The sequence below is a fragment of the Agaribacillus sp. DX54 genome, from assembly GCF_056858335.1.
In genome coordinates, this window is record NZ_JBXEQE010000006.1 from 115,343 (window position 1) to 173,013 (window position 57,671).

A 57,671-nucleotide genomic window follows, 5' to 3' on the forward strand; every position below is an offset into this window, starting at 1 on the left:
TGTATCATTGTCAATGGGCCCGTCCTGGTGATTATTTTTTTCCAGCAAATACTTAAAACCATGTCTTGACAATCCCTCAGGATAATTAAGGCTCAGGTATTCCTCGATTTCCTGAAAGTTGCTTAACTCTGAAAGGTCCTTAACAGCCGTATCGAACCTTTTTAATGATAAAATTGCCCCTTCATCAAAAGTTACATTTCTGGATACAGTATAAAGTGTGGCCATGGATCTCTCAGTCGGATTTTTAAACACCGTCAATTTGCTAAATATTCAAATGATCTACATGCTGTATGCAGTCAAAGCATAACTTATGTAAGGATTTCTGAAAATTAGTTTAAGCGGGTTCATCCCGCCTTTTCAGGTAACTCAAAGACTTTATTAACGGAATAAACGCCAAAAACCAACAAGCCATCGATAAATGAAAAAAAAATTGCCGGAGGCTTCTAACTTTAGTATAACCGCCTCACACCATGCAGCCTGAAAAAAGCTTTACCTAAAGTAAATACTTTAATACGTAATTCATGGAGCAAATAAGGTTAATGATTATCAGCGATAATCAGATTTTTGGAAGTGGGCTGAGTAAACTTTTGCAACATAGTGATCAATACATTAAAGTTGAAGCCATGTTGCCGATGAAACCCGGTTCGTTGACATTGATTAAGCAACATCAGCCAAACTTCATTCTTTTTAATGTGTTTTCGCCCGAAATTGAAGCTCCTGGCCTACTTTCAATGATATTAAAGAATCATCCGGAGATCAATATCCTTGTAATTACTTCATACCGGGATCCTTTTTACGTAAGAAATTTGAAAAACTTGAATATAGGGGGCTGTATCTGTGACGATATTTCAACCAGACGATTAATCAATGTTATACACGCTGTCAACATGGGCAGGTTTTTCTTCGATAACAAGCTTATGGAAATCAATCATTACAGGGATAAAGGCAGCGGCGGGAATACCTACGATCAGCCAATCACCAAAAGGGCCCGGCTATCAAAACGTGAGTTGGAAATATTGAAGTTGACACTGGACGGATACAAAAGCAGACAGGTGGCACAAAAATTATCTATCAGTATAAGAACCGTTCAAAACCACCGGGCGCATATCATGAAAAAGTTGCAGGTGAAAAATATGGCTGAAATGATTAAGGTCGTGTATCAAAGCAATGTTTTGATAAGGGGTTAACGGAAGGCTGACCTTCCGCTCTATCTTTTCCCTTATCATGCAACAAAAATTTTGTTCCCTTTAAAACCTGACAGTAACCGAACCATATACAGCCCGTCCTGATCTGCCCGGAAAACTATTGATCAATCTATTGGTAATGTCCGGATAATAAACATCGGCGTCCAACAAATTGGTGCCATAAACACCCAATATGAGCTTTTGCTTCAGCGCAAGGTCAAACAATTGGTTCAAATCCATATTCAGCTTTCCCGAAAGCAGGCTAAACCCTTCCGGGATCTCATTACGCTGCGGCAAGCCACTGATTTCAGTAAGATCCCCGAATGCCGATACGGTAGTATTAAATAGTCCTATAGAAACTCCCCGGGGGTGTTGATAATTCACACCCAGCTTGACGATATGGTTGGGCAATAAGGAGAAATCTTCGATGTTGGTCCCGAAAAAGTCAATTTCATTTTGTTGCCACGCGTATGACCCTGTCAAAAACCAGCGCTTATTAAGGATATACTTTCCTTCAAATTCTATACCGGAAGATTTGATTTCATTGGCATTCATATAGACAATTTCACCGGCTTCAGTAACATTCCTGGTGATATTATCCTCCTTTCTGTTAGTAAAATAAGTGGCAGAAAGCTCCAACCCTTTATCCCTGAAAAATACCTGCGCGTCAATGCTCGTCAACGTCTCAGGTTTTAAATCAGGATTTCCTCGAAAACCGGACACGATAACTGATGTTTCGACGGCAAAAGGAGCCCTGAAAGCTTCGCCATAAAGCGCTTTGACGCCAAGTTTATCGGTTACCTGATAGATAATCCCTAATCTGGGCGCAAAGTTTGCATCAACTCCTTCGACTTTGTTGATCTGCGCACCGGCAATCAGGTTCAAGGATTTGACTGGTTTATAACTCATCTGGGCATAGCCACTGTACCATATCTTGGTGTAATCCGGAATAAATACCAAATCGTTTTGTATAAACCTTCCGTTTTGGTTATAATAGGTGCCTCCTACGACAATATTGATATGATCTGCAGGATCAAAATAGTTACTTAACTCTACCAGCCAATCGTTGGCCTTATAGTCTATGTCTATTTTTTCCCCTCCTGTAAATCCATTGTAGGTTACATTAATGCCTGATGAGAATTTCTTGGAAAAATCATGTTGATAACCAACATCTACCAGTGCCCTGAAAAAATTCAAAATACTGCCTTCTGTTTGAGGCACAGGAGAGCTCCATAAGGGCCTGCTACTAAAAAAATTTTGCTCGCTGCTGGCAAGCACGGTATTCAGACTTAACCCCTTGTAATCGATCATCAGGTTACCTCCCAGGTTTTGCTCACCAAACTTTATTTCATTGGTGACACCTGCGATATCTGTGGCTTCAAAGTCCCAGCCCTCTTCATCAAAATATTTGATGCCTGCCATTATGTTCAAATCCTCTTTCTTGAAACTGTAATGCCCAGAGACCCCCTTTCCAGCAAAGGAACCCGCCATTCCTTCAAACTCACCACCACTTTCGGATGCTTTTTTGGTAATTATATTCACTACACCTGAATAGGCATTCGAACCATACAATACTGAACCAGGGCCCCTTACTACCTCAATCCGGTCAATCATACTAAGTGGTAAACTTAAATAAAGCGGACTATTGACCCCACCAAAAAGGCCTTCCCTGAAAGGACGGCTGTTGATTAAAAGCAAAATGTGACTGTCAAAATCATTACTGACATCACCCCGCATCGATACAATGTTTTGTATATTCAAGGTAGAACTTAAATTCAGTGAGCCAACCACCCTATCCAAAAGTTCGGTGAAATTTATGGCGCCAAATTGTTCGATTTCTTTAGAGGTAATGGTGGTAATTATACCCGGTGCATCCGAAATCTTTTCTTCAGACTTGGAAGCGGTTACCACATTTACATTCATTAGTTCTTCCAGACTTAGTTCTGAAAGATCATTCACATCTTCTTCTGTTTGCCCGTAGGTAGATATATTACCGAGCAGCAGCAAAATAATAATTAGTACAATTTGTTTCTTCATAGTTTTGTTTTATTCATTATATCTTTGTTCGATAGGTATTTTGTGGAGCTGCCACACAAGCTCTGGCTTTTATGTCAATGGCGCTCATACACTTTACTTACTATAATGGCTTATTTCTCTTTTCAGCCTGGCTATATACCAGGTCTCCGTTTTTATAGGTCTGATGTCTTTTTCATTACCGGTAATGCGGGTAGCTTATGTTACACCTCCTCATCCGTTACCCATACCTGTGAGGCTTGGTTATGTCCCTGATAAGATCAATGATGACCAAACAATAAGTTGTAAATGCCTTCTAATCCGGAAAGTCCGGTCAAAGTTAACTTTAAACCTTTCGTCGCGTAATACTTAAAACTTCCGGTATTTCCGGGTGTAATATATTTGAGTAAATTTCAATTAATTAGCAGTAAAAATTTCCGGGAAGCATAGGCTATATGGATTGAAAAACCTTATCAGATGAATTTTTACGCATAGCTTTACCAACCATTTTATCCTATCGATGACCATGACTATTGAGTAAAAATACTTAGCAAGAAATTGTACTCAGCATTTCTGAAAAAATCAAAGTAATCGATGTTTTCGGGAAATATTACAGATAATGACTGTTTTTAGCACCATAAGATACAGCCTAAACTTGTTATTATCTAATCAAATTCCTAAAAAACTTAATAAAAATGGATTATTCTGAGATTGGTTCCCTAACCTATATTAGTCTTGACCAGTAGTTTTGCCTGGACTATTCCCTGCACGCTATACTGGCAAATTTGGAAGGATATCGTAAGCACTTTACGTGATTTTAACTATACAACTACAGATCACTGAAAGGCCAAATCATGTATGATTTGTGACAGAATTTTACCTTTTCAGCGTTGAATAGGTACAAAAAGACACCTGAATAAACCATTTTTTTCGATTACGTGATCTATGCTGAAATGAAACAATTCCGGTTAACTTAAACCCTCACCCGATGAGTTGTTCAATAATCCCGACCAATGACTATGGCAACTTTTTGCATGGCCTGTATGACACAGATAAACTTACATAAATATATTCTAACCGTCATAATATAAATTTTTGAATTTATTTTTAACTTCTTTTGCATAACAACAATAGCAATAAGAGATGAAAAAGATTAGATTATTATTAGGATTGTTAATTTTGTACAGCTTTTATTCCTTCGGACAGGAAGATGGTGAGTTTGATTCTACCATTAAAACAAGTAAAGAAAACCGTAAAGGTTCAACTGGTTCATATGGATCGGAGTTGGCTAAATTATCAAGTTTTGTAAATTTAAATGGTTATATCACCACTGACTTTCTGGCACAGGAAGGGGAAGACAGCAAATTTGATCAACATTATTTTAATATATCTACCACAGTACACCTCACAGAAAAACTCTCTGCCGAGGGTATGCTTGAATATGAACATGCGGGAGAGGATATAGATGTTCGATATGTGTTTGCCGACTACAAATTCAGTGATGCATTTATATTGAGAACTGGGAAATTCCTTGTGCCAGCCGGGGAATTTAATGAATATTTGTTTCCTGAATACATTAGTAAAACCGTCAACCGGGCATGGGTGAACAGGGAGATTTCCCCGTCAGCCTGGGGCGAAGTAGGGGTGCAATTGCGAGGCCGCTTAAAAAATTTAAGCACTAGCCTTATACCATTCTATTCCGTATATGTGGTTAATGGCCTGCACGGTGAAGAAGGTGCAGGTATCAGAAGCCTGCGAGGAAACAACAGGGAAAAGGGTACCAATGGAAATAAAGCACTGGGTGGTAATTTAGGCTTAGAACTAGGTGATTTGACAATCTCTACCAACTGGTACAATGGGAAATATGATGATACTAACGATCTTGGAATCACTATTTTAGGGTCATCGCTAAGTTACAACGGTGATAAACTGTCGATTTGGGGTGAATATCAAATGGCCAACCAGCAAATTTTTAACAATTTGGACCGGACCGAAACCGATCCTTTAAAAAAAAGAGCATTTTATATACTGGCTGGCTACAAAGTTTACAAAGGACTGGAACCAGTTATCAGATATGATCAAATTGTCCTGGATGGTGCTCCTGAGGGTGACAGACAACGAATAACTGCGGGATTAAATTACCATATTTCTAAAACGGCTGTGGCTAAGATTAACTACGAAATTATAAGCGATGACGGGGCAGACGAGGACGATAATGTCTTTGGTTTGCAACTGTCACTTGGCTTTTAATTGGAATATCAAAAATAAAGTTTGAGTTAAAATGAAAAACTATGAAATGGAAATCATTAGCGGTGGGTATGGTAGCTGTGATCGGAATTTTGGGGTTAGGAAATAACAAGGCCTATGGACAGGATTTAGGGAGGTATCAGGCGCTCTATATTTATAATTTCACTAAATACATTCAATGGCCAAATGCCGGTCAGCAAGTGGTAATCGGTGTGCTGGGCTCCGGAACAATCAACCGGGAGTTAGAGAAAATGGTCGATAGCAAGAGGGGAGACAAACTAAAGTTTGTTAAACTTTCTTCCTTTGACAAGTTGGGTGATTGCAATATCATCTTTGTTGCCAAAGATCAGGAAAGAAACCTGAAATTGGTGCTGGAAAAAACCGAAGGTAAAAGTATACTCATTATTTCCGAAGACGAGAAGTCGGTGGAAAAAGGCGCCGGGATCAGTTTTTTTCTGGAGGATGACAAATTGAGGTTTAGCATAAACAAAAGTGCGGTTGAGTCAAGAAAAATGAAGATCAGCGGAAGTTTACTGACATTGGCAAGAGTAATTTGATTCCTCAACAATGATAGCAAGCTCCCGGCTTTTTTAAAAGTCGGTGAGCGGGCTTTGTACATGATGCAGTGGTCTCGCCTCATTCAATTCCCAGATGCTTCTGGATTCTTTCCAGGGAAAGCCCTTTGGTTTCAGGCATCAATTTCCATACAAAGATGAGTTGCAGGAACATCATGACCCCGAAAAATCCGAAAATCGGCCCCTGATCATTGATGAACAGATTGGCAAAATAGGGAAAAACATTGGCAATAATTGCCGCAAACATCCAGTGTGTAAAACTTCCGAATGACTGCCCGTAGGCCCGTACCGTGTTGGGGAATATTTCAGATATAAACACCCAGATAACCGCTCCTTGCGACATGGCAAAAAAGGCAATGTAAATGAAGAAAAACAGGTATATCTCATCAAAATCCCTGGAAATGTAAACTGAAATCAACAGCAATGATAACATCAACCCAATCGATCCTATGTACATTAAAGTTTTTCTTCCGGCTTTGTCAATCACTGACATTCCCAATACTGTAAATACCAGGTTAATCAATCCAATGCCAGCCGTTGAAAGCAAAGAGGAGTCAGTAGCCAATCCTGCGGCGTTGAATATTCTGGGGGCAAAATAAATGATCGCATTAATACCTGACATTTGATTAAAAAAGGCAAACAAAAATACCAGTATGACGGGTCTGCTGAATTTGTCGGAAAATAGTTTTTCCTTAACACTGATTACTGACGCTTTTATAGCCAGGATAGACTCATCGACACTTTCCGGATCCATGCTGGCAAGGATATCCTTCGCACCCGCTTCATTGTTTTGACGGAGCAATAACCACCTGGGACTTTCAGGGATAAAATTCACCAAAACACCATATATAAACGCCGGAAAGGCCTCGACAGCAAGCATCCACCGCCAATCATTTTCTGAAGTACCTTCCAAAAAATAATTGGATACAAAGGCGATCATTATGCCAAATACAATATTAAACTGAAACAAAGCTACCAGTCTGCCACGGAATTTTGCCGGGGAGATTTCGGAGATGTACATAGGTGCCGTAACCGAGGCCACCCCTACGCCAAGCCCGCCTAAAAAGCGGAAAGACATGAACGAATACACTTCAGGAGCCAATGCAGAGCCTAAGGCGGAGATCAAGTATAAAAATCCCACCAGGATAAGGGTCTTTTTCCTTCCGATTATTTCAGACGGGTAACCCGCTACAAGTGAACCTATTACAGTACCATAGAGGGCAATTGCCACCGCTAATCCATGGGTCAGATCACTTAATCCCCATAATTTTTGAATGTCTTGCTCAGCCCCTGAAATTACAGCCGTGTCGAAGCCAAATAGAAAACCACCCAGGGCGGCTACTATGGCATTGAAGAATACAAATTTTTTCAAAGTCTCTGTTTATTAAGGTTGGTGTCGGATGAATCTTGCCTTTTAATCCTCTTAAAAAATCATGAAACACTTAATTAAATAAAGTTTTGACTAAATCAAAAGTTATTCATTCATATTTTAAAGCATCCACAGGGTTATGGAGTGACGCCTTAATGGTGTGATAACAGACGGTGATTGTTGCGATTAATACAACGAGGATAAGAGGAAAAGCAAAAAACCACCAGGTAATGTCCACCGCAAAAGCATAATAGTTTAGCCAGTGCCTGATTCCAAAATAGGCGACAGGTACAGCCAATACAGCCGCAAAAACTATCAGAGATAAAAAATCTCCGGATATCAACTTTACTATGCCAGTAGCAGAAGCGCCCAGTACCTTGCGAATCCCGATTTCCCTTTTTCTTTGGGTGGTGGCATAGGCCGATAACCCGAATAAACCGAGACAGGCTATGAACGTCGCTAAGGCGGAAAAAAGTCCCAAAGTTTGGGCCAGCTTCAAATCGGGTCGGTACTGATCGTTAAAAGTATCTTTTAACAGAAAAAAGTCAAAGGGGGTATCAGGAAAAAATCGTATCCAACTTTCCCGGATCAGGGATAAAGCTGAGGCTATTATGGCTTCTGCTTCTGAAGGGGTGGTATTATGAATGTTCAAATCGATGGTGTAAAAAATACTGTCCCTGTTATTGACTGTAAATATGGCAGGCCGGATAGGGTGGCGCAGTGACTGTTGATGAAAATCTTTTACAACGCCAATTATCCTGCATTGGTTTTCACCCCAGAAAACTATTTCGTCGATGGCTTCTTCTGAAGACTGAAAACCCAGCGTCTTCACCGCTTCTTCGTTAATGATGACATTTTCAATTTTGGATCCGAACCGGACTCCCGGCTGATCTTCCGGCAAAAATCCCCGGCCAGTCACCACTTTCAGATCGTACATATCGAAAAAGTCACTATCAATGACATAGACAGCCAGGTTTTTATAGGCTTCTTTGCTTTCATTTTGTTTTCTCACTTCTGCAAACCAGTCATGTTCCAGACCCGGCACCATACCTGATATGCTCACCTGGCGAATGTTCGCAAAATTTCTTAATTCTTTCTTAAAACTTGCCAGTTTTGTAATGTAGGTTGAATCTACATTTGACGGTGTTTTTACCACTATCTTCTGCCCCAGGTCAATACCTAAATCCTGACCCTGCATATATTTAAACTGGCTGTAAACCGTAAATATTCCGATCATTAAACAAACTGCAATGGTAAATTGAAAAACCACCAGGGCTTTGCGCAACCACGAGCCTTTGGTTGTACCGGAAAACCTCCCTTTCAGCACAGCGGTTAACCTAAAAGATGACAGAAAATATGCCTGGTACAGGCTGAATACAATGCCCAGACCGAAAAATATGGCTATCACCTGCCAGGCGCCATCTTTCGCAAGCATGAGCTCGTTGCCAAAAAGGTAGTCCTGTACCGGAGCTATGAAAAAAATCAAATGCCTTGTAAGCAGTGCCATCACGGTACTTACTGTCAGGATTAAAAACGTTTCAATCAAACATTGGCTGATCAGTTGGTAACGATTGGCCCCGGAAATTTTCCTCAAGCCAAACTCTTTTATCCTTTCCAGATACCGAGCAGTAGTCAAATTGAGGTAATTAATCCACGCCAGGATCATGATAAAAAAAGCCAGCACTACCAGAAAAAAGATCGTATCGGAACTACCGGCGGCTTCAGCCTCGTCCTGCATGCCGGCATTTAAATGGATATCTTCTAACGCCTGGATTTTAAAGCAAACAAAATCATCAGAGACGCCAGCCCTTCCCTGATCAAAAAGAGCCAGTTTTTTTTCCAGGTCTTCCGTATGGGCGGCTTCGCTCAACCTGATGTAAGTATAAAACGCTTCCATATCCCCGTCTTCATTTTCAAAACCCTGCAAAGATTTGATAGAAAGCAGGATCTCAGGTTTAAGATGGGAGTTTTTCGGAATATCTTTCATTACCCCGGTTACTACGTAATCCGCATGGTAGGAACTGCTTTTGAGGGTCAACACCTTTCCGACAGGATCTTCATTGCCAAAATATTTTTCAGCGGTCTTTTCTGAAATTACAGCGGCGTGGGGATCTTTCAGAACCGTCAGCGCATCGCCCTGAAGCAATGGAAAAGAGAAAACAGAAAAAAAAGACGGATCTGCATAAAAAAGGTGGGATTCGTTGAAGATTTTGGGGCGGTCTTTTCCATCCCTGTAAATCAGTGCACATGAGAACTGGATCCGGGAATATGGGTGCAGCCTGGTGAATTGCTCCACTTCCGGAAAGTTACTTTTTAAGGCCGATCCAATGTTAAATGTACTCAAGGAAGATTGGCGCGCACTTTCCTTGGCGCCGTAGTGGGAAGTAACCCGATAAATAAACTGTCGGTGGTCATGAAAATCGTCATAGCTCAATTCGAATCTCACATACTGCCCTATCAAAAGACTACTTAAAATACCTATCAATAACCCGAATATATTAATAACCGAAACAGGTTTATTTTTCCATAAATTCCGCCAGCCAACAATAAGGTAGTTTTTTATCATCATGCATACAATGTTTTACAGCTATTAACGCCAGTCCCATTTCAATATTTCCCATTTTTCTCCATCTTCTGTGGCATATTCCAGGATTGTTTCAAAACCTGCCTTTTCATGCGCTTTTAAAGAGCGGGGGTTTCTGACAGACACTTCGGTTATAACCAATGGGAAAATGGGTTGCATCTCTTGCTTCATTTTTTCATATAATCCATAAAACACGCCCTGACCGCGATAGCCTTTGGCGATACATATCTGGCCTATTACAAAATAATCGATGGCCGCAAGTGGCTGTCCTTTGTGTTCCAGGTGGTCTATTTGATCAAACATTGGGATTAGTACGGGGATCTGATTTTTGAATTTCTTTAACATCACAAGGGCATAAGCTATCAGCTTTTCCTGCTCCTTGGCTATGATATGAGAAAACGGATTATTCATGGCTTGCAGCAGTGACAAGTTATGCCTCACAGTGACAAAACCTTGTTCCTGTAATTCCGATGACGAAATGTTTTCAGGGCGGTTGGCAGCCTGAAGGCTCAGGATTTGTTCCAAATCCGTGGTATTATTGGCCTTATGAAACGATATCATTGTTTTAATTGATGACTTTAGCTAGTTAATCGCCGGTTTTTATGGAGTGCTCGTCAATATCGTTACTGTTTTTGAAAATTTGTTGAAATGAAAGCAACACAATCCCTGTCATGATCGAGACATCTGCCATATTGAAAACCCCGGTACTGACTATCCCCAAATCAATGTGTAAAAAATCAGTGACCGAGCTATACCTGATCCTGTCAACCACGTTGCCAATTCCCCCACCAATCATAAAACATAAACCCACTATGGCATAGTAGTCAAGATTGATCCTGGTCAGCAATATAAAAAAAGCCATTATCAATACCAATGAAGGTAAGAAGGAAAAAATTATTTTCTTTACCATCGGTGGAAAACCCGAACCAAGTCCCAGAAAAGCGCCTGTATTTTCTACTTTTGTCAATGTAAAATAGTCGTTTATCAATGATATCCTTTGATTATATCCGATCCTGTCTCTGACCAGATTTTTTGAGATTTGATCACACCCCAGGTTGATCATGATAACCAGGGTAATTAAGACCACCCTTAAGACATACTTACGTGATATATAATGAAACATTAATCGCGGTAATCCGGAGCTTAAAATTCAAAATCATCTTTTAAGCAAGAAAATTAGGTATTAATTACCATACAGACAAGTCCATTTGCGCAAACAAACATGTCCCAGCCTCATACATTTAAGTAAAAAGTGGCAGGTGGCTTTTAACAATTCATACAGTAACAGTAACATTGCCTTTTTTTATTTATCAGTTGGTTTTAAAAGACTGAGTTTAAAATGTATTGGCAATTAAGTGATGAGGGGTGACAACGTTATGTCAGTAGTTTTGATTTTTTTTGGGGGGATTGGGAGGGTTTTGGAATGATCGGAGTAGCGGAGTATAGGGTGGAGATAATGGAATAGCGGAGTATAGGGGTAGTCGAATAATGTAATGGTAGAATATTAGGTCGACGAAGAAACGGCTGAAAGTTCTACGAATCTAAAGTGAAATAATGGTAATGGTGGAATATTAGAGGGCTGGAATAGTGGGGGGTGGTGGGATGGAATAAAAAAAAGCCTTAATAAAATTAAGGCTAAAGCTTCCAAAGTGTGTATATAATTAAACTACGAGAGCTTAACATTTACTGCATTCAGACCTTTTTTTCCTTCCTGTAAATCAAAAGTAACTCTGTCATTTTCTCTGATTTCATCGACAAGACCTGTTACATGAACAAAGTATTCCTTGTCGGAGTCTTGATCCTTAATGAATCCAAATCCTTTGGAGTCGTTAAAGAATTTTACTGTTCCGGTATACATAATAGTTATTTATTTTTCTAAAGGGCAAAAAGGGTAATTCAAAAATACTTCACACGGGCATCAGAATTAATCTAAGTTGTTACCTTTAGAGATTGTTAATGGTACAAATGTAATTTAAAAAATAACAAATGAGTAATTATCCGGGGATTTATTCACTATCAATAATTCAGATAAAGATCCGTCAGGCTTGCAGAGACAAGCGATCGACTTTACAGGAAGGCCAACCACCTGCTGCCGGTTGCGTGCGCCGGGGACTCCATTGGGTTTAACCTTCAGGTTATTTTTTGGCAATCATTTGAACGGAACTTGTGATCATTTCCTTGAGAATATCCCTGTTGATATCTCCCAATTTTTTAACATAGAGGCATGATTTTCCTGTCTTGTACTTACCCAAATTGGAAAGTAAAGAATCGTATTGACCAAATCCGGACATTATGTACAGGCTTAAATTCTGTTTTCTTGGTGAAAATCCGGTCAAAAACCAGTCTCCTTCCCTACCGCTGTCATATTTATAGTGATAGCTGCCAAAACCAACAATGCTGCTTCCCCACATTTTCGGATCTTCGCAATTGACAATTATAAAAGCATTCTGAGTTTCATAAATATGATTCGGATTTCAGTAAATTGATACTAACAGTTACAACACCGGAGTCAGAAAACTTAATGATCTATCACCTAACTATCAACCTATAATTGTCAATTATCCATTGTTAATTGTCAATTACTAAAACTGCGGGTCATAGATACTCTTCGGATTTCAGCAAATTAATACCAACAGTTGCTAAGCCCGAGCCAGAAAACCTAACGATCCATCACCCAACTATCAATTCATAATTGTCAATTATAAACTGCGGGTCATAGATATTCTTCGGATTTCAGTAAATTGATGCTAACAGTTGCTAAATCCGAGTCAGGAAACTTGTAATGGTGTTGATGGTCGGGGAAAAGGCCGGCCTCGGCGGCGGCTTTCAGAAAACAATCCAGTTCGAGAATATACTGGTCTGAAAAACCATGAGTGGCATCATAGGCAGTAGCAGGCGTTTTCCCTAAATTAGATGCCACCAACTCTGGTGGGATGGTGTGTAATTCTATAACCAGCAAACCAAATCGTTTTACATAAGGTGTCCACTTTTTAAGATGATTGACCAGGTTTTCCTCTACCGCATTGTTGGACAACTTTTCTCCCCGGAAGGAAAAAGCCCCGGTAGAGCTGCTATTTCTGTCAGGGTTTATCTTTGCGGGCGGCGTGTAGATCCTGTTATGGTCCAGAAATGACCGCACATGCAACAAGTCTTTCAGGTCAATCTCATATTTGGTTTCGATATTTCCGGCCAACAGGTCTGGCTGCCCGATATCACCCCAAACCACCTTAGCCCAGATATCTGCCTGGTTTAGCGTATTTCTGGTGGCCGAAAGTGCTGCTTCATTAAAATCAGCGCCAATAATAAACAGGGGGTGTTCATCCAGCAGTTTTCCGCGAAGTGTCCGCCTGTAAATGACTTCAAAAATATGTACGAGTAAAGTTCCGTCCCCGCAACCCATGTCAATGAATCCTTTGGGTTGTTCATGGATAGGTTTATTAAATATATTTAAAATAACATCATCGATCTTCATAAAATACCCACTATGTGCACTGCCACTACCCCATACATTCATTCTGCGGTTGACGTGTATTTCCTGGGATTCGTCAGGTTTATCCCATAGAATTCCGGGATTTCCAAAAATCAGGTCGCTCAATTGCAGAAAGGTAGGAAGATACGAGACAGTAACTCCAAAGGCACCGGCCCTTTTGGCAAAAAAAACACCTTCAGAAGTAAAATTATAGGTATTCTCTTTCTCACTGAACCAACCCAGGTTTTTGAAATACCTGACGATCTCTCTGAATTCATCGTGATACTCCGTAAACTCTTCCACTTCAAAAGGCGCAACCGTAAAGTATTTGTTAAATAAACCACTAATACCCAAGCTAACGATTAGCGGTCCCGCAAGCGCTCCTTCCATATGTTGCAGGATTTGCTGCTGCACCTCCTTTTTCTTCGCATCTCCCGAGTGTTTTATGTTAAAACTATTGCCGGATCGCTCAAACAAAGCGCTGAGCCTGGTAAATACGCCGGTTGGGAATCCATTCATAATGTAATCTTCCATATGAACAGCATCCGGAATGAAGGCCACCAAATCACTGAATAAATGAAAGTATGAAATCGCTGTTTTTCCCCTGGGTGTTAAACAAAAGAAAATATCACCACTACGCTCATGATACTGCTGCCCCATCCAACCCTGCGAACACATGACCCTTAATGCCACATTTAAATACCCCTCATTAGCCTTCAATGTCTTCGTCAACTCCTGCAACGAATGTTCCTTCATATCACTCAGTCGATCAAATACTTTATGTTCATAAAGAGCAAAAGCCGTAGGTATGCATACAATACCATCCAGATATCTGAAAATCTTCGCCCTTAGCTGTCTTTTCGATTCTTTAGTCAATGTCATTTATTTCCCCTGTTGCTATTAACTTTGCTGCTGACTGGTCGTTAAACAACCAAAAATAATCATTTACGATTTCCTGTAACAGCTAACTCCACAAAACTTTATGCCACTCCCCAAGTTTCATCATCCCACAAAAAAATCCTATCCATCTAACCCAAAAACCAACCCCCATACCCCACCGTACCCTACTCAACTCCCAACCTCACCCCCAAAAAACCCCACCCACACCTCCAAAAATTGTCAATTGTCCATTCTCAATTGTCAATTAAACCCATTTCACCCCAAACACATCACAACACCCCACCCCCTTCCCAAAAAACACAAAAAATCCTTCCTCAAATCTCAACGATTTCTTTCCTTTGCAATCCAAACAACAAACCCTCCATCATTTTGAACTATCATTAATTGTTATTGCTTTCCCTACATATTGCCCTATGGAATCGTTAAGAGTCGGTGGTGTGCCCGAGCATTTTAACATGCCCTGGCAGCTTTTGCTGCAATCATCAAAATTGTCCAAAAAAGGTATAAAGGCCTCCTGGAAGGATTTCAGTGGTGGCACAGGTGCCATGATTGAAGCCCTGAACAACAACGAAATCGACATGGCCATGTTACTTACCGAGGGGGCCGTCAAAGGAATTGACAATGGAGGCCGCTATAGAATTGTAAGTTTTTATGTCGACTCACCGCTGATCTGGGGCATACACATACCCGGAGACGCGCCTTACCGGCATATAGACGAAATGAAAGGGAAAACCTATGCAATAAGCCGCTATGGCTCAGGTTCGCATTTGATGTCGTTTGTCGATGCACAAATTCGCGGATGGCGTACCGATGCGTTAAAGTTCATCCCGGTAAGCACTTTGGAAGGCGCCAGAGAAGCCTTTAAAGAAAACAAGGCAGATGTTTTTTACTGGGAAAAATTTACTACAAAAAAATATGTCGATAGTGGTGAGTTCAGAAGGGTTGGGGAACGACCGACCCCTTATGCCTGCTTTGTTATCTGCGTCACCGAAAATGCTCTTAAGGAAAAACAGGCCGCCGTCTATAAGCTGATCAAACAGGTTTTTAAAGTAAGCAAAAAGCTCGATAAAAACCCGCAACGTGCCTCACTTATCGCTGAATATTATCAGCTCGATAAAAAAGATGTCGAAGACTGGCTTGCATCTATCCGGTGGACCACCAAATTTAACCTTGATAAAAAAAACTTAAAAAAGGCCATTAAAATACTGGCAGGACTTAATCTGATTAATGCTGATTTGAAATACAGACAATTGATCTGGAAAAAATCACTCAATGGCAATGCCCGGATTGATCTCTAGCATGGCTGTAATAACCCCTTCCTGATCCGCCGGTGCTATATAAATGGTTTCCCCTTTGCCATAGTGCATGATCATCCCTTTTTTCGCCAATGCAGGCTTTCTTACTCCTACCCATAAAGTCTTATTTCTGGTAATCCGTGAGATCTCATCAATACTTATTTTACCACGAAATGGGCCGGAGTGGTATTCAAAGTTGTCATAATAGATCATATATTTGGTATCGACCCAGATCCATACCAGAAAACCGTTAACCATAGCCAGTGGAAACAAGACGAAAAAAAGACCGTTTTGCCCATCACGTAAAATCCCGTCTACAACCAGTCCCATAACCGTGGTGCAAATGATGACAATAATTAAGTACGTAACCCCAGTCAAAGCGTCTTTTTTAGCAGAATATATCATCATCTCGCAAGATATTAAGTTGTTCATTCAAGCAAAACCTTAACTGATCCTCTTATTTTTGTTTCAGGATTTATGATAACTTTTGTCATAACCTTTATGACCATAAGCTATCGGACCATAAAAGCAGCTAAAACAAATCGTACAGACATATTAAGGTCCGAAGAGCGTGCGAGCGCACTGAGGGTGGTGATTTGAATTATTTAATAACTTTTTTCACCAAACCCATTTTACCGCTGTAAGGTGGGTATCTCAAGGGCACATCGATCCAGGTAGCTTTTTTCATAATACTTTTTTGCTGGGTAAAAGTCTCAAAACTTGCCTTGCCATGATAGGCGCCAATGCCGCTATTGCCGGTACCGCCGAAAGGCAGGTTAGGATTGGCCAGGTGCACAAGGGTATCATTTATGCAACCTCCTCCAAAATTCACATTCTCCACTATGCGTTTTTGGTTCTTTTTGTTGCCTGAAAAATAATATAATGAAAGGGGTCTGGGATGATCATTCAAGGTTGTAATGACTTCGTCCAAATCGGTAAAAGTCAAAACAGGCAGTACAGGCCCGAATATTTCTTCCTGCATAATGGCATCATGCCATGATATCTTGTCAAGGATGGTCGGAGCGATATACAATTCATCAGCGTCACTTTCTCCACCCATTACCACCTCGCCCTCAGCCAGGAAGCTACTTAAGCGGTCAAAATTTTTACGGTTGATGATCCTGGGGTAATCTTCGGATGCTTTTGGATTATCGCCATAAAAAGTGCTGGCAGCGTCTTTCAGCAATGGCAAAAATTTGTCCTTGATATCCCGGTGAACCAACAAATAATCGGGTGCCACACAGGTTTGGCCTGCATTGATGTATTTACCCCATACAATCCGCCTGGCAGCAACCTTCTGATCCGCGTCTTTGTCAACTATACAAGGACTTTTACCGCCAAGTTCCAGCGTGGTAGGTGTCAGATATTCAGCAGCGGACCTGGCAACAATTTTTCCCACATATTCACTTCCGGTAAAAAAAATATGGTCAAATTTTTCAGCCAACAAAGCTGTGGAAGTCTCTACCCCTCCCTGTACCACTGCCACATGGCCTTCTTCAAATACAGCTTCAATGATTCCTGCCAGCACCACGGCAGTATTTTCAGTAAGCTCGGAGGGTTTGATAATGCAGGTGTTGCCTCCTGCGACGGCACCAATGGCGGGTAAAATTGCCAGTTGAAAAGGATAATTCCAGGGACCGATAATCAGGGTAACGCCAAAAGGTACCCTGTGCACATAACTCGACCCTTTAAACTGGGACAATGGGGTACTCACATGGCGTGGCTCAGCCCAATCTGATAAATGGGTCAGGATATGGTTTATCTCTTCATACACCAACCCTATTTCGGTAACATAAGATTCGAAGCCTGATTTTCTGAAATCTTTTTTCAAGGCATCGATGATGGCTGGTTCATTGGCCTTCATAGCCTTTTTAAGTGCTTTTATTTTTTGCTTCCGGAACTTGACGGGTTTGGTTTCTCCGCTATTGAAATAAGCTCTTTGTCTTTCTATTACCGCTTTTATCTGATTGTAGGGCGTAGCTGCCGGGGTTTTCTTGTCTAGCATGTTAGTGTTCATGTTGCCAGTGATTTAGTCTATAAATATAACGATTTTTTCGTATGCATGCATACCAGCTATGCTTTAAAATCATGACGTTTTCATGAGTCCTCGCGATTTGCGGGATCAAACTAATTGGACGGTTCCTTTCAATCCCGTGATAGCACAACGCAAGAATGTGCCTGCATACTCATTTCTTCTGCTAAAATCTCTTACTACCTGAGCATTTCCTTGACGCCCGGCAGAATATGGTCGACCCACTGACGGTACATTTTTCCGGAAGGATGCAAACCATCTCCGGCCACCGATTCCGGATCTGTGCTGGCCTGCCGGGAAATTCCGGTGATATTGAAATATCTGACGGATGATCTTTCTGCTAAAGACCGGTTGATTTTATTATACTGGTCAATTTCCCGGGTGATCTTTTCAGGATCTTTGTCAAGACCAAATGGGGTAACCGCATAATCCGGGATAGAAACCACAAATACCCGGGAAGGATTGTTATCTGCAAATGCGATAGCCATATCAAGCAATTCCTGAAATTCCTCTTCGTAAACTGCCATTTCATAGCCCCTGTACTGATTATTGACACCAATCAGTAACGAAACCAGATCATATTTTCCCTTGGGACTGGCCTCCTTAATACCTTTTTTTAACTCATCGGTAGTCCACCCTGTGGTAGCAATGATTTCCGGTTTTTCCACAGGTAAACCGGAAACTGTCAGTCGATTGGCCAATACCACCGGCCACCTGTCTTCCTCTGGCACACTTTCACCGATGGTGTAGGAATCTCCAAGCGCCAAAAATTTCAAAGAAGTTGTTTGTCCGGATGTTGTCATATCCAACGAGGTATTTTGATTTGATAAGCGGGTATTATTGTCAACCTGATTACAGGCTGCGAGGCAAGAAAAAAAGATTAACACAAAGGCAAACCTATCGACCATGCTCATGCTCCCATTGCTTGTAAAGCCTCTCTTTTCGCTTTCGGCAAACCTGCTACTACGAGGTCATAAGAGTGATCTATCCAGGCTTTGAACAAATCATCGGGTATAGTTCCATCAACCTCTATGGTATTCCAATGTTTTTTATTCATGTGATACCCTGGGGTAACGGCAGGATATTCTTCTCTGAGCGCGATGGCTTTTTCAGGTTCACATTTCAGGTTTACACTTACAAAATTGTCCACGTCGGTCAGGGCAAATATTTTATCCATCACCTTAAATACCAGGACAGGCTCCCCGAAAGGGAAAGATTCCGTCACCCCTTTTTTACGAAGACAATATTCCCTGAAACTGACTATATCCAATTAAATGAGCCGTTTGATTATTAAATAAATCACCGCCAGCAAAAACATGACAATTGAAATTTTATTAATGCCATGCATCATCCGCAGGTTGAAATTGGAAGGCTCGTTTGGATCTCTTTTACCAAAAACCCTGATAAAATAACTAAAAACTTCACCTACCTGAAAATACTCTTTTAACGAATTCCTGTCTTTTTTCTCGTTCATGGTTTTTGGTATTAAACGTTAAACTTTTTCCTTCTCTGTCTGTTCTATCCACTTGCCGTCGGCTTTTATAATTTCGATCAGTTCATCCACCGCCTTTTCCGAAGGCACCCCTCTTTTAATCACTTCCTGTCCTTTGTACAATGTAATTTTACCTTTGCCCGACCCTACATAACCATAATCCGCATCGGCCATCTCACCTGGACCATTGACGATACAGCCCATGATCCCAATTTTGACCCCCTTTAAATGATCGGTTCTGCTGCGTATCATAGCAGTGGTTTCCTGCAGGTCGAACAGGGTTCTGCCACAAGAAGGACAGGAAATATATTCCGTCTTTGACATACGGGTCCGTGCCGCCTGCAGGATCCCGAATGCGGTGTTATTAAATGTTTTAATGATTGAAAGCCAGTCATCTTTTGTTTTTTCGTCGAGCAGGTCGGTTCCCAGCCAGATTCCATCGCCAAGACCGTCGATGAGCAATCCGCCGGCGTCGGTTGAAGCATACAATTGCAATTGCTCTTCAGGAATATCCTTATACTTTCTTTTAATAATGACCGGCACATCGACCTTGTTATTAAGCAATGAAATAAAAAACCTTCGCATTTCAGGCATGGCATGCGCGTTATCAGTATCTATCACCAGTACCAAATTGTTGTCAGTGCCTATCTTTTGTATCAGTTGCGCATTCAGGTCACTGTACCGAAGCCATAAAAAATTGATATTTTCATGGCGGTCTCCGGTTGCCATATATTCTTCTGGCCTGAGAAGTGGCAATTTGTTGACCCTGTCATCGGCAGTCAGCCAGCAGGGATAGTCCATGATTTCTTTTAAGCCGTTCGGGAGCATGAAAGGAACCGGATTCCGGCCGCTGTAAATGTAATCGGCCCCCATATCATTCATTTTCCATTTGTCCAGCTCAGGCAGATAAAAATGTCCTATACACTTCAAATCCTTATATGCAGCGCCTGAGAGCCGGGACACATCGGTAATTACCCTGGGCACATTCCCCGCTCCGATATTTTTTACCCCGGCCGACTTTCTTCTTTGATAATGATAAGGGTCGTAAGGAACATGGTCAACCGGTTCAATGGGACGATGCTGCCCCCTGTCCAGATACCGGTCTACAAGCATTTTAGCCACAGGCACCTCGTATTCCGGTTCCTCTGTCAATGAAACCCTTACAGTATCTCCCAGTCCATCTTCGAGTAGGGTGCCGATACCTACTGCCGATTTCATTCTTCCGTCTTCGCCCTCGCCTGCCTCTGTCACGCCAAGGTGTAGCGGATAGGGCTGTAATCCCTCTGCCTCCAGTTTTTGTACCAATAGCCGGTAGGCCTGCACCATTACCTGGGTGTTACTCGCCTTCATAGACAGCACCACGTCATAATAATGAAGGTCTTCACAGATCCTCAAAAATTCCAGGGCAGACTCTACCATGCCCAACGGGGTGTCTCCGTACCTGCTCATAATTCTGTCTGAAAGAGAACCATGGTTGGTCCCTATGCGCATGGCAGTCCCGTATTCCTTACAAATCCTGACCAGCGGCGTAAATCTTTCCCGTATCCTTTCCACTTCAGCCTGGTAGCTGTCATCGGTATATTCTATGACCTCAAATTTCTTTTTATCAGCATAATTTCCCGGATTGACCCGGACTTTCTCCACTATTCTTGCTGCCAGTTCCGCAGCATTAGGGGTGAAGTGGATATCTGCAATCAAGGGCACATCGTACCCTTTTAACCTCAGCTCTTTTTTGATGTTTTCCAGATTTTGCGCCTCTTTCAGGCTTGGTGCAGTAATCCGCACATATTCACAACCTGCTTCCACCATGCGGATAGACTGCGCTACCGAACCTTCAGTGTCCATGGTATCGACAGTCGTCATGGATTGTATTCTTATCGGGTTGGTGCCCCCCAAAGGCAATCCACCGATGTTAACTTCCCTCGATAATCTTCTTTGATATTTTGTGAGGCTACTACAATACTCTTTGGAATATGCTTCTTCAGTTTTTATGCCTTCCATGTGAACATTTTTAACATGTAACACAACCCTTTAAATTAACTGTTAATTACCTGAATTGTTTGTTGTGTTTTAACGTTTGGTAACAAAAATATATTTTTTTACCCAGGTATTACAACCCTATTACAAAAATGTGTGTCATGCTTACAGAACCTTAGGTTGAAAGAAAGAAAATATGAAATTAATGTTAATTATAATCCAATTATTTTGCACTAAAAAAGCAGCTATTTCTTCCCACTTTTAAATAGAACCGCCGCGGCTTCAATCTCCACTAGCAAATCCTTATTTATTAGCGATTTTATTCCAATCATAGTCGCGGCCGGTTTTATTTCTTTAAAAAACTCCCCGTGGGCCTTACCGACAGCCTGCCAATGATCCATGTTCACAACAAAAATCCGGGTGCGTATTACATCTTCCAGGGAAGCACCGGCCTCTTCAAGGGCTTTTTGTATGATTCGAAGGATGCATTTGGTTTGCAAATAAGGATCATTAACCCCTACAACTTCTCCGTTAACAACCGCAGTAGTGCCCGCTACTTCTATTTGATTTCCTATTCTTACGGCACGTGAATAGCCTACCATGTCTTCCCATTCCGCACCTGATGAGATGTTTCGACGCATTGTATATAAAGTTTTCGATGTATGGATGTATGGATTATAAATCGCCCAATTGAGGTCTGATGATAATCTCCTCAACCACAGATTGCCTCGATAACCGGGTAGCCGACCAGATAGCCTCTGCAACATCTTCCGGCTTCATGAATCTTTCTGCCGGCAGCGCCACACCTTCCCAGCTAGCCGTGAGGGTGGCCCCGGGCAATATGGCTGCCACCCTTATCCCATGCTCTTTTAGTTCTTCCCTCAATACCTTGCTGAAACCCAGCAAAGCAAATTTTGAAATGGAATAAGAACCTCCGTTGGGATAAGCCCGGATGCTTGCCACTGAACAAATGTTAAAGATATCCCCTTGTTTTCTTTCTATCATCTCTGCAACCAGCGCCCGGGTAAGGTGGTAAGCGCTGTAGAGGTTATTATTCATCATGGCCTCCAGCACACCTTCTTCCTCCTGGTGGATCATACCCGGTATGAAAATACCTGTATTATTAACCAATATTTCTACAGGCTTGTCGATCCCTTTGACAAATTCTGCAAATTGCATCACCTCCTCTCTTCCGGACAGATCAGCCGGCAATGCATGAACTTGTGAGGTGGGAAAGCTGGCAGCCATTTCTTCCTTCAACTGCTCAAGATCCTGCGGGTTTCTCGAGCAGGTGGCTGCATCGAACCCTTCGGCTAAAAACCTGGCTATGAGCGCACGGCCTATTCCTTTTGTGCCGCCGGTTACTACTATAAGCTTATTCATATGCGGGATTATTGAAGGAAACCAGCATCAGTTGAAAAATTTATAAAGATTGTGTAGAACAAAAAGGCCTCAACTTCGGTTCAGAAAAAGAAATTGAGGCCCTTTTGAGTTAAATGAATTTATTTATGCTTCTTTGTCGTGTTCATTATCACTGACCATTCTGTTAGGGAAAATCCAGGGCGACACAATGGCCAGGACAAACAAGACAACGATAATCAATAACATACTCATAACCCAGTAAACTTTTTAGTTTAAAATATGCAACAAATATAAAAAGTCTGCCTGGAATAAAAAATTTAAGATTTGGATAAAATTATTCATGTTTTTCCCAAATAAGTCAGAAGATTACTCGATAATACCTATTGATCTATTATTTTAGCTGTCTGATTAAAGACGACGCTTTTTTGCATGAAAAGTATAGGAAAGTATATCCTTTTTATTGGTTCTTTATTCGTAAACAGGGAAAAATTTAAAACCTATGTAGCGCTCACCCTGGATGAATGCATTAATATCGGGATTAATTCGCTGATATTAATATCCATTGTAGCCACCTTTATAGGTGCTGTTTCCACCATTCAGACTGCGTATAACCTTGTCAGCCCTTTGATTCCCGATTATGTCATCAGTCAGGTAGTCCGTGACCTTACCATACTCGAGCTGGCCCCTTCTATCACAGCCATTGTATTTGCGGGGAAGGTAGGGTCAAACATTGCAGGCGAATTGGGCACCATGCGGATTACAGAACAAATCGATGCCCTGGAAGTAATGGGTATTAACTCGGTTTCCTACCTGGTTTTCCCTAAAATACTGGCTTCTCTGATAACTTATCCGATGCTGGTGGTTATTGCAGGTTTTTTGTCTATTATGGGAGGCTATCTGGCCGGGGTTTATACAGGCATTGTTACCGAAGCAGATTATCTTTATGGGTTAAAAGTGGATTTTATTGAATTTAACGTCTCTTTTGCCATGATTAAGTCTTTCGTTTTTGCTTTTTTGGTATCTTCTATTTCCTCATACAAAGGATTCTACACAACCGGAGGTGCATTTGAAGTGGGAAAAGCCAGTACCATTGCCGTAACCAATAGCTGCATCGCCATCTTACTGGCAGATTATTTACTAGCCCAGTTACTGCTTTAACGCTTTGCAAAATATGATTGAAATTCAAAATATTAAAAAATCATTTGATGGTAAAGCAGTACTCAAGGGGATAAGCGGTGTGTTCCGGAAAGGAAAAACCAATTTAATCATAGGCGCTAGTGGTACGGGTAAAAGTGTTTTGTTAAAGTGCATTGTGGGGCTGATCAAGCCTGATGAGGGTACAGTCTATTATGACAACCGGGATTTTACGCATGCCAACAGAAATCTCAAAACAGATATCCGGCGAGAAATCGGCATGCTTTTTCAGGGAGGTGCGTTGTTTGATTCTAAAAATGTGGAAGAAAATGTTATTTTTCCGTTAAACGTTTTGACAGAAATGCCTATGGATGAAAAACTGGACCGGGTTAATTTTTGTCTGCAAAGGGTTGGGCTGGAAAATGTAAACAAAAAAATGCCTTCTGAAATAAGCGGGGGTATGAAAAAGAGGGTGGGTATTGCAAGGGCTATTGTAAATAATTCAAGCTACCTGTTCTGCGACGAGCCCAACTCGGGGCTCGATCCTCAAACTGCTATCACCATAGATAATTTAATCAAGGAAATCACAGAAGAATATGACATCACCACGGTTGTTGTAACACATGACATGAATTCGGTCATGGAAATCGGTGATTACGTAATGTTTTTACATGAGGGCGAAAAAGTATGGGAAGGCTCCGATCAAAACATCATGAAATCCCGCGTAAAAGAGCTTAACGATTTTGTATTTGCCAATAAAATGATGCGCATCGTAAAAAATGAAGAAACATCAAATACATGATAGAGAATTACAACCAAGGTGCAGGCCATATCCGAAGCAGAAAATGACCGAGGTTTTCAACTTCAATGAACCCAAGACAAGTTAAAACCTTACCCCACAAGCGCATACAGCAACAGCAAAACTCATAACCCTGCAACCTGACGCCTGACACCTCTCCCCTGGCGCCTCCACAACTTAAAACAACGCCCTCACCTGCATCCTCCCCATATGAACCACACCCCTGTCCGGGGATTTACGCCCTTCATAATTCACACTTAACTGTAAACCACCAGCAATTTTTTGCTGCCAGTTAATGAGCCAGGTAAGATTAGTGCCGGGTCGCAGCGCCTGCAACAGTTCATAGCCTGAGGCCGAATTTTCATTCCCTTCAAATTGGATTTCAATCAACCTGAAATTTATCCCCAGGTTGCTCTTATTCACTTTGCTCAGGCGCATATCGAAGTTGAATTCATTGACATCGGCAAATTCCTCTAAGTCTGTTAACAACGTGTTTTTCCGGTGGGTCATCGTGTAACCACCGCTGACACGCAGGTTATCCCGGGGTTGTAGTGAAATCAGGGGCGAAACGGATTGTTCCGTGATTAAAAAATTTCTTTCCATCAAAAAATCAGAGTTGTTGGACTTTTGAGCCTGCTTCACCTGTATCCGGAAATCCCAGTTCCTTTTTAAGTTGATCCTGGTATTCAGATTTACAGACCTGTCCTCAGTATCTTCAAATCCGCCGGTTAACAACTGCTTTCGCCGGTTCATAAAATAAGTCAGGTCAAAACCGTACCTGGGTTGAGACCTGTTGAAAAACAAAGTCGACCGGATGGACTCACGGGTTGAAATGAGTTGGTTTTCAGGAATATCAGATAAAAATGAGGCAAGTCTGGTTGTCAAATCGTCGTCCGTGAATTTTTTCAACATATTAATGGAGGTGTTGTTTGAAAAACGGTAGAGGAACTTTTTGAAACCTGGCTGACTATTCCAGGAGACCGGCAATTTTACATCCATGCGAAAAATGAAGTTATTGGTATAAGCCTGAATAAATTCGTTGGTGGGCTGCAGCACTTTTATAAAGTTGCGTTCATCGGTATTGATGGCTTCAAAAAATTCATTCAAACCCTGTATTCCATCATTATTGTCATCGCGCCAGGTATGGGTCCCCTCACCGGTTGGAACAGGTAAAAATGCAAACTCCCGCCTTAATTCCCTTCCATTGCCAATGGCATAAGTAAGATTGGTATTTATCACACGGTCAAAAAACCTTCCTCTCCAATCCAATCGTCCCATAATTGTTTCCTCCCGTTTAGGCGCCTGCTCTTCAACCAGAAAATTATCGATAGTCCGATAAGTAACCAGGGTATTTAGTTGGTGGTTTTTCCCAATAGAGCCATTGAATCCAAGGTTGGCTGTTTCGGCGTGGTTGCTTTTTTCCAGCAGTCCAAGGTGTGGGGATTTGTCCTCGCGGATACTATAGTCAATCACAAAATTTGATTTTAACGTATCATTACTCCGCAGATACAACTTGTGCTCCTCAAAATTCATGGCTGAGCTGATCAGGGAGTCCGTATTGATATTTTTGACTTCATTTCTATCTGATGCATAGGTGTAACCCGGTATCAAAAACCTTGAATTCCAATGTAAATCCAGGTTGAACCGGCTCCAGTCAGATCTTAGTTCCCGTTGATCATTGTGCATCAAAAAAAAGTCAGACGACAGTTGTAGCTTTCCCAGCTCCCTGGCAAAAACGGCTTTGTGCTGGAAACCATCCACCTGATTTCCCCTTCTTCTGTTGGTTAATTGATAATTCAACCGGTTTAAATCGTCCCTGGCCAGTTGTGTGGAAAAATTAAAGATATGGTCATCGAAGACAGCCTCCTCTTCCTCGGGGTTATAACTCCAATCCCGGTCAAATTCTATATAACGAAACCTGTCCAGGGGGACAAAGTTTTTGTCATCGATTTCATAATCAATGACCGTTTGCCATTTATAGCCGTCCAAAAAACCTACCGGTTTGCTTTCACTTTCATAGCCAAACTTGACCGCGTAGCCATGATCATCATCCGTATCGAGCTCAGAAAATAAATTCAGGTCCTGATCAGAGAATGCTATTTCGCCATAAACCTTTCCAACTTTATTGATCTTATAGGATGATCCGATGGTTACTAACTGCTTTTTAGTAGGTGCAGGCAGTACCCGTACCGGCTCAAAATTCCCCTGGGGTACGCCATTCAACGGGGCTACCCAGGCGAACACCCTGCCGTTGGCAGTGGTGGTTTGCTGGATATAATTCCCTTCCCCGGAGCCAGTTTCCGTAAATGAAACATTATAAAAAGCACTGTCGGGATGGGCTGAAAATTTGAAGATAGTAAATGTCTGATTATCCAGGGTAGTCGTATCGACGCGCTTATAGAGAATGATATTTTCGTTAAAAGCCACGCTGTCGCCAGGATCAGCGATAGCTAAGGGTACCCGATCGCCGGCCTCGCTGAAGCGCTGCTTTTCTTCGTTGGTCAAATCAAAGGTTAAAGAACGGTTGGGATTGTCTTTTTCGCTATATGTATGAATAAAAAAATCAAGATTACCTAGACTTTGTCCATGGCTGGCGTTAAACACGGTACGGCTGTAATTCCGGTCTGCAAATTCAAAATCCACCCTGACCCGGGAGAATTTTGTGATCAGAACCTTGTTGGTAAAGGTAATTTCTGCCAGGTTGTAATCAATGACATAATCATAGTTAAACCCCCTTTTCAGCAACTTACCATCCAGATAGACCCTTTCGGAATTAGCCATGATAATGATAAAACGTTCGTTATTCGGACCACGGACCTGATAAGGGCCCAACACTCCCTCATTCACCTGGATCCGGTAGGAAGCGAACTTACCCTTTGCCACCGCCGCTCCTACCTGTGTGCTGCTTTCGTGCCGGTCATTGATTTTGTAGTTAAGGTCCAGTAAACCGCCCTGAACATTCCTGTAATACCGCATAAACTGCGAGGGTTGATTTCTGAAAACCACATCGCCCACCGTTAAAGACCCTTTACTGTTGTACAATTGCACAAAAACGTTGTCAAATTCCTGTAGTTGCTGGGTATTTCCCTGTGGCTGAAAAGGTACGTTTTGATCGGAAATGACCGCCCTTATATTAATATCATCTGATAACCTTCCCTCTAGCTGCAGGTTCAGGGATGAATTGACAAACACATTTTGATTGTTACCAAACGATATACCCCTGCTGATGCTGCCGCTCTTTTGTAAACCCGGGGATGAAAACAGTTCTTCCCTCCGATTGACCAGCCCACTTCCGGTTTTGCGCTGCTCTTTAAAAAAGGCATTTGAATCGTAGACTGCAAGGCTCCTTTTGAAATAGGTTTTGCCTAAATTAAACGGAAATACACGGAAACATACCAACAGCGAGTCTATGCCCGGGGTGGTTGCAATTTCGATGAGACCTGTATTCATATCATACTGATAGTGAATAAGCGAATCATTAAAATGAGGAAAGTTTACCGACTCAGGAGAGATCGTCAAACTATCCGCCATAAAAGGCTTACCAAAGGTTTTTACCCATATACACCGCTCCCCCTCACTTTGTCCAAGAACTGAAAAAGAAATCAAATGTAGTAGTAATAATATGGAATAACCAAATTTCACAGTCACTAATCAACCATCGGTAATTCAATGAAAAAAGAAGTCCCCTTGTTCATATCGGTTTCAAACCAAATACTGCCTCCGGTTTGTTCAATACCACGTTTTGCGATGGCTAAACCAATGCCTGAACCGGATTCTTTGGTACTGAAGTTTGGAATAAACACTTTTTTAGCGATGTCTTCGCTTATTCCCAGGCCATTGTCCTGTACTTCAATGACCACCTTCTTATTGATTTTGATTAGTTTTACTACAATTTCAGGAGTCCTTTCAGGGGGTACCGCCTGGATTCCATTGATAATTAAGTTATTGATAATACGGCCAAACAGCTTTTCATCACCCATTACATAAATGGGACCTTTCTCAAGCTGCGTCATAAGCCTGATAGCCTGATCATTGGCATGTAGGTTTACGGCACTTTTTACTACCCCGGTCAACTCCAACCGCTCATTTTTAGGGATGGGCATCTTGGCAAAAGCTGAAAATGAGGTGGCAATATCATTTAATGTTTCAATCTGATGAAGCAGGTTATTGATAGATTTATTGGTATAACCGTCATTTTCACTGCCATTATTTTCCAAAGTTCTTTTCAGATGCTGCAGGTTTAGCTTCATGGGTGTCAGGGGGTTTTTAATCTCATGAGCTACCTGCTGGGCCATCTCCCGCCAGGCAGACTCCTTTTCCGACCGGGCCAGGGCTTTTTTGCTTTCTTCAAGATTGACAAGCATTTTATTATATTCTCCCACCAAAAGCCCTATTTCATCGTCAGAATTCCAAACCATGGGCGTATTGGTATCTGAAAGGGATATTTTTTTTAACTTTTGCCTGATGTACCGCAACGGTGAGGTAAGAAACCTTGAAGCGAAATATGAGAGTGCCAAAAAAATGATAAAAATAAAAGTGAAGGTCACCATAATATTGGATAAAACCTCGATGATCTGTTGATCCCTTTCACTTTCGGATTCAAAAAAAGGAATACTCAAAATGCTGATAACCGTACCAGTTTCAAATGATTTAATACCATAGTAAGTATTTTTGAACTCCAATGACCCCACAGACTCATCCAGCAGCAACCTGTCTCCGTTTTCGATGACCGCTTCAATGGCTACGGGATGGACGTATTGGGATAATAACCCATTTTCATAAATGAGCGGCTGTGTAGAGGCAATCAGTCTTCCGTTGACATTAAAAAGATTGAGGTCACACTCGGCAAATTTTGCTATTTCCACCAGTTTATTAGACAAGGTTTCTTTGCTGGTCTGATTGGTGAAATAGCTTTCCAGCAGGCTTGAAATGTTTCCGCTCAGATTCTCTGCTTTAGCATAATACTCATTTTTGAGTTGATCCTTGTAAGAAGAATTCAGCAGGCTAAGCGTGGTAATACTTACTGCAAACAGGGGAAGGAAAAATGCAAAATTCAGGTACAACTGAATTTTGGCTGCAAGATTCAGATTGGTACCCTTGAACTCAAATTTTATAGCATAAAAAACGATTACCAACAGGATCACAAAAACCAAAAGAAGGAACAGGAAAGAAAAATTCGCCAGAATATCCTTGAACGGATAGGCCTCTGACGATATGACGATGGTCTTATTGTCATCCCCCCTTACACCCAAATAGAACATTTTTCTATGAGCAATACCTGTCTCATAAAGTTTATCTTTTTGTAAGTCGGTCAGTTCAAAATCATTACTCGCATTAAACAGACCCGACGTATACTCGGGTTCGCCGTCTTTAAAGAGTGCATAGCTGTAGTCCCGCTCAATGGTTGCTGCCGACTGGTTTTGATCCACCAGTAATTCAGGATAAACGCTGTTCGGTATCACCCTTTTAAGTTTCAGGCTCAATATGATATGGCCCACGTTTGACCTGAACCTTTCGTAGTAAATGGGAACAAAAACCACATATCCCTTTTCCAGGTCAGTTTCAAAACTATTGACCAGATAAATATTTTCGTATTCTGTTTCTAACTGCCGCACGGAATATCTCTCGCGAAACTGGTAGTAGTTTTCGATGTAACGATCATTTTCGATAGGAACGCCGCGTTGATCAAAAAGGTAAATATCAATATCATAGCGATCGAGATAATTGTTAAGGTGTCTTCTCCTGATCTTTTGCCTGACACTCTCTTTGTCTGAAAACAAATTGGAGAAGGTGATCCCTATGAAAATGTCATCCTTAATCTTCTGAACTGCCTCATTAATCAGGTACTCACCGAGAAAATCTTTTTCTGCCAGTAACTGGGCGGCAATATTTTGTTTTTCCGAGAGGTTTTTTACTTTGCTAAATTTGTAAATTGTATAGGTACCGACTGTTGAACAGGCTATGGCGCATACAAAAAAGTAAATAAAGGTTAGGTAGCTGATTTTAACCAGATATCTGGTCAGGAATAATTTATAAACCACCAGAAAATACAGGCCGTGAACAACAGCCAGCAAAATGAAAGGCCATTCGATAAACAGGCTCAAGGCCATAAACAGTAAAGCCGCTACCGCCATTTGTCCCAGAATATTTTTGCTATCGGGTTGATTAAGTTTGATATATGTCCGGAATACGATGTGAGATAAGGTAAAGTACCCCACAGCCCCCATGAAGAAGATCAGCAGGCTAATCCATTTCAAAGGGGTAGAAAAATTAACATTTTCGTTGATATCGATAGACCATTGCGCATGCTTCTGCATGTTCATCATCAACTCATAAACACCCAAAAGCAAGAAGAAACTGCCAAAAATTAAGCTAAAAGAAATGATGATTTTATCGGTTCCCCGCAGGCTAATCAGTTGCCGGTAAATTTTGGAGCGGAAGTAGTACTGAAACAGAAAATTGACCCAGGCCAGCAAAACCAGCACGTTGAGAAATAAATCACCTAATGATGGATTTATGTTGGAGGAGGCAAAATAGCGGGAGTTAAAAATGTCAAAACCAATAACACCGAAGGGAAAACTTAGCCAAAGCATGATGGAACGGATTACTACCAGGCTGATGATGAAAAACAAAAATCCCCCCAGCACATTTCCGCCGTTGACAAACCACTTCAAAATCCCATTTATCCACATCAACAAATAAACGATTCCTGCCATCAGAATAGCCAAAACCAGGTATTGCAATGGATGGTTTTGCAGTTGATACTCCCTTCCAAAGGAAACAGAAAACAGGTACGGTCCTTCATCAACCATCACATCATTTCCAACACCTTGGGTGGTATAAATTTTAATATCGGGGTCTGAAAAGATTTCTGAATTAAACCGTGACTGTAAATATTGATTACTGATTTTAGAGCGAAAATATATGGGAATCAAACCATACAATTCCAGTTGCTGTTCGCCTTTTTTGACAACCTTTTTGAAGACGATGTATTGCCCTTCTTCCAGATCCACCAACTTGTAACGATAATCACCCTTCAGGGAATTGTAACCGGGTACCACTTTATTATCTGACCAATAGGTAAGCGCCCGGTCATTGAAAACGTAATAGGGATATTTGGTCGGAACCCTGAGTGTCAAAAACCTTGGTTCCGGATTATCGGTAATGCGGTTGCCCACCTTATCCAGATCCTGTTCCAGGATTTTCAGTTCCCTTGATATGTTGGATTTGATATTATCGGTAAAATAAGGGTCGTTTTGTATCCTGAGGTCAAAAAACAACCACAAAACCACCCCTGTTGCCAACAATACTGTGGCATACAATAAAGCTTTGTCACTTAATACCGTTCTGAAATCCAAGTGATTACATCTTCAATCCTTAACAAATTTAAAATACTTCGGCAGAAGGCAAATGTTTTTAATTGAAATTTACTGACATACCTTAGTTTATGAAGGAAAGTTTAATAACTGACTGCAATTAATTTGCCAAATTTCTCAAACAGGAAGTGGGAGTGTGACCGAATTACAGCGAATCGTGGCGTTAAAAAGGGTTAGCCTACCGGGTTGTTTTATATTTTTGCCGATAATGGACACCTCCGAACCAATACAAATAAAGCACCCGTGAGTATCGATAGAGAAAAGGCAACAAGACAATAACCAGGATGGTGATCACCGTTAAGTACACCCACAGTTCGGGGTCATCGAATAAATGGTAGAGTACCAGGCCCGTAATCAGGAATAAACCCACAGACATGGCATAGCTTACATACATGGCTCCAATAAAAAAGCCGGGCTCCACCTCAAACTTTTGATGACAATCAGGACAGGTCTGGTGCATCTTGCTGAACCTGGTAATATTAAACAGCGAGCATTGAAACATATCTCCTTCCCTACACCTCGGGCATTTTGCCTGTAACATGGCCGATATAAGACCTCTATTTGCTGCCATTTCTCCTACTATTATAATACCATAAAAATCCAACGATCCCCACCAGCAGATAGGGTGTAAAAAAAAGGTACAAAATACCGCTATTCAAACTACTGGCCAGCGCCGTGTCGCCGTTACTGGCATTATTCTCAACACTCGCCCTGCACATGGCACATTGGGCATAACCAGTCAAATCCAAAGCAAGCAACACACCCGCCAAAACCAGTTTTAACAATATTTTTTTAAACCTTTTCAATTTTCTGCTTTATTTACAAAAATAGTGATTATTCATCAAATAATATACTTTCATGTGTAATAAGGACTGATCATTATGTAGACAATCACACCCGTAACAGCGACATAAAGCCATATGGGAAAGGTTATCCTGGCTAGTTTTTTATGTTTATCGAATTTTTCCGCCAAAGCTCTCACATAGGTAAATAAGACCAGGGGAATGATAATAATTGAAAGCAGGATATGGCTGATTAAAATAAAAAAGTACACCCCTTTCACCCATCCTTCACCCCCGAATTTTGTGGAATCACTGGTCATATGGTAAGCCACATACAAAATCAAAAACAGCGCGGAAAGAAAGATGCACACCGTCATTAAATTCTGGTGGGTCTTACGGTTACCATTTTTTATGGCCACCACGGCTATGACAAGCAATACGGCCGTCACACCATTGATAGTGGCATATACAGGTGGCAAAAATGACAAGTCATAACCATCGATCCTTATTCCAAACAAAGCCGCTACTACAACAGGAATCAGTACCGACAAAACTATTATCAGCTTACGGTATTTAACTTCTTTATCAACTACAGTTTTCATTTCCGATTACGATTTAAAATTTTAAGCTCTACGATCAACCGTTCGATTTCACTATCATCCAATCCATTGAAATAACCCCTTATGCTTCCCTGATGATCGGCCAGCACAATTGTATTATTAATATTGTCAATCATTGCATCGAAGTCAATGACAAATCCGCACCGGGCCAGTTGGTTGGTGTACACCGGGTTGGCATAGCCAAAATACCAGGTATTCTTTCTGGCTCCATACTTGCCGGCCACCGCTTTTAATTGTAAAGCCGTTGAGGTGTCCTTTTGGGGTTGTATAGTCAAAATTCTGATTTGGTTCGACGCTGGCAAGGAGCCCTGCACCCTGGCAAGGGCCATGTTTACGCGGTGGCTGACCGGATCCGAAAGATCTTGTGTAAAATATACTACCAGAGCAGCTCCGGTAAGGTAATCCCGGCTGATCTCCTGCCCGGTATAATCCGGAAGGGAAAAATCCGGGATCAGGTGCTGACCTTTCTGAAATTCACAATCATTAAAGACGGTATCAATCCCATCTTTGTAGTAAACCGGTAAGTCATATTCGTTTACGCCAAATATTTTAAGGAAAACAAAAATCAATGCCGGCACCATCAATATGATCAAAAGCAATACTGCCTTTAGGTTTTTATTCATTCTTCAGGGCATTGGTAAAACGAAATAAAAAAGGCTCATGGTAATCAAAGAACCATGAACCTTTCGATACTTTTATTGAATGAAATTATTATCTTACTATTAAAATAGAACCTCCTTCAACAATCAGGGCTATAAGTAACCAAACCACGAAGGCCATGGGAATCAAGATCGAGTAAATCAACGATTTCACCTCGTGTCCCAGGTGCATAAACTCTGCAACAATATAAAAAGCCTTTACAACGGTCATCAAAATAAAGGTGACTATTTTTATCATTCTGTATTCCGGAGGCAAAATAAAAGCCACTGCGAACTCACAGGCAGTTACAATGCCCAGAATGAGTGCAACTCTCCAGATTTTACGGATCTTCTCCTTATCAGGCGGCTGAACAGCAACTTTGTTGGTTTCTTCACTTTGCATATCAAAAGAATTTATGTCAGATTATTAAACAAGATAGAAAAAGGTAAACACAAATACCCAAACCAGGTCGACAAAATGCCAGTATAATCCTACTTTTTCAACCATTTCATAGTGTCCCCGCCGGTCATAGTACCCGGTGGCGGCGCGGTAAAAGATAAGAAAGTTAAGCAGTACACCACTGGCTACGTGTGTTCCGTGAAATCCTGTGATAAAAAAGAACAGGGCAGCAAAAGGTGGCGGACCATATTCATTGACTGTCAGATTTGCCCCATGAACTGTTTTTGTCACCCACTCCCCGTCAATCAGAAACCTGGCTATGGTTCCTGTATCGGTACCATGAATAAAATGTGACCATTCCCACGCCTGGCAGCCCAGAAAAGTGAGCCCACCGAAGATGGTCCATAACATCCATTTTTCCACAGCCTTCCGGTCGTTCCTGTGTCCTGCTTCCACGGCAAGTACCATAGTAACACTGCTCAGGATCAAAATAAAGGTCATAATACCGACAAAAACGAGTGGCAAAGGCACTCCATGCAAAAATGGCACTGCTTCAAAAACCTTTTCAGGAATAGGCCACCATTCCTGGGAAAATTGAAAGTCTTCCACACTGCCGGTATAGGCGGGGTTACTGAATCTGATCAATCCGTAGGTTATCAATAATGCTGAAAATGTGAAAGCATCGGAGAGTAGGAAAAACCACATCATGAGCTTACCATAGCTTGCTTTAAAAGGAGACTTTCCCCCCTTCCACAGATTTTCAGACCGTGAGCCAACTACTGTTGCTGTACTAGACATAAAACTATTTTTAAATTAATGATTCATTAGCAAAAATAAGAACAAATAAATCCAAAGTCCATCTAAAAAATGCCAATATGTTGCACACATCTCGATTTGGACCATATTCCTGGAATGTACCTTATATCTGAATGCCGATATCAGTACGATTATTAAAAATATGACACCGGTTACCAGGTGAAACCCATGCAGTCCTGTGAATACATAAACAAAAGAACCTGCCGGCGTTCCGGGGTCGGAGAAGATAACATGCTGGACTTTAAGTGCATTCCATGACAGGTATTGTCCAATTAAAAAAGCAACCCCAAGCACGGTAGTCAAAGTCATTGCTATCTTCAATGTATTTATATTATCTTTTTTCGCAGCGCTGTAGGCCAGGTGCATAGACAGGCTACTCAGCAAAATCACTGCTGTATTTACCCAGAAAACATCCGGTAAATTGAAATCCAACCAGTTACCCTCACCCTGTCTTACAATGTACGCGCTCGTCATGGCCGCAAAAATCATGACAATAGAAATAATGAATAGCCACAACGCAAACTTTTTAGGGTGCATGGCGAGTGGCTGTATGACTTTATCTCTTGCTTCCAGGTTATTTTCAATATTCATTTCCATCTCCATAATCTTTAAACCTTATCTAACAAAAACGCTATTTGAACAACCGGCAAATAAACGAAAGAACCAAACATAATGCCCAGCGCCGATTTTCTGGATTCACTTTCACTCCCGGGAAGGCAATCCCTGATCAACTTGAAAGTCTGCGCGAGGAACAACACCCCGCAGACTGTCGCCACTATGGCTGAATTTATTCCGGTAAGGCCAAATTTGGCTGGTAACAAGCCCAGCGGAATTAAAAACAATGTATATGTCATAATTTGAAATGCCGTATGCAAGTCTTTTTTTCCCCTGCCGGGTAATAACTTAAAACCGGCTTTCCTGTAATCCTCATCCGATACCCAGGCAATGGCCCAGAAATGTGGAAACTGCCAGATAAACTGGATTCCAAATAAAATCAGGGCATTAGCATCTATGACACCGGTTATGGCAACCCATCCTAAAAGTGGCGGCAATGCCCCGGGAATGGCCCCTACAAAAACGGCTATCGGCCCTACCCGCTTTAATGGCGTATACACAAACCCGTACAATATCATAGAAACAAATGACAGGAAGGTGGTCAACGGATTAGTGAACTGATGCAAAATAGCCAGCCCCAGAATGCCCAGAACTCCCGATAGAATGATGGACTCTTTTACAGTAACCTTACGGGTAGGCAGTGGCCTGTTACGGGTACGGGTCATCATTGCATCCAGATCTTTTTCAATGATCTGATTAATAATGATCGCAGCACCCGAGATCATAAAACCTCCCAGGCACAACATAATGAGCACCTGCCAGTCCAGCCTACCGGTGGTACCCAGGACATAACCAAATCCTGAAGAAAATGCTACCAGAAAAGATAACCTGAACTTAACCAGCTCAAAATAGGCCTTTGACTTTATTCTCAGTTCTTTGAACAGGTTAATATGGTTCGAAGTAGCGGTAATCATACTTTAGTAACTATTCGAGGGTGAACACGAGTGTAATTTCCTGCATGTAAAAGAAGGTAATACTGAAGGCCAATAATGACCAGGGCAACCAATAGGTGCACCGGCTGAAGCACTGCCGGAATAGCAAAATAAGCCATCAAGGTCCCTGAAATTATTTCGATCAGCACAACCAGCAACAGTAACTTTGTTAAATTGTAAAACCTTCCGGTTTTTTCAGTAATATTTTTGATGAGATAATATATCAGATAAACATGTAATACCAGGATTAACAATGAATAAGACCGGTGAATCAAAAATTCGATACCGATGTTTGCAATCCACTGGTCACGACTGGCAAATTCAAAATTGGCAGCTATGACATCTACGGCTTCCCGTACCTGTGTTCCCAGGATAATTTGACTAAACGTTAAAATAATACTGATTACAAACAATAGATTCAGCATCTTGTGTGAGCCTTTCCATTTTAATTGAACATCACCTTTACCTGTATAATAAACGAGGTATATCAACATAAACATAATTACCATCGCCAGTATCATGTGTATCGTAACCATCCAGGGCAACAGGTTGGTAGAAACCACAATGGATCCTATCCATGCCTGAAACAACACCAGGAGAAAACATGCGACCGACAAGTAAAAAACTCTAGGGCTCGTTTTCCTGTAAGCAACCGAAGCAACCAGTGTTCCAAAAATCAATATGCCTATTACTGCCCCCACTAATCTGTTTATATATTCAGTCCAGGTTTTATATTTATTGAATTCAGCCTCTACAAGGATGGATTTATCATTTCTGATCTTGTCAGCCAATTGTGTAAATCCCAATGCCTCCAGATAGCCTGAAAACTTTTCATTTTTTTTAGCCCTTTTGGCCGCGTAAATCTCCCTGTAATCTTCCGGAAGCTCGCCAACATCTGTCGGCGGCACTAGTTGACCGAAACATTTCGGCCAATCCGGGCATCCCATTCCCGACCCTGTACTACGAACAATGCCGCCAACCAGTATAAGAAAATAGACTGCTATTAAAGTTGTAAAGCTTATTTTTTGGAAGAACGAATTATCTTTCCTCACTCGCTTCATCCACAATAATGCCTTCTTGTTTCACCTCCTCCTGTTCAATCAACTCGTTTTCATGCGGTAAATTGGACTCAGGAGTCTGGGAATAGGGAACAGTCTGAAGTATAAAGTCCTCTTTAGCTCCCGGTTTGCTATAGTCATATGGCCATCGGTAAACTGTAGGAATTTCACCAGGCCAGTTACCATGACCAGGAAATCTGGGTGTTGTCCACTCCAGCGTATTTGATCGCCAGGGATTTTCAGATGCCAGTCTGCCTCTGAAAATGCTGTATATAAAATTGAATACAAAAATAAACTGCGCTCCAAAGGTGATGATGGCGGCCGCACTCACAAACATATTTAAATCTGTGAATGATGAAAAGGCGTCAAAATTCGTAAACGTGTAATATCTTCTTGGGAATCCTGCAATACCAATGTAATGCATCGGGAAAAATACCAGGTAAACGCCTATAAAGGTTAGCCAAAAATGAACATAACCCAGTTTATCATCCATCATGCGCCCGAACATCTTGGGAAACCAGTGATAGATACCGGCCACCATGCCAAAGAAGGAGGCACTTCCCATCACAATGTGAAAGTGTGCTACTACAAAGTAAGTGTCATGCAATTGAATATCAATGGCGGAGTTTCCTAAGAAAATACCGGTCAAACCTCCTGAAATGAAGAACGAAACCAACCCTATTGAAAACAACATAGCCGGTGTAAATACAATATTACCTCTCCAAAGGGTCGTCAGGTAATTAAACACTTTTACCGCAGAAGGTACCGCAATAATTAATGTCAGGAACATGAAAATAGATCCTAAAAACGGATTCATACCGGTCACAAACATGTGGTGCGCCCATACCACGAAGGACAGTATGGTAATACCCAACAATGAGCCTACCATAGCACGGTAACCGAAAATCGGTTTCCTGGAGTTGGTAGATATGATCTCAGAAGTAATGCCTAACGATGGCAAAATAACAATATACACTTCAGGGTGCCCTAAAAACCAGAACAGGTGTTGAAACAACAGCGCACTTCCGCCTGTATTTGGCAACGCCTCCCCGGCAATGTATATGTCTGAAAGGTAAAAACTCGTACCGAAGCTCCGGTCAAAAATCAATAACAGTGCTGCAGAAAACAACACCGGGAATGAGAGTAATCCGATGACAGCCGTCAGGAAAAACGCCCATATCGTCAAGGGCAATCTTGAAAAGGACATGCCTTTGGTTCTGAGATTGATTATGGTGGTAATGTAGTTAATACCCCCCAACAGGGAAGATATAATAAACAAAGACATTGAAATCAACCAAAGTGTCATACCCCCCTTAGAACCTTGCACTGCATCAGGCAATGCACTCAACGGCGGATAAATCACCCAACCGCCGGATGCAGGGCCGGTAGAAAGAAACAAAGAGGCAAACATAACCACACTGGAAAGAAAGAAGAACCAGTATGACAACATATTCATAAAACCGGAAGCCATGTCACGGGCACCTATCTGAAGCGGAATCAAGAAGTTGCTGAAAGTACCACTTAACCCGGCTGTAAGTACGAAAAATACCATAATCGTACCATGCATGGTCACCAGTGCAAGGTAGAACTCGGGATCGATTTTTCCTTCGGCGGTAATCCATTCGCCGAGCACTGGTTTAAGCCATTCCAGGTTCATGTTAGGGAAACCCAGTTGAAGCCGGAAAAGGATAGACATTCCTCCACCGATTATAGCCCAGAACATCCCTGTAAAAAGGAATTGCTTTCCTATGACCTTATGGTCCAGGGAGAAGATATAGTTTGTGAAAAAGTTACCTTCTCCGTGGTGATCATCATGATGCTCATCTTCATGCGCATGTTTTGTGTCTTCGATAGTTCTTATCGTTTCTGCCATGGATCTTATATTTTAGAAACTTACAGCCTTCTAATGGCCTGGTTTTGATTTACTATTTAATTGTTTGCACTATTTTCAATTCCAGCAGAAATGGCTGCCAATTCCTTTAAATTAGCGGGTACTTTAGACAGGTAATCCTCATTCATTGAGAGCCAGGATTTCTGCTCCGCATACCATTTCTCGTACTCGACCTCTTCCACAACCTCAATCAACAATCTCATGGAAAAGTGCCCCCTGCCACAGATTTCTGCGCAGGCCAATTCATAATTAAAATTCTTCCATTTTGGCTCACCGGTATCGGGATCGATTTCCTGCCAGAACGGATTGCCACTATTTTTCAGATCTTCCCGCATTTTGGCCGTGGTTTTATTCGGTACGAACCAAAATCTCGTAGGCATACCCGGTACCGCATCCATTTTCAATCTGAAATGCGGTGCATAAACGCTGTGCAAAACATCTTTTGCCCTGATCTTAAATTCAACAGGTTTATTTACCGGTAAGAATATTTTTCTTGGAATAAAATCATCAAAGGAGGATTTATCACTAAAATCAATTCCCAGACTATTTATCTCATCGATCATCCGGAAATCAAAGGAGCCCAGTTGCTTATCCTTTCCAGGATACCTGGCTGTCCATTGAAATTGTTGCCCTACAATCTCAACAACCTCCGCACCTTCAGGTGCCTTGTCAGTAATATCTGTCCAGGCCTTCCAACCACTGAAAACCAATCCGGTTAAAACGATGGCCGGAATAACCGTCCAGTAAATCTCCAGTTTGTTGTTTTCAGGATAGTAAAGGGCTTTGGCGTTTTTCTTGTATTGATATCTGTAAGAAAACCAAAACAGGAGGATATGTGTAAGGATAAACACGATACCCGTCACTATAGTCGAAATCCAGAATAAATTATCTGTGACTATCCCATGATCGGAAGCGACTGGTAATTTGTACTCATTTTGCCTGGCAATAGAATACCAAAAGAATAATGCCCCGGCTGCAATGAGAAATACCATCATTAAAACCGCATTCACCTTGTTGCTGGTCGATGCCCTTCTCTGCCCTTCTGTCTTCATTACATCGGTTAGCGCGTTGATCCTGAAGAGCAACAGCAATAAAACCACTAGTAATAAAAGTCCTGCAATTATCGCAAATGTTAACATATCTCCTTAATTTATCAAATTTGTTTTTTTAACAGCTATATATGATGATGCATACTTTCTTCCATCATTGGATGATTTCTGGCAACCAGCGGTGTTTTTGCCAATTGGGTGAACAAGACATAGGTAAAAGCGCTGGCAAAAACCAGAAGCATGCCCAGCTCAAGAAAGCCGAACCCACCGTTCTCTTTCATAACCCCCGGTGTAACCATCAGGTAAAAATCAAGCCAATGACCGAAAATGATAATAATGCAAACCAATTTCAGAAATATCGCATGGCGCTTTGCATCTCTCGTCATTAATAACAAAAAGGGCAGGAAGAAGTTTAGTATTAAATTCACATAAAATATCGGCTTGTAATGGTCACTGGTAAGCCTTTCTACAAAGTATACAGACTCTTCGGGAATATTGGCGTAATAGATCAACAAAAACTGTGAAAACCAGATATAGGTCCAGAAAATGCTGAAAGCCCAAATAAATTTGCCCATATCATGTAAATGATTGGAATTGACCATTTTAAGGTATCCGCGGTCTTTCAAAAACAAGATGAGCAAGGTGATAGAAGCCAATCCGGCAACCCACCAACTGGCAAATACATACCAACCAAACATTGTACTGAACCAGTGTGTATCAATAGACATTACCCAATCCCAGGCTGCCATAGAGGAAGAAACTGCAAAGATGACAATAAAAATAGCAGATAGTTTCACCATTTTTCTCCAGTACTGATCACCCCCATGAATATCTTCCAGCAGGGACTGTTTTCTTATGGCCAGAAACATTAAAAACCACACCGCAAAAAACACAATCATTCTTCCCAGGAAAAATGGCAGGCTCAGGTACCAGGTTTTTCCCGCGATGATAGGATCATAGTCAGGGTTAGGTGAGCCATCTTCCAGGAACTCGTTATAGAGATAGTCATGGGTCCAGTGGAAAATATCATGTCCTGCCCAAAAGAATAGTATTAACATCAACCCTCCTGCAACCGGTAGCCAATAGCCATAAGGTTCGGCGACCCTTTTAATCGAGGCCGACCAACCTGCCTGCGCCACATATTGAATGGCTACAAAGAAAACACCAATTAACGCCAGACCGGCAAAAAATACGTTGTTGATCCATAAATTGGCTTTCACACGTGTTAACCAAACGGCACCATGTCCACCATGATCTCCACCGGCTTCTGCATGACCTGCGGCCTCGACCGCATGTTCGGCAGCATGTTCCTCTCCGTGGTGTCCTCCGGTATTGATCAGGATGATGCCCAGGACAACGGCAACGATCCCAACGATAAGAAAGATGATTGTTTTCTTTTTAAGATCTCCGGTAAATTCAAATTTTTCGTCTGTCATCATGTTTATTTTTGACGGCCTGAAAGGCCCCAAGTGAAATCTTTTAAAAGTTACTGATTTTGCAGTTGCTGAACATATCTTACTACCTTCCAGCGTTCTTCAATACTCAATTGCGATCCATGCGCTCCCATTCGTCTTATACCATGTGTAATGACATGAAATATATGCCCTTCACTGTAATCCTTTACCGGCCTGGATGAATACGATGGCACACCCTGATATACCTTCCCAACTTTACCGTCCCCTTTTCCGTTGGCTCCATGGCATGGACCACAAAATTTAGTGTATAAAACCTGGCCTTCCCCGATGATAGCCTGGGTGGAGTCCAGTGGATTTTTCAAATTAGCCGCAGCCCAGGCAATGCTGTCTTTAGGAATACGATAGGGCAGGTAACCTTTCTCACTTCTTCTCACTGTATTGGGAACAGGCTCTCTCATATTCATACTGTCCGGGTTGATAGGGTTAGAGCTGAAATACTCTCCCTGTCCGTCATCGAGAGAACTGACCCAGTTACCTGCATCCACGTCTTTAATTTGCTTCAGCGGTTCATAGGGGACTGCATGGTACATATTTGGGGCGTATTCCTTTCCGGGGTCATCAACACCGGCACCGCAGGATGTTAACAGGGCTACTCCCACAAAACCTATATAAAACCGCAACTTACTATATATAAACATGCTTGTTATTTTTAAGCTCATTCAATCAAAATTCCTGGTATTCACCTCCGAGGCACCTGACTGATTCAGGATTGATGAAATTTCTTCCCGGGATAGGTAGTTATTGGCCAGATCGATGGCCATTACGTGTTTATCATCTGTGCTTCTTATGTCAAAAATCTTAGGCTTTCCATAAGGTTTCAGATTGCTGACTACAAAAAAAGTCCCAACCATACCAAAGGCTGACAACAGCACTGTCATTTCAAAAGTAACCGGGATAAAAGTGGGTAAGGGGGTGTAATTCTTTCCCCCGATGTTCATAGGCCAGTCAATTCCCATCATGTAAAACATCATGGTAAGGGCCAGGGTGGTACCGGTTAAGCCGAATAGAAAAGCGGCAATCGGTAATCTCGATCTTCTGTAACCCAAAACGTCTTCCAGTCCATGGATAGGATAAGGCGTAAACACTTCATGAATTTTGATGCCACTTTGCTTAACCTGTTTTATGGCATTTACGAGGGTATCCTCGTCCTCGTAAATGCCAACCAAATAGTTTTTTCCGGTTTCCATTTGTTTGTTTTCTAAATCTTAAATTTCTTGCTTTTCTCTTATTTCTTCCTTTTTCTCTATTTTGAGAGCATCTGATTTTAATATAGATTTCACCTCCGCCATGTTTATCACCGGGAAGAACTTTGCAAACAGAAAAAAAGCCGTAAAGAATAGTCCAAATGTGAACGTGTATACGCCAATATCATAAAATGTGGGGGTAAACATAGCCCAACTGGACGGAATAAAATCTCTATGTAACGAAGTGACTATGATAACAAACCTTTCAAACCACATGCCGATATTTACCACGATTGAGAGAATAAAGGTAGCGGCCAGGTTGGTTCTGATCTTTTTGATCCAGAATAGCTGAGGTGAGATTACATTACATGTCATCATTGACCAGTATGCCCACCAGTAAGGGCCTGTCATACGATTGATGAAAGCATATTCTTCATACGTTACGCCGGAGTAAAAAGCAATGACAAACTCAGTAATATAGGCTATACCCACAATAGAGCCAGTGACCATGATGATAATATTCATGAGCTCTATATGGTTAATCGTAATATAATGTTCCAGCTTATAAACCTTTCTGGTTACCAAAAGTAATGTTTGTACCATGGCAAAACCAGAGAATATCGCTCCTGCCACAAAGTAGGGCGGGAATATGGTTGTATGCCAGCCCGGAATCACTGAAGTGGCAAAATCAAAAGAAACGATGGTATGAACCGACAGTACCAGCGGCGTAGCCAATCCTGCAAGGATCAGCGCCACAGACTCATATCTCATCCAGGTTTTGGCTGCACCGTCCCAGCCAAAGCTAAGGGCTCCGTAAATAGCCTTTGATATTTTATTTTTTGCACGGTCCCTGATAGTGGCAAAATCGGGGATCAGACCAATATACCAGAATACGAGGGATACTGAAAAGTAAGTACTAATAGCGAATACATCCCACAACAATGGGGAGTTAAAATTCACCCACAACGATCCGAAAGTATTTGGAAGCGGAAGAGCCCAATAAAAGCCTACCCATAATCTTCCCATGTGTACCAAGGGAAATTGTGCGGCACAAATTACAGCAAATATCGTCATGGCCTCTGCCGCGCGGTTGATAGACATTCTCCATTTCTGTCTGAATAGTAACAAGATAGCAGATATCAAGGTGCCGGCGTGACCAATACCTACCCACCAGACGAAATTTGTAATATCCCATGCCCAGCCAACGGTCTTATTCAGCCCCCACTTACCAATGCCTTCCCATAAGGTAACCAATAAGGCATACGTTCCTACAGCGAGTAGACCGAGGGAGATGGCTATGGCTGTTAACCACAATTGTGTAGGTTTTCCTTCTACCTGACGGCAAATATCTTCAGTAACATCATGGGCTGTTTTCCCACCGGTTATCAAAGGTTTACGAACTGATGCAGTTACGCTCATATAATTCTTAGTTTGTACTTGTATTACTTTTTATTAAGCTTCTTCTCCCTCCGAGCTCTTATTTCTGATTTTGGTCAAATAAAAGACATTAGGATTAACATTCAATTCTTCAAGCACGTGATAGGCCCTCGGTTCACCGACCTCTACATTTGTTTTATCTTTGGCTTTAATTTTTAGTGCTTTGGATATTTTACTGTTAGGATCATTCATATCTCCGAATATCATAGCATCCGCAGGGCAGGAGTTGGTACAGGCTGTGGTAATTTCACCATCAACAAGTCTTCTGTTTTCTTTTTTAGCTTTAAGTTTGCCAGCCTGAATTCTTTGAACACACAAAGAACATTTCTCCATCACCCCTCGCGACCTGACTGTCACATCAGGGTTAAGAACCATCTTGCCAAGATTGGAATTCATAGAAGGATTGGCTTCCGCGAACTGATCATTGTCGTGATATTTAAACCAATTAAACCTTCTCACCTTGTAGGGACAGTTGTTCGCACAATATCTTGTGCCTATACAACGGTTATAAGTCATCTGGTTCAACCCCTCAGAGCTATGGGTTGTTGCGGCTACAGGGCACACGGTTTCACAGGGGGCGTTATTACAGTGCTGACACATCATGGGCTGGAATGTAACCTCCGGGTTATCAGAAGGCTCTTCTAATGATCGCAAAGTTTGTATCTTTCCAAGTCCCTCCTCAGGCTCATTACTTGAGTAATACCTGTCAATACGGATCCAGTGCATTTCCCGCCTGTTTAACACTTCCTGCTTTCCTACAACCGGTATATTATTTTCAGCCTGACAAGCAACAATACAGGCACTACATCCTGTACATGAATTCATATCGATGATCAGTCCCCAATGATGATTGTTATAATCATGCCCCTTCCATAACGTGATTTTCTGCGGTGCCTTGAATCCTTCACTTGTGGCAATTTTTGGATGGACCCTTCCGGCTGAGGGGTCTTTTTGATAGGCATCCAAAGTGGACTCTTGAATGATATGGCGCCCCATGATGGTTTGATGGGTCTGGGTCCTCGCAATTTTGGTCTTTTCAGGGTCAATGGCTAAATCAACACCCTCATGAACCGTATATTTTATCACACCTTTCGAAACACTGGCTAAGGGATAAGCGTTCACGCCCACTTTATCTCCTACCTTACCGGCATGCGTCCTTCCATAACCAAGTGCTATTCCTATGGTTCTGGCTGCCTGACCCGGCTGGATCAAAACCGGAAGTTTAATCGTTTTGCCTTCCAGCGTAATGTTAACATAATTAGTATCTCCTTCAGCCGACATGACCACACCGAGGAACTTGGCATCGGTTAGTGACATGGTCGCATAGTTATCCCATGTGGCTTTTGTAATTGGATCAGGCATTTCCTGAAGCCATGGATTATTGGCTTGTACACCACCGTCTCCAAGTCCTACTTTTTGATACAAAACCAATTCAAAACCATTGTTATCGGCTTTATAATTTTTGTTAATCTCTAAAAACTGCGCACTTAAATCTTCAATGATGGCAAGGGGTTCATCAGTGGAATTCTCATCATTACCCGTTGTTGTTTCTTGAGGCGTAACATGTTTGTACACGCCATCATACAACACCTGATCCCAAAAAGTTTGAAAACCCAACTCGGAGTCATCTTTATCATAAAACTTGTTTTTCCAGCTATTTCGCAGGTAATCAAAATAACTTTCAGAATTACCGGACCAGGTCAATAAGCTTTCCTGAATTTGCCTGGTATCAAATAAAGTTCTGATGACTGGCTGAGTGAGACTATAATATCCGGGTTTGGGCTCCGAATCATCCCATGATTCCATGAAGTGGTTATCAGGGGCCACAATATCACACAAAACGGCGGTTTCATTCATCCTGTCGGAAGTAGATACTTTTAATTTGACTTTCTCCAGGCCCGAAGCGATGTCGCTACCCTGAGGATGATTGTAAACCGGATTCGCGTTTATGAAAATAACCGCACCCACGCGCCCTCCTTGTAAGTCTTTGATGAAATCAGCAAACTGCCCATCATTCCCTTGTCTGTAATTGACAGGGGTATTTATGTCGATAGTTTTTCCATAGTTTCCCAGAAGATCATTAATTCTTGCAACCACTGTTTGCACAGACGGATCATTCGAACCACTAACTACAAGCGATTTACCTCGTTTTGACCAGAGTTCGTTACCTGCTTTTTCAATAAACCCGATATCTACCTTTGAAATATTATACCCTGGTGCCCCGGCTTTTTTGGCAAGAAAATTATATAGCTGTGCTACAACCAACCCTTCCTGGGATGGTTTTACCTTAATACGGTGATCAGCATTGGCTCCGGTCAGGGATAAATTAGCTTCAAAATGATAATGGCGGGACATCGTCTTTTTACCATCACCCAATTTTCTGTTTTGTATGTATTGATGGGTAAATTCGATAGGAGAAATCCATGTTCCTAAAAAATCAGCCGCAAAGCTGACAATAACATCTGCTTTGCCGAAATCAAAAGAAGGAAGTATTGGTTTTCCGAATAAGTTGTTATGCGCTAATTTTATTCCATCCGATGAATATGTATCATAAACGATATGCTGAACATTGGAAAATTTCTTTTGAAAATCTGCAATAACAGTTTTTGTTGTCGGGCTTAAAATTGTATTACTGACAAGACAGATCTTGTCTCCCGAGGAGCTAATCGATCTCAACTTATCTATCATGTCCTTATCAATTTCACTCCATGACGAGGGCTCCCCTCTTAAAAACGGCTTTTTGAGCCTGGCGTCATCATATAGGGATAAAACCGATGCTTCTACCTGTGCATCGACACACCCTTTGGTTACAGGCGAAAGGGTGTTACCCTCTATCTTAATGGGACGCCCTTCCCTCGTCTTCACAACTATACTGCAGTAATTACCTGAGTTCACATAAGTGGACGCGTAATAATTGGGTATTCCCGGGTCAATATCTACAGGTTTGTTCAAATACGGAATGGCTTTTCGCACAGGTGCTTCACAAGCCGCCAATGAAGCGGCTGCTACGCCAAACCCCATTAATTTCAGAAAATCCCTTCTGCTACTACCCTCATCCTCATCAAATCCACCTTTTTGAAGATTAACCGGTAAGTATTCGGGGAATTCCTTCTTCGCATACTTTTCAAAGCTTTCATCCTGCGCAAGCTCCTCCAAACCTTTCCAATATGTTTTTTTAGATTCTTTCATATGATCTATATATGGAAGTCAAGTCCGACTGTAAAATTTCGCAAATTATTTAATAGTGACATTTGGAGCATTCCAGCCCTCCAATGTCTTTCACCTTTAACTGTTCTTTATTGCTGGCTTCATGTAATTCCACCAACTGGTCATAATATTTGTTTCCTACTGTTTTTATCTCTGTTTGCCTGTGGCAATCGATACACCACCCCATGGTAAGGTTCGAGTGTTGTTTAACTACAACCATTTCCTGTATTTCACCGTGGCAGGTCTGGCATTCTATGCCACCGACATTTACATGCTGGGCATGATTAAAATATGCCAGGTCAGGCAGGTTATGGATCCGAATCCACTCGATTGGTTTTTGATTAGGACCATAGGTCTGGGTGGTTTTATCGTAGTCAAGTGCCTCGTATATCTTGGCGATTTCAGATGACTCGGTCAGTATTTGCCCATGACAATTCATGCATATGTTGGCCGAAGGAATATTAGCATTTTTACTTTTCATTACCCCGGTATGACAGTAGTTACAATCGATTTCATACTCGCCGGCATGCAAAGCATGTGAAAAAGCAATGGGCTGGGTGGGTTCGTAATTTTGCTGGACACCTATATTATATAGTCCGTCTATAACCGATTTAAAGGCAATGGCAGCAAATAAAAACACCAGCACACCTAAGAATCCTGAGCTAGTAAAAAACTTCCCGAATTCCAACTTCTGACCAAGCAATTCCTGGTCAACTTCATCCAATTGTTTTTTCTCCTTCAGATATCTGGTTAAAACTGAAATGATCAGCACCAAAACCCCCAGGATAATTACTAAGACTACCAGTAAACCTACCAGTATTGCTGTCAGGTACTGGGAAGGAATTCCTCCTTCGCCAGCCGTTCCGGCACTAGGTGCACCTGCATCTTCGCCAGCGGCGACGGCAGGTGTGGCAGGATTCTCTGTGGCATCTTTGACATAGGCTATTATATTAATAATCTCTTCATCAGACAAATAATCAAAATTATTCATCTGCGTCTTGTTATATTCATTGTATAAAGCCACCGCATAGGGGTCACCGCTTGCGATTACCCTTTGGGAATTTTTCACAAAGGCTATGATCCACGGCAAATCCCTTCTTTCATAAACATTCATTAAAGCAGGCCCTACCACTTTTCTATCTACTGCATGACATACTGTACACAATTCCTGAAATAAGGCCTTTCCTGCAGCAATGGATTCTTCATCAGTAGGTATTTCACCGGAGGCGGCAGCATCCTGCGAGATCGCAGACTGAAAAATGAAAATGGATAGTACCAGTGTAAAAAATAGCTTTAAAGCTTTTGGGTGCAAAAATCTCCTCATATGATCGTTAATTTTTTTCTCGGCCATACTGTTAGTAAGCGTTTTTAAGATCGATGCAAATGTACTATGCGATCTTTTTTTTTCAAATTTATTCCTAGCACATTTTCAACAAAAAACATACATTAGACCGGTATCGATTTATTATTTAACAAGCTGATTATCAAGATATTTAGATATTGTTGTGATAGAGAGGCGTGCTATTTAGAATAATTATAAATTATCTGGTGATATGGGGCCTTTCCACCCCCGGCAGGAATCGCATATTTTCAATTATTCATTCGCCGAATATTCTCCTTCCTATGTTCCTATGACCGGAGCCACCACTGAATTGAAGGCATGCTCAAAGGCGCCATTGGAAATTGACAGTTAACAATGGACAATTATTTTAGGGGATACACCTTTGGGCCCGCGATTATGAAATCATCGCATCCTCTGATTGTTAAGGGTATCGGATAGGGGAAGTGGCTTGGTTGTGCCTTTCAGCTCGATGAGGGGAGAGGGGTCAGGGGTCAAGAATTTTGTTGAAAACGTTGTGGGACAGCCACGAGATGCTTGCGGCATACTTTGTAAAACCGAATGGGGAACCTGTAACCCGGGACACGGGACCCTCAAATATCCCAATCATTATTCAACTGACCTATGGCATGGTGGGCTGTCATATCAAACTGACAAGGCACGACAGAAATGTAATTATTAGCAATAGCCCATTCGTCGTTATCTTCGCCCTTGTCGAAATTCACAAAGTTACCTGCCAACCAGAAGTAGCTGCGCCCGTAGGGGTCGAGGCGTTGGTCAAACTCTTCCTGCCATTTGGCCCTGGCCTGCCTGCAGATTTTAATGCCTTTTATCCTTTCATTTCTTTTGGGAGGGAAATTAACATTCAAGGCCGTGTTTTTTGGCATACCGTTACGCAGTGCCTGCTCGGCAATTTTGTAAACATAGTCGGTGACATGGGAAAAGTCTGCTTTGGAGGAATAATCACAAAGTGAAAAGCCAATGGAGGGCATATCTTCAATAGCTGCTTCAATAGCGGCCGACATAGTGCCTGAGTACAGGACACTGATCGAAGTGTTGCCTCCGTGGTTGATACCACTTACCACCAGATCGGGTTTCTTGTCTTTTAAAATCTGGTGTTTAGCCAGCTTGACACAATCCGCAGGGGTACCCGAACACTTATAAGACCTGGCTACCTTGAAAATATCGACTTCATCCAGTCTCAATGTATTGCCTATGGTAATGGCGTGTCCCATACCGGACTGGGGGCTGTCGGGAGCAACTACCACTACTTCTCCCAGTTCGCACATTACATCTACCAATGTCCTTATCCCATGCGAGGTAATACCATCGTCGTTAGAAACTAAAATCAAAGGTTTGGCCATAGTTCGGGTTACTTAATTTTTTGGCATAGGTAATCAAACCTGAGCAAGAAATCAAGCATCCAGCAAAGAATTGTAATAAGCGGTAATTCGTACCAAATCACCGCGTTTGTCATATTTCAAATTGTTGTTTTTCATGAATTGCTTTACCTCCGGGGATTTTTTCTTCATAATAGTAAGCAAATCTTTCTTTTTCAGATAGTACTGGGTTATTCTACCTTCTTTGGAAACAAAGTAGTAATTGTATGACAATTTAAAGGTGCTGTAAATATTACGCCCGCCATAGGGATTAAACTGTGGTACCGTTTCAGTGGAGATATATTCCCGGCATAGCAGGGTCAGATGGCCTTCGTACAAAACCTCAAACAAAATCGGAACTTTGTAATTGCCCGAGGTTTCATAAGGAAGTGCGTAAAAATACCGGTAATCTTCAAAGTACTCGTCAAAAATTTCAAAATAAAGTATTTTCCTCGCCCCATAGGTATAAATACCACCGGCATAGTCGATTTGTATCAGATCGTTGTCCAGATCATACTTTACCCTTCCCCTCAAAGTATCCTCATCAATGGTAATCAGTTTTCCTTCGTGCCATATATCTGACGGAAATGTCTGCGCCCGGAGCGCCGCATCGGTGATACATACGATCAGTAAAACAAAAATAAAATTTTTCATACGCTCCCCTGGTTAATCCATCTATTTTTTCAAAATCTTATGCCCCATTTTGTCCCTTTTAGTTTTAAGATACTTTTCATTATGCTCATTGGGCTCAATCTCAATGGGAATATTATCCACAATTTCCAGGCCGTAACCTATTAATCCTGCTCTTTTTTTAGGATTATTGGAAATAAGCTTCAGTTTACTTACGCCCAAATCCCTCAATATCTGTGCGCCTACACCATAATCACGGTTATCCATGTCAAAGCCTAATTCAATATTAGCCTGCACCGTGTCCATCCCTTCTTCCTGCAATTTATAGGCCTTCAACTTATTTATTAAACCAATTCCCCTTCCTTCCTGGTTCATATAAAGCACAACTCCCTTGCCATTTTCATGCACCATTTTCAAGGCTTTGTGTAACTGATTGCCACAGTCGCAACGAAAAGAGGCAAAAATATCACCTGTCACACAGGAAGAGTGTACCCTTATCATCACAGGCTCATCTTTTTCCCATTTACCTTTTACTAACGCTAAATGGGTATCTCCGGTATTTGTCTGTGTGTAGGCTACAAGATGAAAGTCACCGTACAAGGTCGGCATGTTTACTTCAACCTCCCGCCTGATGAGACTTTCTTTTTTCAGACGGTAGGCGATCAAATCCTTGATGGTAACCAATTTAAGATTAAACCTGTCAGCCACCTTCCTTAAATCCGGCAAGCGCGCCATACTACCGTCCTCGTTCATAATTTCCACCAGGACCCCCGCCGGCTGAAAGCCTGCCAGCCTGGCAAAATCAATGGCTGCCTCTGTATGTCCGGTTCTGCGTAATACCCCACCGGATTTGGCTTTAAGTGGAAAAATGTGGCCTGGTCTGCCCAGATCCTCCGGTCTTGTATTTGGATTTACAAGGGCTCTGATGGTTTTGGCCCTGTCACTTGCTGAGATGCCGGTTGTACAACCATGGCCTATAAGATCTATTGAAACGGTGAAAGGCGTCTCGTGCAGGGCGGTATTGTTACCGACCATTAATTCCAGTCCCAGTTCTTCACAGCGGTCTTCAACTACCGGGGCACAGATCAAACCTCTGCCATGGGTAGCCATAAAATTGACAATTTCGGGTGTAATGCATTCAGCAGCACAAATAAAGTCACCTTCATTTTCCCTGTTTTCATCATCCACCACAATAATAACCTCTTCCCTTTTTATAGCCTCGATGGCTGCTTCAATGGTATCAAGTTTAATGTCGCTATTCATATTTATTTCTGGCATTCATCCAAAACAATGCAAATTTAATAGGATTAAGTCAGTATTTAAGGTAAATAGCCGGGAAACATCATGAATTTGGGTCAATGTCCTTAAAATACGGTGAAATCAAGCTTATCTTGCCACTACATTGCCAAGTACATGGGCGATTTCCATTTCCATTTTCTTGTAGGATGAGATGATTTTCAGCAAGGATTCCTGTTGGTCCTCGTCTTGTTCCTGTTTCAAGCGTTCCATATGACCGTCGATTATCTTTTGAATAACCCTCATTTTAAGCCTGTGAATATTAGTGTAAATCACGTTGTCAATGATTTCCGACTCCCTTGGAACATGGATTTTATACATTTCATGCCAGTTTTCGCTAATATCGTACTTTTCAGTGGTAAGGCTTATGACTTCTTGTTTGATCTCTTCAGATCCATGGCGCAAAAAGTAATCCGCATCGATCCACAATCCCTTTTTCAGGTTATCTTTTATCGAGTTAAGGATATCGGCGTAAACAGGGGTCTTAAAATCGATTTCCTCCAGCTCCTGAAGCATGTATTCACTTAACTTTATGTTTTCGTCTACCTCATGTATACCGTAAGTCAATAAAATCCTGACACTTTCCTTCTCCTGCCATATCAACGGGTCCAACTCGGCAAAGGCCGCCTGCTCTTCCTGCTCATGGAGGAGTCGCTCCGGCAAAATCTCTGTTTCCGCCTTCGTGGCTGACTTTTCCTTCGGCCGCTCGCGATGTTTACGAATCAGAATCTTATTTTGCTCGGCAATAAGGATAGACTCGTCAATATCCAGCAGTTTGCTGCTTTCCTGGATGTAAACCGTCCGCTGGATGGGATCAGGAATTTTGGAAATGCTTTCCACAATATTGCGGATGGTCTCTGCCTTCCTGACCGGGTCTTTCGCTCCGTCTTTGGCAAATTCGGAAATCTTGAACCTGATGAAATCCTGTGATTGGCTTTGAAGATATTCCTGAAAACGCGTGCTCCCGGATTTACTGGCATAACTGTCGGGATCTTCGCCATCAGGGAAAACCACGACCTTTACATTCATGCCGCTTTCCAGAATCATGTCCACCCCTCTCAAAGAAGCCCTCAGACCTGCCGCATCACCATCGAACAGCACCGTAATATTCTTTGTATACCTGCTGATCAGTTTGATTTGTTCGTCGGTCAGCGAGGTGCCTGATGAAGCAACAACATTTTTCACCCCGGCCATGTGCATCGAAATAACATCTGTATAACCTTCTACCAGATAGCAGTTATCAGCACTTCGAATGGCCTGCCTGGCCTGATGAATGCCATACAATACCTTGCTTTTGTGGTAAATCTCCGTTTCGGGGCTGTTGATGTATTTGGGTTGCTTTTTGTCAGCCACCAATATACGGGCACCAAAGGCTATAGGCTTGCCGGTTATGTTGTGGATGGGAAAAATCACTCTTCCCCTGAAGCGGTCATAGCTTCTGTCTTCATTGGTTATGATCAAACCCGCTTTTTCGAGAATTTCTTTTTGGTAACCTTTCCTGAGCGCCGCTTTCATCAATCCGTCCCATAGATTAAGGCTGTAGCCCAGGTCAAATTCCCTGATAACCTGGTCGGTAAAGCCCCTTTCTTTGAAGTAGGCCAGCCCTATGGATTGGCCGTCGGCATGGTTCCAAAGCAGGTCCTTGAAATATTCATTAGCAAAACTCAGCGCAATGTACAGGCTCTCCCGTTCATTTTGCCGGGCAATTTCTTCATCGGTTTGTTCTTCCTCCTTGATCTCAATGCCATATTTTTTGGCCAGATATTTAATGGTTTCCAGGTAGGAAAGTCCCTCCAGTTCCATAATAAAAGCAATGGCATCACCCCCCTTGCCCGAGCTGAAATCCTTGAAAATCCCTTTGGCAGGGGAAACATAAAAGGAAGGTGTCTTTTCATCGGTGAACGGGCTCAGGGCCCGGTAACTCTGACCGACCTTTTTTAAGGTGAGAAAGTCATCCAATACTTCCACAATGTCCACACGGGCCTTGACCTGATCAATGATGTCTTGTCTGATTTTCAATTTACCGGGGTTAACAATTTTTCAAAGTTAATGAATAATGGTCATTGGCGACGATGCTGTCTTTGTAAAAAACAAATTTATCTTACCTACCCAACTTATTTTATATCTCTTTTGTTAATAAAATAAACGTAAGTAGGTAAATTGCAGGAAACAAATAAAAACAATTAAAACACAAACATGTCTGTAACCAAAGAAGCGGTACTGAAGGCGTTGGGAACGGTAGAAGATCCTGACTTAAAAAAAGATCTGGTCAGTCTGAACATGATTCGGGATTTGGAAGTGAGCGACCATAAAATTTCATTTACAGTGGTGCTGACCACCCCGGCTTGTCCGCTGAAAGAAATGATCAGGAAAGACTGTCTGGAGGCGGTGGGTAAAATTGCCGGCGAGGACTTTCCCCTCGAGATAAACATGACTTCCGATGTTACCAGTACCCGGCTGAACAATGCCCCTTTGCTACCGGAGGTAAAGAATATCATTGCTGTGGCCTCTGGCAAAGGAGGCGTAGGAAAATCTACGGTTACTTCCAATCTGGCGGTGGCTCTGGCCAAAACCGGTGCCTCGGTCGGAGTTATTGATGCCGATATATTCGGTCCCTCCCAGCCCACGATGTTTAATTGCGAACATGAGCAGCCCGGTATCTTAAAAAAAGGCGAAAAAAACCTGATTGTTCCTATAGAGCAATATGGTGTAAAAATCATATCGATCGGATTTCTAACGCCATCAGACAATGCGGTGGTCTGGAGGGGGCCTATGGCCAGTTCGGCCCTCAAACAGTTTATCGGAGATGCAGACTGGGGGCCGTTGGATTATCTGTTGATAGACCTGCCCCCCGGCACCAGCGATATACATCTTACGCTGGTACAAACGGTGCCTGTCACCGGTGCCATTATTGTTACCACACCTCAAAAGGTAGCACTGGCTGATGCTGTCAAGGGTCTCGCTATGTTTAAACAGCCTCAAATTAATGTTCCGGTCTTGGGAGTTGTCGAAAATATGGCGTACTTTACACCTGAGGAATTACCTGACAACAAGTATTACATTTTTGGTCAGGAGGGAGGCAAAAAGCTGGCAGAAAAGTTTAAGGTACCAATGTTAGGACAGATTCCTATCGTCCAAAGCATTCGGGAAAGTGGGGATAATGGCTACCCGGCTGTATTAAAAGAAGGTATTACTGCTGAATCATTTAAAAAACTGGCGCAGTCGCTTGCACAGCAGGTTGCCATCAGAAATTCATCCATGCAAAAAACAAAAAAAGTAGAAGTAAATATTTAGATTATGAAAGATGAGACGGTGATGAAAGATGATCTGATGGAAAGGGTTGAAAAAGCGCTTGATAACATTCGCCCATACCTGGAAACAGATGGAGGGGATGTCAGGATTCTGGAGATCAGCAATAATGTGGTAAAGCTGGAGTTACTGGGGGCGTGTGGCAATTGCCCGATGTCAACCATGACATTGCAGGCCGGTGTTGAAGAATCAATCAAAAGATCCGTACCCGAAATTGTTGCTGTAGAAGCGATAAATATTACCCATCCCAACGACCCTAATGCCAAATTACCTGATAATTTAATGTCCTGATCAGACTAATTCAGGGGTCAAAAACCAGGCTGAGCCTTTTATACAAAATAGTTGTATAGTTATCATCCTATGTTTAGGTATATGGGGAAGTATATAGACATTCATTGGCGTTTCTTTATTTGGTTAACCGTTTTGGTTATCACCTTTCCATCGTTACTTTTTGCACAAAAGCGTTGCAGCACCGTGGAATATGAGGCCTACCGCAGGGGCCATGATCCAAAGCTCGAATCGAAAAAATCCTTTGAGGATTGGCTGAACAAAAGAATTACCGAAAGAAAAAAATTACCGGCTGCTGCCCGTAGAGATGCCCTCGTTCTGACTGTTCCGGTCGTGGTACATATCATTCACGATGGCGAAGCAGTGGGTGATGGCAGTAATATCAGCGATGCCCAGGTTATTTCCCAGATTGAGGTTATCAATGAAGATTTCAGAAGGTTTAACAGTGATGCCAGTGAAACACTGCCTGTTTTTCAGGATGTGGCCGACGATATGCAGATAGAATTTATATTGGCCAGGCAGGATCCGGAAGGATTACCGACCAACGGCATTGTCAGGGTGCAGGGCAATCAGCCGAATTTTGGCTTGAATGATGCCACTAAACTATCGGCACTGAGCTACTGGCCGGCAGAGGATTACCTGAATATATGGGTGGCCGACCTTGCATTCGGTTTGCTCGGGTTTGCTCAATTCCCGGTGTCTTCCCTGGAAGGACTGGAAGATGCCTCTAACAACAGGCTAACCGATGGTGTGGTTTTGAGATATCAAAGTTTCGGGTCAAGTGCCAAAGGATCATTTCCTGTATTAATACCCCCTTTCGACCGGGGAAGAACTACCACCCATGAATTGGGACATTTTTTTGGGCTTAGACATACCTGGGGGGATGGCGGCTGCAGTGTTGATGATTTTTGTGATGACACCCCGCCCGCATCTTCTGAACATGAGGGGTGTAACCTAAGCCGGCAAAGTTGCGGTGAACTTAGCATGGTGCAAAACTATATGGATTATACAGATGACGCATGCATGAATCTGTTTACCACCGATCAAAAGGCAAGGATGAGGATCGTCATAGAAAACAGCCCAAGAAGACAGAGCCTTACAACCTCTCCGGGACTCGTCGCCCCTTCACCTGTAGCTGATGACCTGGGAATCAAAGAGATCCTCACCCCGGCTGCCGGCCAATGTCAGAATACATTTGCCCCGGAAATCGAGCTAAAAAACTTTGGAACCAATGACATCACCTCGGCCAGGCTAACCCTGTTAGTGAATGGCTTGGAAGAAGAAACCATCGATGTCACGTTGTCCCTGGCACCACAGGATGTTCAAACCATTAGTTTTGCCACTTTAAACGATGTTAGTATAGGAAGCAATGACATAAGTTTTCAGATCATAGAAACCAATGGTGGCGACGATAACAACCCCACCAATAACATACAGTCACTCAATTATCTTGTCAGCGGTGACCCGGTCATATCAATTGATGAAAACTTTGAGATTTTTCAGTCCGACTGGATCATC

The 57,671-nt window shown here is 42.0% G+C and carries 49 protein-coding genes (2 of these 49 running past the window's edge); 9 read left to right on the top strand and 40 right to left on the bottom strand.

All coding sequences use genetic code 11. The features are described from left to right. Window positions 1–225 carry the 5' portion of a hypothetical protein gene (locus AC04NP_RS09270; protein WP_482859342.1) on the bottom strand. It extends 321 nt beyond the left edge of the window, so 225 of the gene's 546 nt are visible here — the first part of the coding sequence; the start codon lies at window positions 223–225; its stop codon lies beyond the left edge, outside the window. Between the two features lie 296 nt (window positions 226–521). Between AC04NP_RS09270 and AC04NP_RS09275 the strand changes: the two genes are divergently transcribed. Next, window positions 522–1,187, top strand: coding sequence for a LuxR C-terminal-related transcriptional regulator (locus tag AC04NP_RS09275; protein ID WP_482859343.1), 666 nt, complete (start codon window positions 522–524; stop codon window positions 1,185–1,187). A 60-nt stretch (window positions 1,188–1,247) separates the two neighbouring features. Here the strand turns inward: AC04NP_RS09275 and AC04NP_RS09280 are convergent, their stop codons facing one another. Continuing rightward, a complete protein-coding gene (locus tag AC04NP_RS09280; RefSeq protein WP_482859345.1) occupies window positions 1,248–3,221 on the bottom strand; it encodes a TonB-dependent receptor plug domain-containing protein in 1,974 nt (657 codons plus the stop codon). A gap of 1,119 nt (window positions 3,222–4,340) precedes the next feature. On the opposite strand from AC04NP_RS09280, the gene AC04NP_RS09285 reads away from it, so the two are divergent. Further along, window positions 4,341–5,447 (top strand): hypothetical protein, encoded by a 1,107-nt coding sequence (locus AC04NP_RS09285; RefSeq protein WP_482859346.1) that lies wholly within the window; start codon window positions 4,341–4,343, stop codon window positions 5,445–5,447. A gap of 41 nt (window positions 5,448–5,488) precedes the next feature. Further along, the gene (locus tag AC04NP_RS09290; protein WP_482859348.1) at window positions 5,489–6,001 is read left to right on the top strand and encodes a YfiR family protein; all 513 of its coding nucleotides are present in this window, start codon (window positions 5,489–5,491) and stop codon (window positions 5,999–6,001) included. Window positions 6,002–6,080: 79 nt separating this feature from the next. On the opposite strand, the gene AC04NP_RS09295 is transcribed toward AC04NP_RS09290, so the two are convergent. The 7 genes from AC04NP_RS09295 to AC04NP_RS09325 form a co-directional block, all read right to left on the bottom strand. Continuing rightward, the gene (locus AC04NP_RS09295; protein WP_482859350.1) at window positions 6,081–7,391 is read right to left on the bottom strand and encodes a sugar porter family MFS transporter; all 1,311 of its coding nucleotides are present in this window, start codon (window positions 7,389–7,391) and stop codon (window positions 6,081–6,083) included. Window positions 7,392–7,497: 106 nt separating this feature from the next. Beyond that, window positions 7,498–9,957, bottom strand: a complete 2,460-nt coding sequence (locus AC04NP_RS09300) for an ABC transporter permease (RefSeq protein ID WP_482859351.1) — start codon at window positions 9,955–9,957, stop codon at window positions 7,498–7,500. A 21-nt stretch (window positions 9,958–9,978) separates the two neighbouring features. Beyond that, window positions 9,979–10,533, bottom strand: coding sequence for a GNAT family N-acetyltransferase (locus AC04NP_RS09305; RefSeq protein WP_482859352.1), 555 nt, complete (start codon window positions 10,531–10,533; stop codon window positions 9,979–9,981). Window positions 10,534–10,558: 25 nt separating this feature from the next. Further along, entirely contained in the window at window positions 10,559–11,095 is a 537-nt protein-coding gene (gene lspA, locus AC04NP_RS09310; protein ID WP_482859353.1) for a signal peptidase II, read from the bottom strand. A 543-nt stretch (window positions 11,096–11,638) separates the two neighbouring features. Continuing rightward, on the bottom strand, window positions 11,639–11,830 hold the full coding sequence (locus tag AC04NP_RS09315) for a cold-shock protein (RefSeq protein ID WP_482859355.1): 192 nt from the start codon (window positions 11,828–11,830) through the stop codon (window positions 11,639–11,641). A gap of 277 nt (window positions 11,831–12,107) precedes the next feature. Then, window positions 12,108–12,383, bottom strand: a complete 276-nt coding sequence (locus AC04NP_RS09320; protein ID WP_482859356.1) for a DUF1801 domain-containing protein — start codon at window positions 12,381–12,383, stop codon at window positions 12,108–12,110. A 302-nt stretch (window positions 12,384–12,685) separates the two neighbouring features. Then, window positions 12,686–14,323: an AprA-related methyltransferase gene (locus tag AC04NP_RS09325; RefSeq protein WP_482859357.1), complete on the bottom strand. Its 1,638-nt coding sequence runs from the start codon at window positions 14,321–14,323 to the stop codon at window positions 12,686–12,688. Window positions 14,324–14,754: 431 nt separating this feature from the next. Here AC04NP_RS09325 and AC04NP_RS09330 point away from each other — a divergent pair, with 431 nt between their 5' ends. After that, complete coding sequence (locus AC04NP_RS09330; RefSeq protein ID WP_482859359.1) at window positions 14,755–15,639, top strand: ABC transporter substrate-binding protein; 885 nt, start codon at window positions 14,755–14,757, stop codon at window positions 15,637–15,639. Here AC04NP_RS09330 and AC04NP_RS09335 read toward each other — a convergent pair. From AC04NP_RS09335 to AC04NP_RS09370, 8 genes are all read right to left on the bottom strand, one after another. Beyond that, window positions 15,607–16,044: a PH domain-containing protein gene (locus AC04NP_RS09335; protein WP_482859360.1), complete on the bottom strand. Its 438-nt coding sequence runs from the start codon at window positions 16,042–16,044 to the stop codon at window positions 15,607–15,609. The genes AC04NP_RS09330 and AC04NP_RS09335 overlap by 33 nt on opposite strands. A gap of 193 nt (window positions 16,045–16,237) precedes the next feature. After that, window positions 16,238–17,653, bottom strand: coding sequence for an aldehyde dehydrogenase (locus AC04NP_RS09340; RefSeq protein WP_482859362.1), 1,416 nt, complete (start codon window positions 17,651–17,653; stop codon window positions 16,238–16,240). Between the two features lie 194 nt (window positions 17,654–17,847). Next, window positions 17,848–18,582 (bottom strand): SGNH/GDSL hydrolase family protein, encoded by a 735-nt coding sequence (locus AC04NP_RS09345; RefSeq protein WP_482859363.1) that lies wholly within the window; start codon window positions 18,580–18,582, stop codon window positions 17,848–17,850. Next, entirely contained in the window at window positions 18,579–18,938 is a 360-nt protein-coding gene (locus AC04NP_RS09350; protein ID WP_482859364.1) for an MmcQ/YjbR family DNA-binding protein, read from the bottom strand. Before AC04NP_RS09350 ends, AC04NP_RS09345 begins: the two co-directional genes overlap by 4 nt. Then, window positions 18,939–19,142: a DUF6728 family protein gene (locus tag AC04NP_RS09355; RefSeq protein ID WP_482859365.1), complete on the bottom strand. Its 204-nt coding sequence runs from the start codon at window positions 19,140–19,142 to the stop codon at window positions 18,939–18,941. Window positions 19,143–19,160: 18 nt separating this feature from the next. Further along, complete coding sequence (ispG, locus tag AC04NP_RS09360; RefSeq protein ID WP_482859366.1) at window positions 19,161–21,161, bottom strand: (E)-4-hydroxy-3-methylbut-2-enyl-diphosphate synthase; 2,001 nt, start codon at window positions 21,159–21,161, stop codon at window positions 19,161–19,163. Between the two features lie 221 nt (window positions 21,162–21,382). Further along, window positions 21,383–21,778, bottom strand: a complete 396-nt coding sequence (locus AC04NP_RS09365; protein WP_482859367.1) for a RidA family protein — start codon at window positions 21,776–21,778, stop codon at window positions 21,383–21,385. A 34-nt stretch (window positions 21,779–21,812) separates the two neighbouring features. Beyond that, window positions 21,813–22,520, bottom strand: a complete 708-nt coding sequence (locus tag AC04NP_RS09370) for an SDR family oxidoreductase (RefSeq protein WP_482859368.1) — start codon at window positions 22,518–22,520, stop codon at window positions 21,813–21,815. A 408-nt stretch (window positions 22,521–22,928) separates the two neighbouring features. On the opposite strand from AC04NP_RS09370, the gene AC04NP_RS09375 reads away from it, so the two are divergent. Together AC04NP_RS09375 and AC04NP_RS09380 are read left to right on the top strand one after the other, a co-directional pair. Further along, entirely contained in the window at window positions 22,929–23,657 is a 729-nt protein-coding gene (locus AC04NP_RS09375; RefSeq protein ID WP_482859369.1) for an MlaE family ABC transporter permease, read from the top strand. A 13-nt stretch (window positions 23,658–23,670) separates the two neighbouring features. Continuing rightward, the gene (locus AC04NP_RS09380) at window positions 23,671–24,435 is read left to right on the top strand and encodes an ABC transporter ATP-binding protein (RefSeq protein WP_482859370.1); all 765 of its coding nucleotides are present in this window, start codon (window positions 23,671–23,673) and stop codon (window positions 24,433–24,435) included. A gap of 174 nt (window positions 24,436–24,609) precedes the next feature. On the opposite strand, the gene AC04NP_RS09385 is transcribed toward AC04NP_RS09380, so the two are convergent. From AC04NP_RS09385 to dnaG, 23 genes are all read right to left on the bottom strand, one after another. After that, entirely contained in the window at window positions 24,610–27,963 is a 3,354-nt protein-coding gene (locus AC04NP_RS09385; RefSeq protein WP_482859371.1) for a hypothetical protein, read from the bottom strand. 116 nt (window positions 27,964–28,079) lie between these two features. Then, on the bottom strand, window positions 28,080–31,790 hold the full coding sequence (locus AC04NP_RS09390) for an ATP-binding protein (RefSeq protein ID WP_482859372.1): 3,711 nt from the start codon (window positions 31,788–31,790) through the stop codon (window positions 28,080–28,082). A gap of 196 nt (window positions 31,791–31,986) precedes the next feature. Beyond that, window positions 31,987–32,379, bottom strand: a complete 393-nt coding sequence (locus AC04NP_RS09395) for a DUF983 domain-containing protein (protein WP_482859373.1) — start codon at window positions 32,377–32,379, stop codon at window positions 31,987–31,989. Continuing rightward, window positions 32,366–32,614, bottom strand: coding sequence for a hypothetical protein (locus tag AC04NP_RS09400; RefSeq protein ID WP_482859375.1), 249 nt, complete (start codon window positions 32,612–32,614; stop codon window positions 32,366–32,368). Before AC04NP_RS09400 ends, AC04NP_RS09395 begins: the two co-directional genes overlap by 14 nt. A 50-nt stretch (window positions 32,615–32,664) precedes the next feature. Beyond that, a complete protein-coding gene (locus AC04NP_RS09405; protein WP_482859376.1) occupies window positions 32,665–33,192 on the bottom strand; it encodes a DUF420 domain-containing protein in 528 nt (175 codons plus the stop codon). Beyond that, complete coding sequence (locus tag AC04NP_RS09410) at window positions 33,189–33,833, bottom strand: hypothetical protein (RefSeq protein WP_482859378.1); 645 nt, start codon at window positions 33,831–33,833, stop codon at window positions 33,189–33,191. The genes AC04NP_RS09405 and AC04NP_RS09410 overlap by 4 nt, the downstream gene beginning before the upstream one ends. Before the next feature lie 88 nt (window positions 33,834–33,921). Continuing rightward, on the bottom strand, window positions 33,922–34,251 hold the full coding sequence (locus AC04NP_RS09415; protein ID WP_482859379.1) for a cytochrome C oxidase subunit IV family protein: 330 nt from the start codon (window positions 34,249–34,251) through the stop codon (window positions 33,922–33,924). A 24-nt stretch (window positions 34,252–34,275) separates the two neighbouring features. Next, entirely contained in the window at window positions 34,276–35,046 is a 771-nt protein-coding gene (locus AC04NP_RS09420; RefSeq protein WP_482859381.1) for a cytochrome c oxidase subunit 3, read from the bottom strand. 15 nt (window positions 35,047–35,061) lie between these two features. After that, the gene (locus tag AC04NP_RS09425) at window positions 35,062–35,661 is read right to left on the bottom strand and encodes a cytochrome c oxidase subunit 3 (RefSeq protein ID WP_482859383.1); all 600 of its coding nucleotides are present in this window, start codon (window positions 35,659–35,661) and stop codon (window positions 35,062–35,064) included. Between the two features lie 11 nt (window positions 35,662–35,672). After that, the gene (cyoE, locus tag AC04NP_RS09430) at window positions 35,673–36,593 is read right to left on the bottom strand and encodes a heme o synthase (protein WP_482859384.1); all 921 of its coding nucleotides are present in this window, start codon (window positions 36,591–36,593) and stop codon (window positions 35,673–35,675) included. Beyond that, entirely contained in the window at window positions 36,590–37,672 is a 1,083-nt protein-coding gene (locus AC04NP_RS09435) for a COX15/CtaA family protein (protein WP_482859385.1), read from the bottom strand. Before AC04NP_RS09435 ends, cyoE begins: the two co-directional genes overlap by 4 nt. Next, the gene (locus tag AC04NP_RS09440; protein ID WP_482859386.1) at window positions 37,650–39,542 is read right to left on the bottom strand and encodes a cytochrome c oxidase subunit I; all 1,893 of its coding nucleotides are present in this window, start codon (window positions 39,540–39,542) and stop codon (window positions 37,650–37,652) included. Before AC04NP_RS09440 ends, AC04NP_RS09435 begins: the two co-directional genes overlap by 23 nt. A 56-nt stretch (window positions 39,543–39,598) precedes the next feature. Then, window positions 39,599–40,699, bottom strand: a complete 1,101-nt coding sequence (locus tag AC04NP_RS09445; protein ID WP_482859388.1) for a cytochrome c oxidase subunit II — start codon at window positions 40,697–40,699, stop codon at window positions 39,599–39,601. A gap of 35 nt (window positions 40,700–40,734) precedes the next feature. After that, window positions 40,735–42,045, bottom strand: a complete 1,311-nt coding sequence (locus AC04NP_RS09450; RefSeq protein ID WP_482859518.1) for a quinol:cytochrome C oxidoreductase — start codon at window positions 42,043–42,045, stop codon at window positions 40,735–40,737. Window positions 42,046–42,095: 50 nt separating this feature from the next. After that, window positions 42,096–42,722, bottom strand: a complete 627-nt coding sequence (locus AC04NP_RS09455) for a c-type cytochrome (RefSeq protein WP_482859389.1) — start codon at window positions 42,720–42,722, stop codon at window positions 42,096–42,098. Between the two features lie 21 nt (window positions 42,723–42,743). Continuing rightward, window positions 42,744–43,271, bottom strand: coding sequence for a DUF3341 domain-containing protein (locus tag AC04NP_RS09460; RefSeq protein ID WP_482859390.1), 528 nt, complete (start codon window positions 43,269–43,271; stop codon window positions 42,744–42,746). A gap of 18 nt (window positions 43,272–43,289) precedes the next feature. After that, window positions 43,290–44,687 carry an NrfD/PsrC family molybdoenzyme membrane anchor subunit gene (nrfD, locus tag AC04NP_RS09465; RefSeq protein ID WP_482859391.1) on the bottom strand — a complete coding sequence of 466 codons (1,398 nt, stop codon included), beginning with the start codon at window positions 44,685–44,687 and terminating at the stop codon, window positions 43,290–43,292. Between the two features lie 33 nt (window positions 44,688–44,720). After that, window positions 44,721–47,894, bottom strand: coding sequence for a TAT-variant-translocated molybdopterin oxidoreductase (locus AC04NP_RS09470; RefSeq protein WP_482859392.1), 3,174 nt, complete (start codon window positions 47,892–47,894; stop codon window positions 44,721–44,723). A gap of 49 nt (window positions 47,895–47,943) precedes the next feature. Continuing rightward, window positions 47,944–49,263, bottom strand: coding sequence for a c-type cytochrome (locus AC04NP_RS09475; protein ID WP_482859394.1), 1,320 nt, complete (start codon window positions 49,261–49,263; stop codon window positions 47,944–47,946). A gap of 581 nt (window positions 49,264–49,844) precedes the next feature. After that, window positions 49,845–50,615 carry a 5'/3'-nucleotidase SurE gene (surE, locus tag AC04NP_RS09480; protein ID WP_482859396.1) on the bottom strand — a complete coding sequence of 257 codons (771 nt, stop codon included), beginning with the start codon at window positions 50,613–50,615 and terminating at the stop codon, window positions 49,845–49,847. A gap of 51 nt (window positions 50,616–50,666) precedes the next feature. Next, window positions 50,667–51,284, bottom strand: a complete 618-nt coding sequence (locus AC04NP_RS09485; protein WP_482859398.1) for a hypothetical protein — start codon at window positions 51,282–51,284, stop codon at window positions 50,667–50,669. A 21-nt stretch (window positions 51,285–51,305) separates the two neighbouring features. After that, window positions 51,306–52,523, bottom strand: a complete 1,218-nt coding sequence (locus AC04NP_RS09490; protein ID WP_482859399.1) for a bifunctional 3,4-dihydroxy-2-butanone-4-phosphate synthase/GTP cyclohydrolase II — start codon at window positions 52,521–52,523, stop codon at window positions 51,306–51,308. A 123-nt stretch (window positions 52,524–52,646) separates the two neighbouring features. Then, window positions 52,647–54,575, bottom strand: coding sequence for a DNA primase (gene dnaG, locus AC04NP_RS09495; protein ID WP_482859401.1), 1,929 nt, complete (start codon window positions 54,573–54,575; stop codon window positions 52,647–52,649). Between the two features lie 177 nt (window positions 54,576–54,752). On the opposite strand from dnaG, the gene AC04NP_RS09500 reads away from it, so the two are divergent. The 3 genes from AC04NP_RS09500 to AC04NP_RS09510 all read left to right on the top strand — a co-directional run. Further along, entirely contained in the window at window positions 54,753–55,850 is a 1,098-nt protein-coding gene (locus tag AC04NP_RS09500; protein WP_482859404.1) for an Mrp/NBP35 family ATP-binding protein, read from the top strand. Between the two features lie 3 nt (window positions 55,851–55,853). Further along, entirely contained in the window at window positions 55,854–56,156 is a 303-nt protein-coding gene (locus AC04NP_RS09505) for a NifU family protein (RefSeq protein ID WP_482859405.1), read from the top strand. An 81-nt stretch (window positions 56,157–56,237) separates the two neighbouring features. After that, a protein-coding gene (locus AC04NP_RS09510) for a choice-of-anchor J domain-containing protein (RefSeq protein WP_482859407.1) crosses the window boundary here: on the top strand, window positions 56,238–57,671 show its start. Its footprint extends 1,602 nt past the window's final position; the window shows 1,434 of its 3,036 coding nt (coding positions 1–1,434); the start codon lies at window positions 56,238–56,240; the stop codon falls past the right edge of the window.

Bases quoted from the DNA above. Each gene is read 5' to 3' on its own strand.
- AC04NP_RS09275 (WP_482859343.1), top strand. From the start codon at position 522: ATGGAGCAAATAAGGTTAATGATTATCAGCGATAATCAGATTTTTGGA.
- AC04NP_RS09280 (WP_482859345.1), bottom strand. From the start codon at position 3,221: ATGAAGAAACAAATTGTACTAATTATTATTTTGCTGCTGCTCGGTAAT.
- AC04NP_RS09285 (WP_482859346.1), top strand. From the start codon at position 4,341: ATGAAAAAGATTAGATTATTATTAGGATTGTTAATTTTGTACAGCTTT.
- AC04NP_RS09290 (WP_482859348.1), top strand. From the start codon at position 5,489: ATGAAATGGAAATCATTAGCGGTGGGTATGGTAGCTGTGATCGGAATT.
- AC04NP_RS09300 (WP_482859351.1), bottom strand. From the start codon at position 9,957: ATGATGATAAAAAACTACCTTATTGTTGGCTGGCGGAATTTATGGAAA.
- AC04NP_RS09305 (WP_482859352.1), bottom strand. From the start codon at position 10,533: ATGATATCGTTTCATAAGGCCAATAATACCACGGATTTGGAACAAATC.
- lspA (WP_482859353.1), bottom strand. From the start codon at position 11,095: ATGTTTCATTATATATCACGTAAGTATGTCTTAAGGGTGGTCTTAATT.
- AC04NP_RS09315 (WP_482859355.1), bottom strand. From the start codon at position 11,830: ATGTATACCGGAACAGTAAAATTCTTTAACGACTCCAAAGGATTTGGA.
- AC04NP_RS09320 (WP_482859356.1), bottom strand. From the start codon at position 12,383: ATGTGGGGAAGCAGCATTGTTGGTTTTGGCAGCTATCACTATAAATAT.
- AC04NP_RS09325 (WP_482859357.1), bottom strand. From the start codon at position 14,323: ATGACATTGACTAAAGAATCGAAAAGACAGCTAAGGGCGAAGATTTTC.
- AC04NP_RS09330 (WP_482859359.1), top strand. From the start codon at position 14,755: ATGGAATCGTTAAGAGTCGGTGGTGTGCCCGAGCATTTTAACATGCCC.
- AC04NP_RS09335 (WP_482859360.1), bottom strand. From the start codon at position 16,044: ATGATGATATATTCTGCTAAAAAAGACGCTTTGACTGGGGTTACGTAC.
- AC04NP_RS09340 (WP_482859362.1), bottom strand. From the start codon at position 17,653: ATGAACACTAACATGCTAGACAAGAAAACCCCGGCAGCTACGCCCTAC.
- AC04NP_RS09345 (WP_482859363.1), bottom strand. From the start codon at position 18,582: ATGAGCATGGTCGATAGGTTTGCCTTTGTGTTAATCTTTTTTTCTTGC.
- AC04NP_RS09355 (WP_482859365.1), bottom strand. From the start codon at position 19,142: ATGAACGAGAAAAAAGACAGGAATTCGTTAAAAGAGTATTTTCAGGTA.
- ispG (WP_482859366.1), bottom strand. From the start codon at position 21,161: ATGGAAGGCATAAAAACTGAAGAAGCATATTCCAAAGAGTATTGTAGT.
- AC04NP_RS09365 (WP_482859367.1), bottom strand. From the start codon at position 21,778: ATGCGTCGAAACATCTCATCAGGTGCGGAATGGGAAGACATGGTAGGC.
- AC04NP_RS09370 (WP_482859368.1), bottom strand. From the start codon at position 22,520: ATGAATAAGCTTATAGTAGTAACCGGCGGCACAAAAGGAATAGGCCGT.
- AC04NP_RS09375 (WP_482859369.1), top strand. From the start codon at position 22,929: ATGAAAAGTATAGGAAAGTATATCCTTTTTATTGGTTCTTTATTCGTA.
- AC04NP_RS09380 (WP_482859370.1), top strand. From the start codon at position 23,671: ATGATTGAAATTCAAAATATTAAAAAATCATTTGATGGTAAAGCAGTA.
- AC04NP_RS09385 (WP_482859371.1), bottom strand. From the start codon at position 27,963: ATGGCGGATAGTTTGACGATCTCTCCTGAGTCGGTAAACTTTCCTCAT.
- AC04NP_RS09395 (WP_482859373.1), bottom strand. From the start codon at position 32,379: ATGGCAGCAAATAGAGGTCTTATATCGGCCATGTTACAGGCAAAATGC.
- AC04NP_RS09405 (WP_482859376.1), bottom strand. From the start codon at position 33,192: ATGAAAACTGTAGTTGATAAAGAAGTTAAATACCGTAAGCTGATAATA.
- AC04NP_RS09410 (WP_482859378.1), bottom strand. From the start codon at position 33,833: ATGAATAAAAACCTAAAGGCAGTATTGCTTTTGATCATATTGATGGTG.
- AC04NP_RS09415 (WP_482859379.1), bottom strand. From the start codon at position 34,251: ATGCAAAGTGAAGAAACCAACAAAGTTGCTGTTCAGCCGCCTGATAAG.
- AC04NP_RS09420 (WP_482859381.1), bottom strand. From the start codon at position 35,046: ATGTCTAGTACAGCAACAGTAGTTGGCTCACGGTCTGAAAATCTGTGG.
- AC04NP_RS09425 (WP_482859383.1), bottom strand. From the start codon at position 35,661: ATGGAAATGAATATTGAAAATAACCTGGAAGCAAGAGATAAAGTCATA.
- cyoE (WP_482859384.1), bottom strand. From the start codon at position 36,593: ATGATTACCGCTACTTCGAACCATATTAACCTGTTCAAAGAACTGAGA.
- AC04NP_RS09435 (WP_482859385.1), bottom strand. From the start codon at position 37,672: ATGAAGCGAGTGAGGAAAGATAATTCGTTCTTCCAAAAAATAAGCTTT.
- AC04NP_RS09440 (WP_482859386.1), bottom strand. From the start codon at position 39,542: ATGGCAGAAACGATAAGAACTATCGAAGACACAAAACATGCGCATGAA.
- AC04NP_RS09445 (WP_482859388.1), bottom strand. From the start codon at position 40,699: ATGTTAACATTTGCGATAATTGCAGGACTTTTATTACTAGTGGTTTTA.
- AC04NP_RS09450 (WP_482859518.1), bottom strand. From the start codon at position 42,045: ATGACAGACGAAAAATTTGAATTTACCGGAGATCTTAAAAAGAAAACA.
- AC04NP_RS09455 (WP_482859389.1), bottom strand. From the start codon at position 42,722: ATGTTTATATATAGTAAGTTGCGGTTTTATATAGGTTTTGTGGGAGTA.
- AC04NP_RS09460 (WP_482859390.1), bottom strand. From the start codon at position 43,271: ATGGAAACCGGAAAAAACTATTTGGTTGGCATTTACGAGGACGAGGAT.
- nrfD (WP_482859391.1), bottom strand. From the start codon at position 44,687: ATGAGCGTAACTGCATCAGTTCGTAAACCTTTGATAACCGGTGGGAAA.
- AC04NP_RS09470 (WP_482859392.1), bottom strand. From the start codon at position 47,894: ATGAAAGAATCTAAAAAAACATATTGGAAAGGTTTGGAGGAGCTTGCG.
- AC04NP_RS09475 (WP_482859394.1), bottom strand. From the start codon at position 49,263: ATGGCCGAGAAAAAAATTAACGATCATATGAGGAGATTTTTGCACCCA.
- surE (WP_482859396.1), bottom strand. From the start codon at position 50,615: ATGGCCAAACCTTTGATTTTAGTTTCTAACGACGATGGTATTACCTCG.
- AC04NP_RS09485 (WP_482859398.1), bottom strand. From the start codon at position 51,284: ATGAAAAATTTTATTTTTGTTTTACTGATCGTATGTATCACCGATGCG.
- AC04NP_RS09490 (WP_482859399.1), bottom strand. From the start codon at position 52,523: ATGAATAGCGACATTAAACTTGATACCATTGAAGCAGCCATCGAGGCT.
- AC04NP_RS09500 (WP_482859404.1), top strand. From the start codon at position 54,753: ATGTCTGTAACCAAAGAAGCGGTACTGAAGGCGTTGGGAACGGTAGAA.
- AC04NP_RS09505 (WP_482859405.1), top strand. From the start codon at position 55,854: ATGAAAGATGAGACGGTGATGAAAGATGATCTGATGGAAAGGGTTGAA.